The sequence below is a fragment of the Sphaerospermopsis sp. FACHB-1094 genome (assembly GCF_014696195.1).
In the GTDB taxonomy this organism is placed as follows: domain Bacteria; phylum Cyanobacteriota; class Cyanobacteriia; order Cyanobacteriales; family Nostocaceae; genus Sphaerospermopsis; species Sphaerospermopsis kisseleviana.
Genome location: NZ_JACJPT010000028.1, coordinates 1 through 54,508, shown reverse-complemented (window position 1 = coordinate 54,508; position 54,508 = coordinate 1). Strand labels below are relative to the sequence as shown.

At 37.5% G+C, this 54,508-nt stretch carries 49 protein-coding genes and 3 pseudogenes; 19 read left to right on the top strand and 33 right to left on the bottom strand.

Annotated features, from left to right (window positions below):
- Positions 1–280: 280 nt before the first annotated feature.
- Both H6F47_RS11330 and smc read right to left on the bottom strand, forming a co-directional pair.
- Positions 281–700 carry a hypothetical protein gene (locus H6F47_RS11330; protein WP_190649238.1) on the bottom strand — a complete coding sequence of 140 codons (420 nt, stop codon included), beginning with the start codon at positions 698–700 and terminating at the stop codon, positions 281–283.
- Between the two features lie 374 nt (positions 701–1,074).
- Positions 1,075–4,719 (bottom strand): chromosome segregation protein SMC, encoded by a 3,645-nt coding sequence (smc, locus tag H6F47_RS11325; protein WP_190649236.1) that lies wholly within the window; start codon positions 4,717–4,719, stop codon positions 1,075–1,077.
- Between the two features lie 274 nt (positions 4,720–4,993).
- Here smc and H6F47_RS11320 point away from each other — a divergent pair, with 274 nt between their 5' ends.
- The 3 genes from H6F47_RS11320 (at position 4,994) to H6F47_RS11310 (ending at position 6,773) form a co-directional block, all read left to right on the top strand.
- On the top strand, positions 4,994–5,476 hold the full coding sequence (locus H6F47_RS11320; protein WP_190348221.1) for a GNAT family N-acetyltransferase: 483 nt from the start codon (positions 4,994–4,996) through the stop codon (positions 5,474–5,476).
- 23 nt (positions 5,477–5,499) lie between these two features.
- Positions 5,500–6,192 (top strand): ComF family protein, encoded by a 693-nt coding sequence (locus tag H6F47_RS11315; protein ID WP_236104079.1) that lies wholly within the window; start codon positions 5,500–5,502, stop codon positions 6,190–6,192.
- An 80-nt stretch (positions 6,193–6,272) separates the two neighbouring features.
- Complete coding sequence (locus H6F47_RS11310; RefSeq protein ID WP_190649233.1) at positions 6,273–6,773, top strand: PPC domain-containing protein; 501 nt, start codon at positions 6,273–6,275, stop codon at positions 6,771–6,773.
- Positions 6,774–6,860: 87 nt separating this feature from the next.
- Here the strand turns inward: H6F47_RS11310 and H6F47_RS27890 are convergent.
- A pseudogene (locus tag H6F47_RS27890) lies at positions 6,861–6,974 on the bottom strand (RNA-guided endonuclease TnpB family protein); the annotation flags it as partial.
- A 78-nt stretch (positions 6,975–7,052) separates the two neighbouring features.
- Here H6F47_RS27890 and H6F47_RS11305 point away from each other — a divergent pair.
- The gene (locus H6F47_RS11305; protein ID WP_190649232.1) at positions 7,053–7,229 is read left to right on the top strand and encodes a hypothetical protein; all 177 of its coding nucleotides are present in this window, start codon (positions 7,053–7,055) and stop codon (positions 7,227–7,229) included.
- Here the strand turns inward: H6F47_RS11305 and H6F47_RS11300 are convergent.
- A complete protein-coding gene (locus H6F47_RS11300) occupies positions 7,151–7,894 on the bottom strand; it encodes a response regulator transcription factor (protein WP_096564935.1) in 744 nt (247 codons plus the stop codon). The genes H6F47_RS11305 and H6F47_RS11300 overlap by 79 nt on opposite strands.
- A 157-nt stretch (positions 7,895–8,051) precedes the next feature.
- On the opposite strand from H6F47_RS11300, the gene H6F47_RS11295 reads away from it, so the two are divergent.
- A complete protein-coding gene (locus H6F47_RS11295; protein WP_190649230.1) occupies positions 8,052–9,125 on the top strand; it encodes an alpha/beta fold hydrolase in 1,074 nt (357 codons plus the stop codon).
- 171 nt (positions 9,126–9,296) lie between these two features.
- The gene (gene hetI, locus H6F47_RS11290) at positions 9,297–10,016 is read left to right on the top strand and encodes a 4'-phosphopantetheinyl transferase HetI (RefSeq protein ID WP_137668596.1); all 720 of its coding nucleotides are present in this window, start codon (positions 9,297–9,299) and stop codon (positions 10,014–10,016) included.
- A 241-nt stretch (positions 10,017–10,257) separates the two neighbouring features.
- Here the strand turns inward: hetI and H6F47_RS11285 are convergent, their stop codons facing one another.
- Positions 10,258–10,461, bottom strand: coding sequence for a hypothetical protein (locus tag H6F47_RS11285; RefSeq protein ID WP_187039130.1), 204 nt, complete (start codon positions 10,459–10,461; stop codon positions 10,258–10,260).
- A 219-nt stretch (positions 10,462–10,680) separates the two neighbouring features.
- On the opposite strand from H6F47_RS11285, the gene H6F47_RS11280 reads away from it, so the two are divergent.
- Positions 10,681–12,609: an acetate--CoA ligase family protein gene (locus tag H6F47_RS11280; protein WP_190649228.1), complete on the top strand. Its 1,929-nt coding sequence runs from the start codon at positions 10,681–10,683 to the stop codon at positions 12,607–12,609.
- 112 nt (positions 12,610–12,721) lie between these two features.
- Here H6F47_RS11280 and H6F47_RS11275 read toward each other — a convergent pair whose 3' ends face one another.
- Positions 12,722–13,765, bottom strand: coding sequence for a 3-deoxy-7-phosphoheptulonate synthase (locus H6F47_RS11275; RefSeq protein WP_137668598.1), 1,044 nt, complete (start codon positions 13,763–13,765; stop codon positions 12,722–12,724).
- 730 nt (positions 13,766–14,495) lie between these two features.
- Positions 14,496–14,873 (bottom strand): DUF1823 family protein, encoded by a 378-nt coding sequence (locus H6F47_RS11270; RefSeq protein ID WP_096564925.1) that lies wholly within the window; start codon positions 14,871–14,873, stop codon positions 14,496–14,498.
- A 232-nt stretch (positions 14,874–15,105) separates the two neighbouring features.
- Here H6F47_RS11270 and H6F47_RS11265 point away from each other — a divergent pair, with 232 nt between their 5' ends.
- A complete protein-coding gene (locus tag H6F47_RS11265) occupies positions 15,106–15,402 on the top strand; it encodes an acylphosphatase (protein ID WP_190649226.1) in 297 nt (98 codons plus the stop codon).
- A 17-nt stretch (positions 15,403–15,419) separates the two neighbouring features.
- Here the strand turns inward: H6F47_RS11265 and H6F47_RS11260 are convergent.
- A pseudogene (locus H6F47_RS11260) lies at positions 15,420–15,668 on the bottom strand (dienelactone hydrolase family protein); the annotation flags it as partial.
- A 237-nt stretch (positions 15,669–15,905) separates the two neighbouring features.
- On the opposite strand from H6F47_RS11260, the gene H6F47_RS11255 reads away from it, so the two are divergent.
- On the top strand, positions 15,906–18,011 hold the full coding sequence (locus tag H6F47_RS11255; protein ID WP_190348227.1) for a M3 family metallopeptidase: 2,106 nt from the start codon (positions 15,906–15,908) through the stop codon (positions 18,009–18,011).
- Positions 18,012–18,732: 721 nt separating this feature from the next.
- Positions 18,733–19,584, top strand: coding sequence for a universal stress protein (locus H6F47_RS11250; protein ID WP_187039124.1), 852 nt, complete (start codon positions 18,733–18,735; stop codon positions 19,582–19,584).
- On the opposite strand, the gene H6F47_RS11245 is transcribed toward H6F47_RS11250, so the two are convergent.
- The 6 genes from H6F47_RS11245 to H6F47_RS11220 all read right to left on the bottom strand — a co-directional run bounded on the left by H6F47_RS11245 (position 19,530) and on the right by H6F47_RS11220 (position 23,212).
- Entirely contained in the window at positions 19,530–19,703 is a 174-nt protein-coding gene (locus H6F47_RS11245; protein ID WP_190649244.1) for a hypothetical protein, read from the bottom strand. The genes H6F47_RS11250 and H6F47_RS11245 overlap by 55 nt on opposite strands.
- 389 nt (positions 19,704–20,092) lie before the next feature.
- A complete protein-coding gene (psbM, locus tag H6F47_RS11240) occupies positions 20,093–20,206 on the bottom strand; it encodes a photosystem II reaction center protein PsbM (protein WP_071985120.1) in 114 nt (37 codons plus the stop codon).
- A 406-nt stretch (positions 20,207–20,612) separates the two neighbouring features.
- The gene (locus tag H6F47_RS11235; protein ID WP_096564917.1) at positions 20,613–20,909 is read right to left on the bottom strand and encodes a 2Fe-2S iron-sulfur cluster-binding protein; all 297 of its coding nucleotides are present in this window, start codon (positions 20,907–20,909) and stop codon (positions 20,613–20,615) included.
- A 181-nt stretch (positions 20,910–21,090) separates the two neighbouring features.
- On the bottom strand, positions 21,091–21,228 hold the full coding sequence (locus H6F47_RS11230; RefSeq protein WP_006195022.1) for a photosystem II reaction center protein K: 138 nt from the start codon (positions 21,226–21,228) through the stop codon (positions 21,091–21,093).
- Positions 21,229–21,413: 185 nt separating this feature from the next.
- On the bottom strand, positions 21,414–22,538 hold the full coding sequence (gene tgt, locus H6F47_RS11225) for a tRNA guanosine(34) transglycosylase Tgt (protein WP_190348230.1): 1,125 nt from the start codon (positions 22,536–22,538) through the stop codon (positions 21,414–21,416).
- A 221-nt stretch (positions 22,539–22,759) separates the two neighbouring features.
- Positions 22,760–23,212, bottom strand: a complete 453-nt coding sequence (locus H6F47_RS11220; RefSeq protein ID WP_096564911.1) for a hypothetical protein — start codon at positions 23,210–23,212, stop codon at positions 22,760–22,762.
- A 188-nt stretch (positions 23,213–23,400) separates the two neighbouring features.
- Here H6F47_RS11220 and cobS point away from each other — a divergent pair, with 188 nt between their 5' ends.
- Positions 23,401–24,189, top strand: coding sequence for an adenosylcobinamide-GDP ribazoletransferase (gene cobS, locus H6F47_RS11215; RefSeq protein WP_190649224.1), 789 nt, complete (start codon positions 23,401–23,403; stop codon positions 24,187–24,189).
- An 83-nt stretch (positions 24,190–24,272) separates the two neighbouring features.
- Here the strand turns inward: cobS and H6F47_RS11210 are convergent, their stop codons facing one another.
- From H6F47_RS11210 to H6F47_RS11200, 3 genes are all read right to left on the bottom strand, one after another.
- Entirely contained in the window at positions 24,273–25,190 is a 918-nt protein-coding gene (locus H6F47_RS11210; RefSeq protein ID WP_137667018.1) for an ABC transporter permease, read from the bottom strand.
- 119 nt (positions 25,191–25,309) lie between these two features.
- Positions 25,310–26,401, bottom strand: coding sequence for a spermidine/putrescine ABC transporter substrate-binding protein (locus H6F47_RS11205; RefSeq protein ID WP_096572523.1), 1,092 nt, complete (start codon positions 26,399–26,401; stop codon positions 25,310–25,312).
- Between the two features lie 21 nt (positions 26,402–26,422).
- Entirely contained in the window at positions 26,423–27,565 is a 1,143-nt protein-coding gene (locus H6F47_RS11200; RefSeq protein WP_190649222.1) for an ABC transporter ATP-binding protein, read from the bottom strand.
- A gap of 385 nt (positions 27,566–27,950) precedes the next feature.
- Here H6F47_RS11200 and mrdA point away from each other — a divergent pair, with 385 nt between their 5' ends.
- Together mrdA and H6F47_RS28510 are read left to right on the top strand one after the other, a co-directional pair.
- On the top strand, positions 27,951–29,762 hold the full coding sequence (gene mrdA / locus H6F47_RS11195) for a penicillin-binding protein 2 (RefSeq protein ID WP_190649220.1): 1,812 nt from the start codon (positions 27,951–27,953) through the stop codon (positions 29,760–29,762).
- Positions 29,763–29,840: 78 nt separating this feature from the next.
- Positions 29,841–29,963: a hypothetical protein gene (locus H6F47_RS28510; protein ID WP_277877146.1), complete on the top strand. Its 123-nt coding sequence runs from the start codon at positions 29,841–29,843 to the stop codon at positions 29,961–29,963.
- Here the strand turns inward: H6F47_RS28510 and H6F47_RS11190 are convergent.
- The 4 genes from H6F47_RS11190 to H6F47_RS11175 all read right to left on the bottom strand — a co-directional run bounded on the left by H6F47_RS11190 (position 29,922) and on the right by H6F47_RS11175 (position 34,337).
- Positions 29,922–31,829 (bottom strand): WG repeat-containing protein, encoded by a 1,908-nt coding sequence (locus H6F47_RS11190; RefSeq protein WP_190649218.1) that lies wholly within the window; start codon positions 31,827–31,829, stop codon positions 29,922–29,924. The two genes, H6F47_RS28510 and H6F47_RS11190, sit on opposite strands and share 42 nt — an antisense overlap.
- 223 nt (positions 31,830–32,052) lie before the next feature.
- Positions 32,053–32,805: an S-layer homology domain-containing protein gene (locus H6F47_RS11185; protein ID WP_137667022.1), complete on the bottom strand. Its 753-nt coding sequence runs from the start codon at positions 32,803–32,805 to the stop codon at positions 32,053–32,055.
- A gap of 57 nt (positions 32,806–32,862) precedes the next feature.
- Positions 32,863–33,297, bottom strand: a complete 435-nt coding sequence (locus tag H6F47_RS11180) for a DUF29 domain-containing protein (protein ID WP_137667023.1) — start codon at positions 33,295–33,297, stop codon at positions 32,863–32,865.
- A gap of 245 nt (positions 33,298–33,542) precedes the next feature.
- The gene (locus H6F47_RS11175; RefSeq protein ID WP_096564896.1) at positions 33,543–34,337 is read right to left on the bottom strand and encodes a M15 family metallopeptidase; all 795 of its coding nucleotides are present in this window, start codon (positions 34,335–34,337) and stop codon (positions 33,543–33,545) included.
- A 319-nt stretch (positions 34,338–34,656) separates the two neighbouring features.
- On the opposite strand from H6F47_RS11175, the gene H6F47_RS11170 reads away from it, so the two are divergent.
- The 4 genes from H6F47_RS11170 to H6F47_RS11155 all read left to right on the top strand — a co-directional run bounded on the left by H6F47_RS11170 (position 34,657) and on the right by H6F47_RS11155 (position 41,938).
- Complete coding sequence (locus H6F47_RS11170; RefSeq protein WP_190649216.1) at positions 34,657–35,574, top strand: AEC family transporter; 918 nt, start codon at positions 34,657–34,659, stop codon at positions 35,572–35,574.
- 79 nt (positions 35,575–35,653) lie between these two features.
- Positions 35,654–37,324 (top strand): AIPR family protein, encoded by a 1,671-nt coding sequence (locus tag H6F47_RS11165; protein WP_190649213.1) that lies wholly within the window; start codon positions 35,654–35,656, stop codon positions 37,322–37,324.
- A 208-nt stretch (positions 37,325–37,532) separates the two neighbouring features.
- Positions 37,533–39,182 (top strand): site-specific DNA-methyltransferase, encoded by a 1,650-nt coding sequence (locus H6F47_RS11160; protein ID WP_190649210.1) that lies wholly within the window; start codon positions 37,533–37,535, stop codon positions 39,180–39,182.
- A gap of 14 nt (positions 39,183–39,196) precedes the next feature.
- Positions 39,197–41,938, top strand: a complete 2,742-nt coding sequence (locus H6F47_RS11155; protein WP_190649207.1) for a DEAD/DEAH box helicase family protein — start codon at positions 39,197–39,199, stop codon at positions 41,936–41,938.
- 2 nt (positions 41,939–41,940) lie between these two features.
- Here H6F47_RS11155 and H6F47_RS11150 read toward each other — a convergent pair whose 3' ends face one another.
- On the bottom strand, positions 41,941–42,459 hold the full coding sequence (locus tag H6F47_RS11150; RefSeq protein ID WP_137667028.1) for a phosphoribosyltransferase: 519 nt from the start codon (positions 42,457–42,459) through the stop codon (positions 41,941–41,943).
- Between the two features lie 73 nt (positions 42,460–42,532).
- Between H6F47_RS11150 and H6F47_RS11145 the strand changes: the two genes are divergently transcribed.
- Positions 42,533–43,942, top strand: coding sequence for an MFS transporter (locus H6F47_RS11145; protein WP_190649204.1), 1,410 nt, complete (start codon positions 42,533–42,535; stop codon positions 43,940–43,942).
- Between the two features lie 106 nt (positions 43,943–44,048).
- On the opposite strand, the gene H6F47_RS11140 is transcribed toward H6F47_RS11145, so the two are convergent.
- Together H6F47_RS11140 and H6F47_RS11135 are read right to left on the bottom strand one after the other, a co-directional pair.
- Positions 44,049–44,789 carry a class I SAM-dependent methyltransferase gene (locus H6F47_RS11140; RefSeq protein ID WP_096564884.1) on the bottom strand — a complete coding sequence of 247 codons (741 nt, stop codon included), beginning with the start codon at positions 44,787–44,789 and terminating at the stop codon, positions 44,049–44,051.
- 59 nt (positions 44,790–44,848) lie between these two features.
- The gene (locus H6F47_RS11135; protein WP_347239079.1) at positions 44,849–45,142 is read right to left on the bottom strand and encodes a chromate transporter; all 294 of its coding nucleotides are present in this window, start codon (positions 45,140–45,142) and stop codon (positions 44,849–44,851) included.
- A 239-nt stretch (positions 45,143–45,381) separates the two neighbouring features.
- Between H6F47_RS11135 and H6F47_RS27885 the strand changes: the two are divergent.
- Positions 45,382–45,537: pseudogene (locus H6F47_RS27885) on the top strand (IS4 family transposase); the annotation flags it as partial.
- Between the two features lie 179 nt (positions 45,538–45,716).
- On the opposite strand, the gene H6F47_RS11130 reads toward H6F47_RS27885, so the two are convergent.
- The 9 genes from H6F47_RS11130 to H6F47_RS11095 form a co-directional block, all read right to left on the bottom strand.
- Complete coding sequence (locus tag H6F47_RS11130) at positions 45,717–47,711, bottom strand: FHA domain-containing protein (RefSeq protein WP_190649200.1); 1,995 nt, start codon at positions 47,709–47,711, stop codon at positions 45,717–45,719.
- Positions 47,708–47,857: a DUF6760 family protein gene (locus tag H6F47_RS28860; protein WP_334310637.1), complete on the bottom strand. Its 150-nt coding sequence runs from the start codon at positions 47,855–47,857 to the stop codon at positions 47,708–47,710. The genes H6F47_RS11130 and H6F47_RS28860 overlap by 4 nt, the downstream gene beginning before the upstream one ends.
- Positions 47,854–48,237, bottom strand: coding sequence for a hypothetical protein (locus H6F47_RS11125; protein ID WP_096564880.1), 384 nt, complete (start codon positions 48,235–48,237; stop codon positions 47,854–47,856). Before H6F47_RS11125 ends, H6F47_RS28860 begins: the two co-directional genes overlap by 4 nt.
- A 67-nt stretch (positions 48,238–48,304) precedes the next feature.
- Positions 48,305–48,634: a hypothetical protein gene (locus tag H6F47_RS11120; protein WP_137667031.1), complete on the bottom strand. Its 330-nt coding sequence runs from the start codon at positions 48,632–48,634 to the stop codon at positions 48,305–48,307.
- A 10-nt stretch (positions 48,635–48,644) separates the two neighbouring features.
- A complete protein-coding gene (locus H6F47_RS11115; RefSeq protein WP_137667032.1) occupies positions 48,645–49,136 on the bottom strand; it encodes a phage tail protein in 492 nt (163 codons plus the stop codon).
- Positions 49,137–49,179: 43 nt separating this feature from the next.
- Positions 49,180–49,635: a phage tail protein gene (locus tag H6F47_RS11110; protein WP_096564874.1), complete on the bottom strand. Its 456-nt coding sequence runs from the start codon at positions 49,633–49,635 to the stop codon at positions 49,180–49,182.
- A 56-nt stretch (positions 49,636–49,691) separates the two neighbouring features.
- Positions 49,692–51,353, bottom strand: a complete 1,662-nt coding sequence (locus H6F47_RS11105; protein ID WP_096564872.1) for a phage tail sheath C-terminal domain-containing protein — start codon at positions 51,351–51,353, stop codon at positions 49,692–49,694.
- Positions 51,354–51,523: 170 nt separating this feature from the next.
- Positions 51,524–52,369: a Pvc16 family protein gene (locus H6F47_RS11100; RefSeq protein WP_096564870.1), complete on the bottom strand. Its 846-nt coding sequence runs from the start codon at positions 52,367–52,369 to the stop codon at positions 51,524–51,526.
- Positions 52,370–52,601: 232 nt separating this feature from the next.
- The gene (locus H6F47_RS11095; protein ID WP_190649197.1) at positions 52,602–54,179 is read right to left on the bottom strand and encodes a serine/threonine-protein kinase; all 1,578 of its coding nucleotides are present in this window, start codon (positions 54,177–54,179) and stop codon (positions 52,602–52,604) included.
- Positions 54,180–54,508 lie beyond the last annotated feature (329 nt).

Genomic DNA, 54,508 nt, shown 5'->3' with positions numbered 1-54,508 from the left:
ATACTTATCGGTTACTTGAAAATACATCAGAACGTATCCAAGTTTTGCAGGGACTTAAACAAATTGGGGCTTATATTGGCGATTTAAGGCGTTAGGCGATCGCTTGATGGTAGTTTAAATATCTGCTCTTTAAGTTCTTGTAACAACATAGATAGCTCCCATACTTGAATGGTTGTCTAATATATGTTGTCTATTCAATATATGATAAACAATCTCGGTTTATCATTCTAATTTGAGCGATCGCTGATTAAACTTAAAAACAATTAGCGATCGCACTTTATCAATCTAACCTACGAGCGATCGCACTGTCCGCTCTCTCCGAAACAAATCCAATGTACTCAAAGACCGACTTTGAATACCGTTGCAAATCATATTCTATCTCTTCCAAAGATTTATTCTTGAGGTCTGAAAAGAATGAAAACTTTGCCAAAGCGTCATCAACTTTTCCTACATGCTTGATTTTATTATTCAGAACTCTGCATTCATCAATATTTTGATAATTAAGATAAGTAGTTATGTCAATATTCAATTTCTTGTATCGTGCTATTTTTTTATCCCAAACGTGCGAAGACTCGGAATAAGCCATACCAAGCTGTTTTTCTAAAGAGAGTAGGATTCGACTAGTAAATTGTTCAACTGTTGCCCAAAGTGAAATAACAAACGAACTGTTTGCAAAGTATTTAGTTCGGGCTAACATCAAATCATTGTTATAGATGAATTCCCTTACCCTGGAAAACGAAATTTCAAGTTGCGCTAGTTCATCCTCATCTGAAGATTCGTCATATTTTTTTTTGATTTCCTTTAACTCTTTTGTAAGGCTTTCAACATGGTTATTTTGTTAAACATGCTGAGAATAATACATTTGGTAAAATGTACATAAATCCGCATGATAAAAGATTAAACTATTGAAAATGATCAGCAGATCACTATTCCGTAATATTGGAAATTCAGGTTTATCGTCTGGATGTAGCTGCATGATCGACAGAATAGGTGTATTCATTTAGCTTTCCTTAATGATTTTTTATACAGCGATCGCCTCACAAGTAAATATCTTACATAATCCTCTGAACTGCTTCAATTGTCAGATGATTTCAATTTAATACCCAAAACCTGAGTATAAGCACCTCTAGCTTGAGTCACCCCTATTGTCCTCTGTGCCGATTCTATCATCGGACGACGCAGACTCACAACAATAAACTGCGCTTGTTGTGCTTGTTGTTGAATCATTTTCGCTAATCTTTCCACATTTGCCCCATCCAAAAACATATCCACCTCATCAAAGGCGTAAAATGGGGATGGGCGATAACGTTGCAGTGAGAAAATAAAACTTAATGCAGTTAAAGATTTTTCTCCCCCAGACATGGATGCTAAACGTTGTACGGGTTTTCCTTTGGGGTGTGCAACTAAGTTTAAACCACTAATAAAGGGATCTTCCGGGTTATCAAGTTGTAAATAACCGTCACCATCGGATAAGGTGGCAAAAATTGATTGAAAGTTCTCGTTTACTGCGTCGAAAGCTTCTTTAAAAGCAGTTTGTCGTAAAGTGGTAAAATTCTCAATTCTTAATAATAATTCTGTTCTTTCTGCTTCTAAAGTTTCTAATTTCTGGGTTAGTTCTTGTAAACGTCCTTCTACTATTTCATAATCAGTCAAGGCTAACATATTTACGGGTTCCATTGCCTGTAAACGTTTGCCTAAACTGCGTAATTCTTTCTGCAATTCTTCTAAATCTACTTTATCCGGTACTTCTGGTAAGGGGTTGGGTAATTCTGCGGCTAAGGTTTGCAATTGCGCTTGCAATGTGGTTAAATCTTCTCTGCGTTTTTCTTGGGTTTGTTGCAGCTTCTCAATTTCCCATTGTAATTTTTGTTGACGTAATATTAAATCTCTTAATTCCTGTTCTGCTGTATCTCGTTTCTTTTTCTCCTCACCTAAATTCTGCTCAAGTTCTTTTAAACTAGCTTGAGTTGCGGTAATTTGAGTATTCAGTTCTGCAAGTTGACTGTTAACTGTTGACTGTTGACTTTCAAGATTAGTTTTTTCATTTTGATATTCAATAACTCGCGTTTCTGATTCGGTAATTTTCTCTTGTAAACGCTGTTTCTGATTTTCCAGGTTTTGCAATCTTTGTTCTACTTCCCTGACAGTAGTTTCTTTTTGTTGTAATTGCTGCTCTTGTTCTCTAATGGTAGCTTGAATTTCTTGCCATTCGCTGGGGGTTTGCGATGCTTCCAACTCAGCTAAGGTGTGTCGTAATTGTTGCAGTTGATTTTCTTGATCTGGTAATTCCCGATCTAGAACTTCTAACCGAGTTTGAGCATGATTGAATTTTTCAGTATTTTGGGATAGTTGAGAGCGGGTATTTTCTAACTGCGCGTTTAAGGTTTTTACCTCTTTTTTTAACTGTTCTAAATATAATTGTTGTTCTCTGCGCCCTTGTCTTGCTTCCGTTAACTCCAAACTTAGTTGTTTACTACGAGCAGATAAATTAGTGATAGCTTCTGCACAACGTTCTAAAACTCTTTCAATATCTCCTAGTCGCGTCCTTAAATTGACAACTTCCTCAGATTCTTTTTGTTCACCAGTGCCAAATTTTAAACTTGAGCGTTGCGTATTACTACCACCAGTCATAGCACCGCTAGTTTCTAATAATTCCCCATCTAAGGTAACAATGCGATAAAGTCCGATTTGAGTTCTCGCTTGTTCCAAAGTTCTGAAAACTACTGTATTTCCAAAAACATACTTAAAAACTTCTTGATAACGCTGCTCGCACTCTACCAGATTCATCGCATATTCAACAAAACCATCAACATAACGCAGTGTTAAATCTGGGGTAAACTTAGAAGCTTTTATTTTATTCAAAGGTAAAAAAGTTGCTCTTCCCGCACGTTTTTGTTTTAATAATTCAATTCCCGCAGCAGCAACACGATCATCTTCTACTACTATATGACCTAATCTTGCACCCGCAGCAGTTTCCAAAGCCAGATGATAGCGAGAGTCAACCTTACCCAAATCTACCACCAACCCACATAAACCGGGTAACCCAGATTGAATAATAATTTTACTTGCTTGAGTTCCCTGTACTTCTTGCTGTGCTTGGGTTTGTGCTTCCAGTTTATCTAGCTGACGTTGTTTATCGCGTTGTTCTTGTAATAAACGTTTTTGGGTATCTTGTTGTATTTGTAATTCTTGATCTGTCGCTGCTAAATTCTCTGCTAAATTTTGAATCGGTTTACTAGAACCGTTAAACTCAACTTCTAATTTTTCGCATTCTGCTTGTTTTTCTGTCAATTGTGGTTCTAAATCAGCAAGAATCTGAGATTCTTCTGTAATAAGTTCCTGTAACTGAAAATTCCTTTCTCTCAGTTGTGCTTGCTCAGTTCTTTGAGGTTCAATAGTTTGCAGTAAAGTTTCAATTTGCCGACTTAAAGCTGTTTGTTGTTGTACCCAAACTTCCGAAGCGGTAGCAATTTCCGCAGCAACTTGACGAGATGATTCTAACTTTTCTCGTGCTTGATTGCGTCCATTTTGCAAAGACGTTAAATTTAAACTTGCTGAATTATATTGTTGTTGATTTTGTTGGAGAGAAACCTGATACTCTTGAATTTCCTGTTGAGTTTGGTTTAACCGTTTAACAGTTTCCTGTAAATGAGACTCTAGCTCACCCTTTTGTCGTTGAAGTTGCTTGCGTTCCGCTTCTTTGGTTGCAAAAGTAGACTGAACCGCTAAAAGCTGATCCTCACCCAAAGATTTTACATGAGCATTTAATTCATTGAGAAGTGTACTTTGTTGATCAATATTTTGATTGACAGTATTTAAACTTTCAGAAATTTGAGTAAACGCAACATCACCAGCTTGAATATCCGTTGCTAACTTTTCCTGTTGTGCTTGGAGAGAACGCCATGATAACACAGATTCCCAAGATTGCTTTTCTTGAAACTCCTGTTTTAACTGACGATATTTTTCTGCTTTTAGCTTATCTTGATAAAGGCGATCGCGTTGTAAAGTCAACTCCCCTTCTATAATTTTACAACTATCTTCCTTTTCCTTAACCTCATCTAAAGTTCCCTTAGCTTGATTAATCTTTCTATCAAACGCAGCAACACCAGCTAACTCATCAATAATTTCTCGACGTTCCCTAGCATTCATAGAAATAATGCTGGTGACATCACCCTGCAAAACCACATTATAACCTTCAGGGTAAATTCTTAAATTTTCCAACTCCTCATGTAACTCAGTCAAAGTACAAGAAGACCCATTAATATAATAATTAGAAGTATAACCACCCTGAGAGTTAACCCGTAAACGTCGAGTAACACTCCACTCAGTTGGTGACTGGGGACTGGTGACTGGTGACTGGGAATTATTTTCCGCTTCCTCTACTTCCCTAACTTCCTCAACTTCCTGATCTTCCTCACTCTGCGCCTTTGCGTCTTTGCGTGAGACAATATCAGAAATATCAAAAGTAACAGTTACAATAGCCTCAATGGCATTACGTCCTTTAGCGACTTGATTATTATTAACCAAATCTGGCAATTTATCAGCACGCATACCCTTAGAACTGGATAGTCCTAAGCAGAACAGCAACGCATCCAGAATATTTGACTTTCCCGATCCGTTAGGACCAGAAATGACAGTACAACCCGGTAGTAAAGGGACAGAAGTTGTACCACCGAAAGACTTAAAATTAGTAAGTTCAACCCGCTTGATATGCACCATTATGGGCGCTGCTTCACTGTAAACTGGTATAAAGGAACAAGTGTATCAATTATTTTTTAATATTTGCAACTGTTTAGGAATTTTAGATTTTGGATTTTAGATTGATTCTGATAATTAATACTAACAACTTACCTTAATATTTAACTTAATATTTAACTTAATATTTAACTTAGATTTTAAATCCAACCTCTGACACAAAAAATCTCTCGAAAACATCCTTCCTTTGTGTACTTTGCGTACTTTGTGGTTCGTTCCTCTTAATTCCCTAATCAATATGAAACTATTGTACCAAAACTTTATCATTCGTGACTGGCAAAAGAGCGATTGCACAGCAGCAGCAAACGTAATTAGTACAGTCTTAGCAGAATATGGCTTAGGTTGGGAAGCAGACGGTGCAGATAGAGACGTTTTAGAAATTGAGGAATATTACTTAGCTGTTGGTGGTGAATTTTGGGTAATTGAACACCAAAACAAAATAGTAGGTACAGGGGCATATTATCCCATAAAACGGGGAGAACAGGCTGTAGAAATCAGAAAAATGTATCTTTTACCAGAAATTCGTGGTTTAGGTTTAGGAAAATATTTATTACAGCAGCTAGAATTAACTATAGAAAAACGCGGATTTAAACAAATTTGGATAGAAACAGCCAGCGTCTTAAAAGAAGCAGTCCAGCTTTATGAGAATAATGGATATATCCCCGCGACAGGAGTGGAAACAAAAAGATGCGATCGCGTGTATGTGAAATACTTGAGGTGACTGGTGACTGGGAAAAATAACTAATGACCAATCAGCAATTAGCAATTACTATGTTTAAAAATTTACTAAATTTGTTTTTACAGAACAATTGCCCTATCTGCCAGCGAAACACAAAACAGCAACTTTGTCAATATTGTAATAAACAATTACAAAGCTGCCATCTGCAAAACCCCAATGTCTTATGGAAACAACCTTTACCCGTGTTTAGTTGGGGGAGTTATGGAGGAACATTAAAAAGGGCGATCGCCGTCATGAAATATGAAAACCAGCCAGAAATGGGGCGGTTATTGGGTCAGTATCTAGGAGAATCATGGATATTAAATTGTACATTAAAAAATCAAAAACCTGTAATTGTACCCATACCACTTCACCCAAAAAAGCTCAAAGAAAGGGGTTTTAATCAAGCTGAAATAATCGCCCAAGGATTTTGTCAGATCACTGGGTTAAAATTAAAATCAAATGGGTTAGCCAGAGTTAAAGATACAAAAGCACAATTTAGCGTATCCGGTGCAGAACGAGAACAAAATTTAGCAGATGCTTTTGCTCTAGGATCGGATTTTAGCCGTATTCGTCCAGATGCACCCGTGCTGTTAGTAGATGATATTTATACTACTGGCGCAACCGTCAAATCTGCTGTATATACACTTAATCAAGGTCATATTTCTGTATTGGGGGTAGCTGCTGTAGCCACAACGGGTAAAGATAGATCAGCCTAGAGTTAATGGGCAACTTGTGGGTGATAAATCTATAATTAACAAAATTATACCCTGTGTTTGAGGGAAAAATGTTTTCATTTATGAACAAAGGTTTTGCAGTGGGTTTAAAAAAAATAATTATCTTTCCTGTAAGTATACTGACAATTTTAATCAGTATAAATACAGTATTTGCTCAAAATACGAATAATGCAAATACAAATACAAATACAAATACAAATACAAATAATTTATATAAACCCATTCCCTTAAATAGTAGTTCAGAAATTGCTGATACATTAAAAGCTACAGACATTCCCACAGGTCAAGGGGGGTTTGCGCGTGATTATACAGTCAAATTAAATAAAGGTGATAATTTAGCAATTGATTTGTCATCTGAAAACTTTGACACTATTATTACTCTTTTAGGTCCTGATGGTTCAACGGTGGCAGAAAATGATGATGGACCTGATGGTACAAGTAATTCTCTCCTGTTTACCCGCATCACCGAAACAGGAAATTATATTGTTCGTGTCCGGTCTTTTGGAGAAACTGGGGTTGGTAACTTTAAACTCAAGGTGACAAAACTGCAAGCAGTTAAGTAGGGTGTGGGGAGATGGAGAGCATTGTCCTGATTGATTATTTACTAAACAATGTTGAATATTGCACCAACAAGCCTAGATTTTTGAAGTAGCCATTGAATTTAATTTCTCAGCAAAATCAAATTCCGACGCTAATACAGCAGTATACTTATTCAGGTCGTAGGGTTTAACATTTTGATTGTCCATCCAAAACCGTAGGCACTGCTTGGGGAGAGAACCACCTCGCTTGTTAGACACCGCAAGGGATCTAATCTAAGTGGACTCGTTGAACCAAGAATCTCCGTGGCTTCAGCCCGGAGAGTGTCAAAATTAACTATCCCCAGTCCCCAGTCCCCAGTCCCCAGTCCCCAGTCCCCAGTCCCCAGTCCCCAGTTCCCATATCACTCAACTAATGTAGCGGTAGTTCCCTCACTTGATGGTGGTGCGCTGGGCAACTCTAGACAGTATCCTGCACCATAAACCGTCTTAATGTAGCAGGGATGGCGAGGATCTGGTTCGAGTTTAGTTCTCAAGTGGCGAATATGCACCCGAATAGTTTCAATGTCATCATCAGGGTCATAACCCCAAACTTCTCGCAAAATTTCACTGGGAGAAACTGTTTGTCCATGACGCTGAAGCAAGCAATGAAGCAACTCAAATTCTAAATGAGTCAGTTTTACAGTTTCACCAAACCAAATGGCCTCAAATCTTTCTGGAACGAGGGTAAGAGAACCATAGTTAAGAATTTCACTGTGTTTTGCGGCTTGGGGAATGCGGTCAGTACGTCGTAACAAAGCCCGCACTCGTGCCAGCATTTCTTCTACTTCAAAAGGTTTGGTCAAGTAGTCATCTGCGCCAGCATTGAAACCCTCAACTTTATATTGAGTTTGGTTTAATGCTGTCAGCATTAAAACCGGAATTTCAGATGTGCGATCATCCCGACGTAAACGCTGGCAAATGGTAAAACCGTCTACTTTGGGCAACATCAGATCAAGCATGATCAAGTCGGGTTGTAACTGGAGCGCCAGCGCCTGACCTTTGATGCCATCTTCAGCTTGACTAACATCGTAGCCAGCCATTTCCAAGTTGACGGCAACAAGTTCTGAAATCGCTGGGTCATCATCTATGACAAGAATCCTGGGCATTATTAAAAAATTATGACTACTTTATTTAAGGATAAATTAAGAACCTTTGAGAGATACAAAGATTACTTTTTTGATTGTAAAAAAAGATTTAAAATCCAACATAAATATTAAAATTAGAGATTGTGAAAACAATACTAATTTACACGAAAATTAATATATGGTGTGTAACTCTACCTACAGTCCGCCCTATTTCTTGCGAAATGGTGCTGCCATGACTGCTTACACTGCTTTATGGGCAGGACGTGATTGGGAAAGTACAACTCCACATCCAGAACCACTGTATCAGCAGGTTGTATTTACGGGAGGGCAGGATGTACCAATTTTCGGTTGGGTTGCCATACCCGAAAATGCCCACAGCACAATTATTGGCACTTATGGTATTACAGGAGAGTTAGAACAACAATGGTTTTTAAGATTGTTGGGACGTAAAGCATACTCTCAAGGTTATGCTGTGGTTCTCTTTGATTGGCGGGCGCATGGTAAAACGGCAGAATTATCCCCAACTTTAACTTCTGATGGGTTGTATGAAGGGGAAGATTTTGTCAGAATTGCCCAGCAAGCGGTAGCAATGGGTTGTCCTCCAAAATGCAGGTTTACAGGGTATTCTCTAGGGGGACAATTGGCGCTGTGGGGAATCAAAGCAGCACAAGATTTTAAATTACAAGATATAGACATTGCTGGAGGAGCAGTGATTTGTCCTAGTTTAGATTCGTTGCGATCGCTCACTTATTTAGTCACTCACCCTTTTGGTAAGTATGTTGAATCCCGCATTGCTGGAGAATTAAAAAAACTAGCCTGGAAATTACATCATACTCATGATAATTCTTTTGATTCGGCAGCAATAGAAAGAGCAAATAGCATTTGGGGATTTGATGAAGAACTTGTCATTGGCCGCTTGGGTTTTAGTTCTGTGGAAGAATATTATCAGACCAGCAGTGGTTTACATCTGTTACCTCTGTTGCAAAAACCAACTTTAATTATTTATGCTGCTGATGATCCCTTATTTCATCCCGATCTTGTTGATGATTTAAAAGTTGCCAGTGCCAAAAATCCTGCTATAGATTTGTTACTTACATCCTACGGTGGTCATGTAGGTTATATAAGTAGTAAAAAGTGTCAAATTCAATCCCAAGATCCTGATCAATGGTGGGCTTGGAATCGTATTTTAGAATGGATAGGAATTAATGAAGGCAGGAGGCAGAAGGCAGAAGACAGGAGTCTGTTATTATAAGGGGTATTTATCATAAATCTCCCAAAAATTTTCGCTTTCAAAGGCGGAGTTTTAGACCCTATTCTTTCATCAATGTAGTGCTTAGGTTTATCAGGTAGTATTGATCAAACATACCTGATTTTTTGAAGAATTAATTATCTATAACCCAAACTTTTTAGTTGTGAATTAGTTGTGAATAACTTTCCCTCAAACTGGCTACCTGCACCTAAAAAATTAGTATTGTTATCTGATGATGTGCATATCTGGAAAATAAACTTACAGCAGTCTGAATCACAGATACAATCTTTCAGAGAAACTTTATCTAGTGATGAAGTTGCTCGTGCAGAAAGGTTTTATTTTCCTGAACATCGACAGCGTTTTATTGTTGGGCGTGGTAGTCTGCGGACTATTTTAGGAAGTTATTTAGGTGTAGAACCGTCTCAATTAGAATTTGATTATCAACAACGGGGCAAACCAATTTTAGCAGCTAAGTTTGCTGATTCAGGAATATTTTTTAATTTGTCACATTCGCAAGATTTGGGTTTGTGTGGCGTAAGTTATCAAAGATTAATTGGGGTAGATTTAGAATTTATTCGCCCAATGTCTGATTTAGAAAATCTTGCTCGACGTTTCTTTTTACCCCAAGAATATGCAGTAATTAAATTACTTACACCTGAACAAAAACAACAAGTATTTTTTCGTTACTGGACTTGTAAAGAAGCTTATTTAAAAGCCACGGGAGATGGTTTAATTCAATTAGAACAAATCGGAATTGAATTAACACCTACAGAACCTGCTCAGTTAAAAGTTTCAGGAAATTGGCAATTGAAAGAATTACTACCAGCAGATAATTTTGTTGCTGCGGTTGTTGTAGATAATCATAGCAATAATTTCCAATTTTGGCAATTATAGGTAGATCAACATAATGGGGGAGCTATATTTTGTGGGGTGGGCATCTTGCCTGCCCTATTTACAGCAGTTTTCATGTCTTTAGACCATAGTAAGGGCGAAGCATTCGGATGATAGTCTTAGGTAAAAACCGATAATTAATTGTCCGAATGCTTCGCCCCTACATTGTTGATGCGAAACCTAAATCAAAATGTGGTTTATTTACCTGAAAATAGCTGTAATGAATTTGGTGTCTATAAATTCTTTAATGAATTTGGTGTCTATAAATTAAATCTATCAAAAAAAGCCGAGCTTGTTCTAACGATATATGTCTAGGTTTTCCTTGATAAACAATTTGGTATTCATTCATATTTTGCCCATCTCCATATCCTGAAATTAACTTGCGGTGAAATGCTTCCTCAGCCAATTCTCTAACTTCATTTCTGAGAGCAGAATGTGTGTTATTCATAACTAAGATATCTTCTGAATTACCTGTTTTTCTTTTATTGAAAAAGTAACTTCATTAAATCTATCCCCAGTATTATTTTTATCTTGATTCTCTTAAGCGTGATTTCAGAAACTTTAATTAAATGGAAATTATGCCCTGAGATAGCTGAATCTTATTCATAATAGGAGTAAGTTGAACTTGGCTAAATAACCTCAAAAATTGTCAATAAATCGAAAATCAATGGTTCAAGAGCAAAGTACCGATGTCATCCGCATCAATGCTAGAAGAACTGATGTATTTGATATTTTTAACTTCAAGTATTATATTGGACCCAACCCTTATTTAGATACAGGGGCGCTAGTATTTGATTTTTCTTTGACTGAATTTCAAGATCCTCTACCGATAGAGGATTATATTGATGTTATCAGTGATTTTTATCCGCACTTAGCGGAGCAAACATATCAATTATATGCTGATTTATTTGCCCATATTGTTTCCGAAGTGAGCAAATTAGATATAGGTTTATACCTGAATCTTTGGAGTATCACAGCATATCATTCCTATGTAAGAATTGCCATTCAAGCACTACATGAAGGCACAGCAAGAGCAGTAGTGTACTTGGTTTGGGATTGGTTGGAAAGTATTACTAAAGATGAGTATTTCCCCTTTGAGGAACGGTTAATTAAATTGCAAAATAAGTTCCGAGAATCTGTTTATGGTGGACCAACAGTTTATGCTTTATGGCAAGCTGCATATCAACAAGGTATTCCTACTTGCTATTTATGGGAAGAAGGATTAATGCAATATGGTTATGGTAAAAAACAAGTGCGAGGAGTAGCAACAACTTTTGATATTGATAGTCATCTAGATTCTGAATTTACTACCCGCAAAGATGATTGTAAAGAATTTTTAGAAAGATTGGGTTTTCCCGTGCCAAAGGGTGATATTGTAACTTCAGAAACAGAAGCGTTAGATATAGCTAGAAAAATCGGTTATCCAGTGGCAATTAAACCTGTAGTGGGTCATAAAGGAATTGGTGTAACTCCTAATGTAAATGATTCTAGAAAATTGAAATCTGCTTATAATTTTGCAGTATTAGCAATTCCCGAAGATGAATCAATTAGAATTATTATGGAGCAAAGTATATCAGGAAGGGATTTTCGTTTATTGTGTGTCAATGGTAAATTTGTCGCTGCTACAGAACGTAGGCCACCATCGGTTGTGGGTAATGGATATTCAACAATTAGAGAATTAATTAAAAAAGAAAATCGCAAACCAGAACGGAGAGATACACCCACATCATCCATGAGTAAGATAGTCATTGATGAAGCGATGGAACGATATTTATATGAACAAAGATTAGATGTGGATAGTATAATTGAACGCGATCGCATTATTTATCTTACCAAAGTTGCTAATATCTCATCCGGTGGTATCAGCATTAATGCTACCAATAAAATTCATCCTGATAATATTATCTTAGCAGAAGAAATTGCCCAACATTTTCGCCTTACTTGTTTAGGCATTGATGTGATTACTAAAAATATTTCCCACTCTTGGAAGAATGGTAATTTTGCCATCTTAGAAATTAACGCTGCACCAGGTATTTTCATGCACCTTAACCCCGCGATTGGTACAAGTGTTGATGTTCCTGCCCATATTTTATCAACCTTTTTTCCATCTGCCCAAGATGCCAGAATACCAATTATTACGTTTAATAAAATTACTGTACTTGAATTACAAGCAATAATTGATCAGATTCTTTTACAACATCCACAAATGAAAATAGGTGCTGTGTGTCGCGAGGGAATATTTATCAATCGTTGCCAAAAATTTTGGAGTCAAGAATACAATCGCAATATACAAACTTTGTTGCGTCATCCTCAGCTTGATTTATTAATTGCTGAATACGCAGAAGATACTCTAGAATCAGAAGGAATGGTTTACAAAGGTAGTAATATTGTGGTATTGGATAATCCTACAGAAACAGAAATGATATTATTAAGAGATGCCATAGATGGTTCGATTGTGATCATTAAGAAAGACAACAATGTTTCTATTCTACATAAAGGAGCAAGCGAAGATTTAATTTTAGACGTAGAAACAGATTTTTTCAATGTTTATCTACCAGCAATTGAACAAACAATTACTATAGCAGGTGATTGGTGATTGGGGATACAATTTTGGATTTTGGATTTTGGATTTTGGATTTTGGATTGTATTTCATGAATCCAATCTAAAATCTAAAATCTAAAATCTAAAATTCTCCTGCCTCCTAACTTTACTTGAGTTTGGCATGAGCAGCTAAAATAATTCTTTCTGTTTCTTCCCAACTAATACATTTGTCAGTTACTGAAACACCATATTGTAATTCTTCCCGTTTTCCTGTAATTGGTTGATTACCTTCATATAAATTTGATTCCAGCATCATTCCCAAAATTGAATTATTACCAGCAACTATTTGCTGAATTATATTTTCTAACACCGCAGATTGCAATCTATAATCTTTATTGGTGTTACCATGACTGCAATCAATGACTATTCTTGGTGGTAAACCTGCGGCTTTTAATTGTTCCTCTACCAATTTCACATTCTCCGGATCATAATTAGGCTGACTTCCACCCCGCAAAATTACATGACCATGAGAATTACCTCTTGTTTGAAATACACTCACCTGTCCCTTTTGGTTAATTCCTAAAAAATTATGTGGAGTTTGCGCTGATTTGAGAGCATTCAAAGCCACATTAATATTACCATCTGTACCATTTTTAAAACCCACCGGCATGGAAAGACCACTGGCCATTTCGCGGTGAGTTTGTGATTCAGTTGTCCTCGCTCCAATTGCTGACCAACAAACCAATTCACTGATATATTGAGGAATAATCGGATCAAGTGCTTCCGTTGCTGTTGGTAATCCTAATTCTGCCAATTTTAATAATAAACTCCGAGCAATTAAAATCCCTCTTTCTACATGAAAAGAATCATCCATATCGGGATCGTTAATTAATCCTTTCCAACCTACAGTAGTTCTAGGTTTTTCAAAATAAACCCGCATGATCAGCAACAATTTATCATGCACTTTATCAGCTATAACTTTCAACTTCTCAGCATATTCTATCGCCGCTTTAGGATCATGTATAGAACAAGGACCAACTACAATGAATTTTCTGCTATCTTTAAAATCAAGAATATGTTCTATTTCCTGTCTGAATTGCAAAATTGTATGTTCAGCAGATTTAGTTAAAGGCAATTTTTCTTTAACTTGATTAGGAGTTAATAAAACGTGCGAACTCTTAATATTAGTGTTAATTAATTTGTTGATCATGGTGTAAAACTCTAAACTTGTGTAATGCGCTGTATTGTGTAAAGGAATACTATACACATTTTTCAGGAAAAATACAAGATACATCAGGAGTCAGGAGTCAGGAGTCAGTAGTGGCAACCCCCCGTGGTTGCCCGTACAGGAGTCAGGAGTCAGGAGTAAAACGCTCTTTCGGGCTATGTTTTAATTGAGATGCTGTATCTATAATAGAGAAGTCAGGATATCTAGTATTCAGAATATCCAGTATTGAGAAAAATAGTAATTAGTTCTCAGAAAAATGAAAACCTGAAAAATTAGTTAGATTTGATGAGACTTGACTAATCACTAATTACCATTAAGTAATTACGTGCATTATTGTGATCTAGTTCAACAATACATAAAAATCAAAAAACATGAATCTATAAAAAAGCAGATTTTTAGGAAAAAATCTATGTTTATGTATATTGTTTATGTATATTTTTGTCGCCCAGATGCTAGATCGTCGATTCAGTAATGCTAGGTAATCTGTTTTCATCTTGTAGGGGCAAAGCATTCGGGTGATAACCTATCGTTGAAACAATTGATATTCTTTCCGAATGCTATGCATTCGGCACACTACGCGAACGCCCTTACGATTAATGAATCGGTGTTCTAGGAAATTTTATTAAAAATCAATTATATCAAAATCAGCTTTTGGTAACTGGTTGATTTTTCCCAATCACCAATCACCAATCACCAATCACCAAATATCATATTATTCAATTTTACCAGTAGTGATCATCATATAACTTAATAACCAACCTGCCATAGTTGCCCTGCGAGTTTGCCGAGGACCAAATTCTCCGATTTTGTAACCTTTAAAACCTAGTTTTTGTTTGAGCAGTTGTTTATTTTCTTGGGGAATAGAACGAGTTAATTTCATTGTTGCTGGGCGAGACTCAATAAAGTTCCCAGGTTCTGGATATTCAGCCACCCATTCTGGTGCTACTTGGCTAGTATCCCATTTTTCAGTGTTAGCATCATAACGATAACCCAAGTGATACCATACCAATTGGTTAACAGTAGTATCATCAATATTATCGTTGATAATATCCCAAATTGTTTCTTTATTGAGTGGTGGCAAGTTAGACATAAGTAATTTGAATTTTGTCCGTGTTTTGTTGTCAGTTGTCAGTTGTCAGTTGTAAACTCAGTCAGTAACCTAGAAGATTTTAGCGTTTTAGGGGTGAAATTAAAGCTTTATCAGTGACAACCGAGAAACCCAACTGTACCAACAAAGTTGCAGATTAAAAAGTAAACCTGAAATCGTAAAATACTAGAAACTGTTAATTTCTGCTTACTGTCTCCTGAAACCAGACTTTTTTATGCAATCTACAGCACCATTACCAAAACTAATCCGCGCCCATGTCTTCATTACTGGCAGAGTTCAAGGTGTGGGGTATCGTTACGCCACTGTAGATACTGCTACCCAGTTGGGGTTAACTGGTTGGGTGCGAAATCTCCCAGATAGTCGAGTGGAAGCAGTTTTTGAGGGTGCTAAAGAAATTGTAGAGGAAATGGTGCGTTGGTGTCATGCAGGACCACCTGCGGCAATGGTAAAGGAAGTTACAGTTGAGTATGAACACCCAGAAGGTTTGCGGGGCTTTGAAGTGAGGCGTTAGCTGCTGTTAATAATAGCAGCTACATAACCCAGCTTTGCTAAATGCTCAGTTCGTTGTTTAGCATAAGACTGCAAACCATTCCATTCATGAACCACCAACACACCTGGAGGCTTACCCTTGAGCGAGTCATCATAAGCCAAATAACCTTTTAAAACTGTCTTTTCTTGTTTGTATCCAATTTTTTTGATGTTAATTGCTGCTAATACATCCATACAAGTCAGCAATACAACCACAGGTGTAAAGAAAACAGAAAGCAGAATTTTTATGACTTTGTAAATACTAAAACACTGATTATGGTAAATTATCCCTGTAAAATCATGAAAAAACCTATTTATGCCTTATCTATTACTGGGAAAATTTTGCTTCTCCTTTCTGGCTGATTTTGAGAAATTTATAAGAATGCCATTCTAGCAAGGCTAAATTGTGTAGTTACGTTACATTATTAGTTATATAAATAAAAGTCATTGTTGTTCTGCCTATTGATCGGCTACTAACATAAAACCATGAGTGCAACTGCTATTATTTCTCAAAACCCCCTACTCCAAGGCAGAGGTTTACCGCCATTTGCAGATATTACACCAGAGCAAGTAGAACCTGCTTTTAAACATCTGTTAACAGAATTGCAACAACAACTAGCTATATTAGAAACTAATGTAGAGCCTACATGGACTGGTTTAGTAGAACCTCTAGAAAAGTTAACAGAAAAGCTGTACTGGAGTTGGGGTATACTCAACCATTTAATGGGTGTCAAAAATAGCCCTGATTTACGTATAGCATATCAAAAGGTTCAGCCACAAGTAGTACACTTTATTAACACCCTTGGACAAAGCAAACCGATTTACAAGGCTTTTAAAGCCCTCCGTGCCAGTGATACCTGGGAAACCTTAGAATCTGCCCAGCAACGCATTGTAGAAGCAGCGATTCGAGATGCAAAATTATCTGGTGTGGGTTTGGAAGGAGAAGCACGAGAGCGTTTTAATGTGATTCAAATGCAATTAGCAGAACTGGCTACAGATTTTGCTAATAATCTTTTGGATGCTACCTCAGCCTTTAGTCTAGTTTTAACAACCAAAGCAGAAATTGACGGTTTACCCAGTAGCTTAATCAGTTTAGCTGCTCAGGCGGCTCGCATTGCCGGGGAAGAACAGGCCACCCCAGAAAATGGACCTTGGCACATCACATTAGATTTTCCCAGTTATTTTCCCTTCATGCAACACAGCACCCGTCGGGATTTACGGGAAAAATTATACAAAGCTTATATTACCCGTGCTTCCTCTGGGGAATTAAATAACAACCCTCTCATTGAAAAAATTTTACAGTTACGGCAAGAATTGGCAAAGTTACTGGGCTTTGAAAATTTTGCCGAACTGAGTTTAGCTAGTAAAATGGCGAAAAATGTCCCAGCCGTGGAAAAGCTGTTAGAAGAACTGCGTCAAGCTAGTTATGATGCTGCTGTTAAAGATTTAGAAGCACTCAAAGATTTTGCTAAATCTCAGAAAGCAGCAGAAGTGGAAGATTTGCAACACTGGGACATCAGTTTTTGGGCAGAACGTCAAAGAGAAGCCAAATTCGCTTTTACTGAAGAGGAATTACGTCCTTATTTCCCCCTTCCCCAAGTTCTTGATGGCTTATTTGGACTAATTAAACGGCTATTTGGTGTGACTGTGACACCTGCTGATGGTCAAGCTCCAGTTTGGCATGAGGATGTCCGTTATTTCCAAATTTCTGATAAAAATGGTACTCCCATTGCTTACTTTTATCTCGATCCCTACATTCGTCCTGCCGAAAAACGTGGTGGTGCTTGGATGGAAGCTTGTATTCATCGCAGCAAAATCACAGAACGGGGTATAACTAGCACCCGCTTACCAGTAGCTTATTTGATTTGTAACCAAACTCCCCCAGTGGATAATAAACCAAGTTTGATGACTTTTGATGATGTAGAAACTTTGTTCCACGAATTTGGACATGGTTTACACCATATGCTCACCAAGGTTGATTATACTGGCGCAGCAGGTATTAATAATGTGGAGTGGGATGCAATAGAATTACCTAGCCAATTTATGGAAAATTGGTGTTATGACCGTCCCACCTTATTCAGTATGGCTAAACACTACGAAACAGGTGAACCATTACCAGAGCATTATTATCAAAAGCTGTTAGCAGCCCGTAATTACATGAGTGGTTCGGCAATGTTACGGCAAATTCACCTCAGCAGTGTGGACATGGAACTACATTACCGCTATCGTCCTGGTGGTGATGAAACTCCCATAGATGTCCGTGAACGAATTGCCAAAACTACTACTGTTTTACCACCATTGCCTGAGGATGCCTTTTTATGTGCTTTCGGTCACATCTTTGAAGGGGGCTATGCGGCTGGATACTATAGCTATAAGTGGGCTGAAGTTCTAAGTGCTGATGCTTTTGCTGCTTTTGAAGAAGCGGATTTAGAAGATGAAGTGGCAATACATGATACTGGTAGGCTCTATCGAGATACGATCTTAGCTATGGGTGGTAGTATGCACCCAATGGAAATTTTTAAAGCCTTCCGGGGTCGTGAACCAAAAACAACTGCTTTACTTAAGCATAATGGTTTGTTGGCTGCTACCTAAAAGATTCTATGGTTGGGTTGACGTAAGGAAACCCAACATTCCCAATATCTTTCTTTGTGGAAAATAAATAAAATAAATTTTACAGTTAGGAGAGGGAACAGAGAACGGGGAACAGGAATTTAGGAATACAGACACTTTTGTTTTCACTCAATATCTATATGTTAAATTAATTTTGCTTGGGTATTTCTACAGTTTAACTAAAAAAATAAAAACACTATGTGCAATTAATTTTGCCTGGGTACTTATTAACTCAATTGTGTCAATATTTGTCAAAATAAGTCAAAATAATTATATTTTGACAATAAGATTGTCAGCTTAGGAATAGCTCCTCAGAAAAGTTAATATAGTGAGAATTTAATTTCTGTTGTATTTCTTTACTAATTTCTCATCAACAAAAATGAATATAGATTAAAAATAATAAATAACATTATATTTCGTAAACTTAATTAGGCTAAATTGAGAGTATGCTGAATCTAGGAAAAACCTGGGGGCAATTTTCAGTAACTAAGCGCAAACAAACTTAAAGTTTTATTAGTTTTCTACTCATTGGTAAGTTTTGGTTGTAATGACTCAAGACTAATAACTAAAGACTAATAACTAATAACTAAAATTTATTTGCGTTCATTTGCTAACTAGGTTTTTCAGATAAATTGAGAACATCAGTTCTGATGCTCGGTACTGGCAGCGCAACCCAAAGAAACCTTAAGAACAATTACGGACAATGATACAAAAAATTTTGCTGGCTGTCTCTGGACTAGGACACGCAGAAGAAATGATGAAGACATTGAAAGAACTGCCATCTATCCAATCTGCAAAAGTTACAGTTCTGCACGTTGTACCTTCACAAACTACTGCTGCGGCAATGACAGATAAATGGGAAGAAGGTGGTAAGATCCTAGCTAATGCAATTCAGTCTTTGGATTTAGATCCCAGTCGGGTTTCTTCTATTTTACGCCAAGGAGATCCCAAAGATGTAGTTTGTCAAGTCGCTGATGAAATAGAAGCTGACTTGATTATCATGGGTTCAAGAGGACTGAAACGACTGCAATCAATTTTAGCTAACTCTGTCAGTCAGTATGTTTTCCAATTGTCTTCTCGTCCCATGTTGCTGGTTAAAGATGACATTTATGTCAAAAGAATTAAGCGTGTAATGGTGGCAATAGATAATTCTGATGCTTCCCAAAATTGTTTGAACTTAGCCTTATTTTTGCTCAGAGATGTTAGTGGTGGTCAGTTAATGTTGGCTAATATCAATACAGACTTGGGCAGTAAATTATCAGGTATTGCTGATATTAAACCAGAAAAAGATACAGTGTTGGGAAATGCTGTAACAGCAGCGGAAAGACAAGGTGTTTCTGTGCGTTGTGTAACAAGTAGTGGCAAACCAGGTGAAGAAATTTGTCGTTTAGCTGAAGAACTCAATGTAGACTTATTGTTGTTAGGTTCTCCAGATCGTCGGCCATCTATTGCTAAGAGTTTTGTAGATTTGGATCGACTTGTTGGCGCTTCTTTATCTGACTATGTGCGTGTTAATGCCACTTGTCCAGTATTGTTGGCTAGAACTGTTGCATAAATAGGGACTGGGGACTGGGGACTGGGGACTGGTGACTGGGGACTGGTGACTGGTGACTGGTGACTGGTGACTGGTGACTGGGGAAGCAGGGGAAGAAAAATTAATTCTTTATTCTTCAATTCTTTTTTCTCTTGCCTTTTGCTTTCTTTCTGCTATATAAAACCTAGACAAAGCTAGACTTTACTTTCTACTTCAACGGGAGCATGGGAGCAGTTATCCCTCAGTAGACTTGCACGCCTTAGCCAGACGCGATATTTCTCAAGTTAAGATTTACAAGAAAGACTACCGCTATCATTGCTTGGTTTTCGCGTTGGCAATAGTCTTAATTCAATACTTGATATCGTAGGATTATATATCAAGTGGGTGATTTTCTTAACTCACTTATGTCAATGCTTGTCAACATAAGTACAGTTTTATCTATAAAATAGTCAGCTTAGGACTAGCTCAATTACCAATTACCAATTACCAATTACCAATTACCAATTACCAATTACCAATTACCAAACTGTTAGTTTTTACCACCTTCGCGGCTGGCAGTTTGGATGTAAAGAATTATTAAAAATACGGCAGGAACAAGCACAAATAAGATGCTTGCTACAAAGCCCAGGTCATTAACTTGCATGGCAAGATAGCCTCTCTCTAAATTGATTTTCAGTCAACAATTTTAGAATAGCATTATAGTTACTAAAAATATAGTCAAATATTTCTAGCTTGGTAAGGTCTTACACCTTACAGGGCTAACTACAAGCCGCACTATTCGGTTTCTAATCTGAGATAGATTTCCGAACTAATTTTACCTTTTTTCAGTTCTGATTTGATTAGCTACTCTTGAAAATGTTTTATTTCGTCTAATTTATAGGATTTCCTGCCACACAGGAGCTATGGTTAGGTTAATTCTAACTCTCCGCACTCTCAGATCAGGACTTTCACCACTTTCCAAGGATCTACGCTTCTTGAACTCAAGACTAATATATCACATTCACCCCCCGTACAATAGGCCTCTTCCTGCCTCCTGCCTCCTGCCTTCGTTAAGGTTTAGTAACTACGCTAACAGGTCCGTTAACTAGGGTTTGGCACGCAAGACGATAGTTATCTGGTTTGTTCTTAAATTTCCGCTTTTCTACATCAGTACGGGGTGAGAGGTTTTCCAGCCCTTCTACTACTTCCACAATACAGGTGGCACATTGTCCATAACCACCGCAATTGGTCATTTTTCCCCAAAATTTATAAATATCAATCCCATTTTCCATTGCTTTGAGCCGCAGGTTTGCACCATCAGCCGCAATTACTTCTTTATTCTCGTTGACAAACTTAATATTTCCCATAGTTGTTTCCTGTGTGAGTGGTAAATTTTTGTTAATTTTTAGTTAGTGGTTGTTACAGTATTTTACTTAATTGGGTGAATTTATTGCAAAACATTAAAAAATACAAATTTTATTAAAAATAGATCTTGAAAAAATAGGACAGGTGTATAATCCCTGTCCAAAAAATTGAAACCAGATTAATTTACCTGAAACCAACAGCAGCTTGCCAAACAAAAGCAAGCAACAGGAAGAATACAGGAATAACTGGGAGTACATCTACCAAAGGATCAAAAATTTGGTACGCTTCGGGCAGTTTTGCTAATAAAAGTGCTGCTTCCATGTTTTTTTCTATCCACCTAATAATCCAACACAGCTTTCATATTTGAGGAGTATATTAACATGGTTTGGGAATTGGGAATTGGTGATTGGGTTATTAATCTTCCCCTGCTTCCCCTGCTTCCCCTGCTTCCCCTGCTTCCCCTGCTTCCCCTGCTTCCCCTGCCTCCTCTGCTCCCCTGCCTCCTGTCACCTGTCACCTGTCACCTCTTCCTCTTTTAGCCAGTGTCCGAAGTCTTGAACGAAGCGATCGCTTAAAATTGATTCTCTAATTTTTTGGGTGAAGCGGATCAGTTCGGTGATGTTGTGAATACTTAATAATGTATAAGCTAAGATTTCTTGCGATCGCACTAAATGGGAAATATAAGCACGGGTGAAATTTGTGCAAGCATAACAAGGGCAAGTTTCATCTAATGGTGTAAAATCTTCGCGAAACTTGGCATTTTTCAGATTCCATCTTTCACCGTTAACTATCGCTGTTCCATGTCGCGCCCATCGGGTAGGAATCACACAATCAAATAAATCTATACCTGAAGCGATCGCAATAGCCATTTCTTTATAAGTTCCCACACCCATCAAATACCGGGGTTTATTTGCTGGTAACAAAGGTGTTGTCGCTTTAACTATCTGTGCCATTAACTCCGGTGGTTCACCCACACTCACCCCACCAATAGCAAAACCAGGCATATCCAACTTAGCCAACTCTGAGGCAGCACGGGCGCGTAAATCTAAATATACACCACCTTGAACAATGGGAAACAAAGCTTGATCAGTTCTTTGATGTGCTGCTATGCACCTTTCTAACCAGCGATAAGTCCGATCCGTCGCTGCTTCCACCTCTTGACGGGTAGCGGGATAGGGTGGACATTCATCAAACGCCATGATCACATCAGCACCCAGAGTATTCTGTATTTCTATGGAACGTTCTGGCGTTAGTTTAATAATTTGTCCATCATGGGGCGAACGAAAAGTTACACCTTCTTCTGTAATTTTTCGCATTTCGCTGAGACTGAAAACCTGAAAACCGCCAGAGTCTGTGAGCATCGGACCATTCCAGCCCATGAACTTATGCAGTCCACCACCACCGGCAACAATATTTTCTCCTGGTTGCAGGTGCAAATGATAGGTATTAGATAAAACCATTTGCGCCCCTGTATCCTTGAGTTGAGCCGGGGTAATAGTTTTTACAGTTGCCAATGTTCCCACAGGCATAAATCTGGGAGTTTCCACAATACCATGAGGGGTAGAAAACACACCGACTCTGGCTTTGGTTTGACTACAGGTAGCTAGGAGTTGAAAAGAGAATTTGGACATTGGTAATTGGTAATTGGTGATTGGTGATTGGGGAAGAAAATTTTAGATTTTAGATTTTAGATTTTAGATTAGAGTTGACAAAAACAATCCAAAATCTAATATCCAAAATAAATATCTCCTGCCTCCTGCCTTCTGCCTCCTACCTCCTGCCATCATCCCAAAAATTGGGGGTGAGACCCTGCTATGTATTACAGTCCTAGTGGGTATATTATATTTCGGAGTTAGAAACAATCAGAGCAATCGTCATCAATTTCCGCATCCCATCGAGCGGATAACACCTGATCCATCATTGCTTCTATTGCACCGGCGTTAAATTGGCGATCGCATCTTTCTTGTAAAGGTGTAGAGAGTGGAATCAGACGCAAACAAAACTCTTCTTGGAATAAATCAAAGTATGTTTCTTGTTCAGGTGATTGTTGTAGTTCTAGATAGTCAAAACTATCTATATTCAGATACAGAGCGTTGTTAGCAACTATTGTAGACCTTTGCGGATGGGCAAATACTTCCATCACATCCCCATCACCTTCGCTCAGTAGCTTGTTCTCTTGGCTGTAGATGTAGTGAACTCGACCTAAATCTGTTAAGAGTCTGCGGATGTCGAGTTTATTTACAATTACGCCGGTGTTGACAATACACGGGGCTGGTATTTTGATATTGGGTAGATGATAACTCATAGAGTATTAGCGATTGAGGGAAGGTGAGTGACAACACAGATGAAAAGTCAATGCCTAGCTTTTTCACTGGACAAAACCCTATATTTACAAAATATCAACTTTACATAGCGATCGTCTATGGAAACTACTCAATTTCCTCTAACTTTTTACAGTCAGTTTCTATTCTCCTCTGAAGTTGAGTTTTCGCTATGGTATATATTTTTCAACTATTGCAAGTTTGTCAAGATAAATTATTACAGGTAATAGCCTCTATTATATTTTACACATCTATTCCTTTACCCTACATCTCAGGCTTGGATTTTGGCAATGTTGCTGTTTTTGCTCCGGTTGTGGGTTTGATGATCGGGGGAATGTTAGGTTTATTAGATTTCATTTTTAATTACTTACATATCCCCGTATTAACTCGGACTGCTTTGGTGGTTGTCACCTGGATCGCAATTACGGGTGGTTTACATTTAGATGGTGCAATGGATACTGCTGATGGTTTAGCAGTAGGTGATCCTGAAAAGAGGTTACAGGTAATGGCTGATAGTGCTACTGGTGCTTTTGGGGCAATGGTAGCGATCGCTATTTTGTTGTTGAAAACCGCAGCTTTAATGGATATTTCGGAAAACCGTTATTTAATCTTAATGGCGGCCTGTGGTTGGGGACGTTGGGGACAACAAGTAGCGATTTTGCGATATCCCTATCTGAAACCTACTGGTAAAGGTGCATTTCATAAACAGGCAATTCGTTCTTATGCAGATATTTTACCGAGTTGGTTTTTATTGTTGGGTTTGAGTATTTTAGTTTGGGTTGTTAATTCCCAAAATCTATTGTTATCTGTATTTATGGTGTTGGGGGGTAGTGCGATCGCTCTTTTAGTCCCTTGTTGGTTTAACTATAAGCTGGGTGGACACACTGGAGATACTTACGGTGCTGTGGTTGAATGGACTGAGGCTTTGTTTTTATGTGTAATGACTTTGGGTAATGGGTAATTGGTAATTGACTATGTTTGACTATATTTGACTATATTTTTGTGATTGAAACTAAATACCAAATTTAATCACCAGGGCGATACCTATGCCTTCGGCACGCTGCGCGAACGGTAAGCTACCGCTAAGGCAATACTCACCACCAAAATCAAAGTCATACTCAAAGCTGAACCAAAACCCCAATTTTGAGTAGCACCGAGAAACTGATTATAAACCAACCTTGCAGCAGTCATACTGGAAGCACCACCCAATAATTCTGGATCAATAAAATCTCCCAATGCTGTAATAAATACCAACAAAGAACCAGCAGCAATACCGGGAAAAACTTGGGGTACTGTCACTTTCAAAAAAGTTTGTACTGGGTTTGCACCCAAATCAGCAGCAGCTTCTAATAAACGTCGATCTAATTTTTCTAAAGAAGCATACAATACTAAAACCATATAGGGTAATAAACTGTAACTCATGCCAATTAAAACTGCTGGAGTTCGGTTCAACAATTCCAAAGCTGGTAAACCTATACTGGTAAGTAAACTATTTAATAATCCAGTAGGACGGAGAATAGTAATCCAAGCATAAGAACGTAGTAAAGAAGAAGTCCATAAAGGCAAAACAAAGCCTAATAATAATAAAGTTCGCCACCGTTTTGGTGACATTTGGGCAATCCAATAAGCTACTGGAAAACCCACAATTAAACAAATAATTGTCGTATTAATTGCCAAAAACAGGGAATTGAAGATAACTCGTAAATACAGCGGTTCTAAAATACGAAGATAGTTATCCAATCCATTAGGATTGACAAGATCACCTGGTCTGATATCCTTAACTAAACTCAATTGCAAAATTATCAATGTTGGCAGCAATAACAACAGTAATAACCAAATCCCTGATGGTGCAAGTAAGGATAAAGGAGGCAACCATTGGACAAAATGACGATATAATTGTGGTGGTTTTTTAGCAATATTGCTAGGGGATGCTACGGGAGATTTAGGAAGTTGAATAGACACAGCCTGATACCAATTTGCGATCTTAAATTTTCTATCTTCTTTCTATATTATCTGTTTGGGCTGGTAATTGGTAATTGGTAATTGCAAAAAATCAGTTAACAGCCATTATTTTAGGTATTTTATGCTAGTAATTGAGTCCAATATCGCTCATAAACTGCTTCAAAATCACCTACAGGAGTGAGGCGTTCACATTTATTTAAAATTGATTCTGGAGGAAATAAGCTAGTATTATTTTGAATTTCTTGTGGTAATTGTTCAAAACCTGCGCGATTAGGAGTAGCAATTTTCAATCTTTTGCTGATTTCGGCAGCTACATCAGGTTGCAGAAGGAAGTTAATCCAACTATAAGTACCAGGAATATTAGGCGCTGTTTTGGGAATAACAATAGTATCTGTCCAGAGAGAAGAACCACTGCGAGGAATTACATATTTAAGTTTAGGATTTTCCTTGGATATCTTCACGCCATCGGCAGAATAACACATAGCTAATAATAAATCTCCTGCCAATATTTGGTTTTGCCAAGCATCAGTATCAAAAGCGGCGATCGCTGGTTTTAATGACCGCAATTTTTCATAAGCTGCTTTAATTTCTGTGGCATTTTGCGAATTATAAGAATAACCGAGCATTTTTAATGTTGCTCCCATCACCTCCCGGACATCATTTAGTAAAGTCATCCGTTTATAAAGTTGCTCTTGATTTTGCCAAAGATATTCCCAATCTTCAGGGGGAGTTTTCAGCTTTTCCGAGTTATAGATAAATCCCGTTGTTCCCCAATTAAAAGGTAAACTATAACGGTTATTAGGGTCATAAGTAGGATTCTGAAATTGAGGAAATAAATTTTCTAACCCTATTAAAAGTGCGTGATTAATTTCTGCTAACAAATTTTTTTCTACCATCTTCTGTACCATATAATCAGATGGATAGATAACGCTATAACTAGCACCTCCTCCAGCTTGGAGTTTAGCCAGCATCACATCGTTAGAATCAAACACATCTGCCAAAACCTTGATGCCGGTTTGGGTAGTGAAAGTAGATAGTAATTCTTGATCCGTATATTGACTCCATGTATATAAATACAATTCATCACTTTTCCCAGAAACTGAACCAGTATAATTATTGGCGCTGACATTAGCTAATCTCCAGCCACAACTACTTAAAGACAAGCTAGAAAGCAACGCCATTGTTTTAATAAATTCCCTTCTCCTGGTTATTGTCATCATCATGGTTTACTCTTAATTCACCTTTGATGTTTGACTAATAGCTAAACAGTCAGTTTCTGCCCACCAAATGTAAATAGGTGTATTCCGGTCTGGTAAACTACCAAAGGTATTAGGTTGTAAAACATTAACATTGATGCCATTAGCTAATTCCACGACATAATTAACATGAGTACCCAAATACATGATATTAACTAACCGACCTTCAAAGCAATTTGTGGGTAGATTGGGATGATAAAGAGAAATCTGAATTTTTTCAGGACGCACACTTAAAACTACCGCCTGTAATAATTCCCAGCGTGTATCTTTTGTACGAGCAGCAACAATAGAAAATCCGGTTTTAGTCAAAACTTTAACATACTCGGCATCAATGGCAGTAATTTCGCCGCTAAATAAATTGGTGTCACCAATAAAATCTGCAACAAAAGCTGTTTCGGGACGTTCGTAAATGGCGCGAGGAGTACCAACTTGTTCAATTTTGCCCTGATTCATCACCGCGATCCGATCAGATAAACTGAGTGCTTCCTCCTGATCGTGAGTTACCATAATAAAAGTTAATCCTAACTCTTTATGGATGTTGCATAACTCAACCTGCATTTCCTTCCGCAGTTTTAAATCTAAAGCTCCCAGGGGTTCATCTAAGAGTAAGACAGCGGGACGGTTAACCAAAGCTCTAGCTAAAGCAACTCGTTGTTGTTGACCACCAGAAAGCTGAGAAGGAAAGCGCGATCGCAAACCTTCCATTTTCACCAGCTTTAAAGCTTCCGTGACTCTGCTATTAATTTCTGATGGAGATAATTTTTTTAACCGCAGTCCAAAAGCAATGTTTTCCCACACATTCAAGTGATTAAACAGAGCATAGCTTTGAAATACAGTATTCACAGGTCTTTGGTAAGGAGGTACATGACTCATGGACTTGCCTTGAATCAATAACTTGCCTGCGTCCACTCTTTCAAAGCCAGCAATTAACCGTAAGATGGTTGTCTTACCACAACCAGAGGGTCCTAAAATACTAAAGAACTCTCCCTGTCTCACATCTAAGTCCACACCATGTACTGCTGGTTCTTGGTTGAAAAACTTGAAGACGTTCCGCAGTTCAACATCCAGTGGCTGAAAATTAGTTACACCCCTCTGAGTTTGCATCACAGTTTGAGCCATAGTCTTCAGTAGAATGCCTTGATTTTGTGAAACCTGGTTAGCTATGTAGGCTATGAAATAGACTACAAATCAGACTTTTGCTTATTGTATCTGGCAACAACACCCTTATTAAAAATATACTTATTAAAAATATACTTATTAAAAATATAGGACTCCTATTTGATTTTTGAAAAAACTCCGTACACCCAAATCATCTAAAACCCTATTCCCTATTCCCTATTCCCTATTCCCTGCCTCCACGGAAAATTTATAAATCAAATCGGAACACTATATACTTATTAAAAATATAAACCCAATACTTGCCATTGTTTTGAACTCGATGCCGGATAGCGACTAAAAGCATTGTTTACAGATAATATAAATTTCATACTTCTTTATTAATCTTATGGCTATATTACCACCACTACTGAGTTATCAAAAAAATACCCGCACAGTTGGGCGTGGTTCCCAGTCACTATTTTTAATACTATTCATTTTGCTGATGATATCGGGGATAGGCGCTCGTTTAGCTTATTTACAAATCATTGAAGGTCCAAAACTCCGGCAAAGGGCAGAGTCTAACCGGATTCGCATGATTCCCAAACAACCGGAAAGAGGCAACATTTTTGACCGTAATGGCAAACTGTTAGCTACTACTCGTTATCCTCACTCTGTTCACCTGTGGCCAATGGCACATACTAAGCCATCGTGGTCAATTGTCGGTCCGCGTCTGTCCCAAATCCTCGATATTCCGCAAGAGGAAATGGAACAGAAACTAGAAAAAGCTGGAGCTAATTCTTCTTCTCTGATTCGCATTGCTCGTGACTTAAATGAAGCCCAAGTCACAGCCTTAAAGGAATATGAAAACGAATTACCAAATGTAGAAATCAATACTGAAGCTGTACGTTATTATCCTGATGGTAGACAATTAGCCCATATACTCGGTTATACCCGCGAACTCACAGCAGAACAGCTAAAAAAACGCAAATCAGAAGGCTATCGTCTCGGTGATGTCATTGGCCAAATGGGTGTCGAAAAAGCCTATGAAAAAACCCTCAGAGGTGAATGGGGAGGCCAGCAAGTAGAAGTAGATGGTGCTGGTAGACCGTTGCGAGTGTTGGGAGAAAAACAGGCAAAAGCTGGTAATGATTTACACTTATCTATAGATTTAAATATCCAAAAAGCAGCGGAAAAAGCTTTAGGTAGACGTAATGGGGCAATCGTAGCACTTAACCCTAACAATGGTGAAGTTTTAGCGATGGTATCCCATCCAACCTTTGACCCGAATATTTTTTCTAAACAAAAACTCTCTCAAAAAGATTGGGAAAGTGTGCAAGGTGAAGGATATCCTCTAGTTAATCGGGTTTTAAGTGCTTTTCCCCCGGCTAGTACCTTTAAAATTGTCACTAACACAGCAGCTATAGAATCAGGTAAATTTTCTCCTAATGTGATTCTACCAACCTATCCTTATTTGGTTATCGGTGGCACAAGATTTGGTGAATGGAATCATGCGGGATTTGGTCCATTAGGTTTTGTAGGCGCAATGCAATGGAGTAGTGATACTTTCTTTTATCAAATTGGTAAAGGTATCGGTGGTCCGACTTTGATTGAATGGACTCGTAAATATGGCTTTGGTGAAAAAACTGGTTTTGATTTTGTTACAGAAGAATCTAGAGGTTTAGTTCCTGATGATAACTGGAAGCGCAAAGCCTGGAAAATGCCTTGGACTATAGGCGATACTATTAATATGACCATTGGCCAAGGTGCTTTATTAAGCACGCCTCTACAAGTGGCTGTAATGTTTGCTGTACCGGCTAATGGTGGTTATCGAGTGCAACCACATTTACTGAAAGATGATGGGGATGCTAAAAAATGGCGTTCATCTTTAAATATGAAACCAGTAACTATTAAAGTTCTCCGTGAGGGATTGCGAAAAGTGGTATCTGAGGGTACGGGTAAAGTTTTGAATCAACCAAATATTCCCCCAGTAGCTGGTAAAAGCGGTACAGCAGAAGCTTGGAATCGTCGTGGCATCAAACAAAATCATGCTTGGTTTGGTGCTTATGCACCTGCTGATAAACCAGAAATCTTGGTTGTGGCTTTTGGTGAACATTCTGGTGGTGGTGGTGGTAGTGTGGCCGCACCCATGATTCTGGAAATCATGGAGGATTATTTTGCCCGCAAGTATCCAGGAAAGTATAAAAAAGGTGATAGATAATTGGGAATTGGTAATTGGGAATTGGTAATTGGGAATTGGGAATTGGTAATTGGGAATAGTTGATTAGAAAACATAAAATTGATTACCCAGTCCCAGTCACCAGTCCCCAGTCACCAGTCCCCAGTCACCAGTCCCCAGTCACCAGTCCCCAGTCCCCAGTCACCTACTAATATATCCCCATTTACCACCCACATTCACTAATGCTAAACCCTGAGAAAAAGGTTTTGCAAAATCAAATTCTGGGTAAATTTTAAACTCAGCCAATTTATTAATATATCCCCATTTGCCGTTAATTTTTGCAGGTGCTAATTCTTCTGCAAAAATACCCACTTCTTCAAATTGTGGCTGGATCACAAAGTAACCAGTTTGATTAATATATCCCCATTGATTACCAACTTTCACTGCGGCTACACCATTTGCAAAACTATCGGCATCATCGAAATTAAAGGGAATGATAGTTCTATTACTATTATCAATATATCCCCATTTCTTCGTTTCTGGTATTTTGACTGCTGCTAGATTGTGAGAAAATGATTTGGCTTCTACAAATTTTGCAGGAATTGTAAATTGTCCTTTTCCATCAATTGTTTTGGCTACATATCCCCAACCATTACCTATTTTTACGGCTGCCATGTTTTCAGCAAAAGATACTGCATCATCAAATTTGATATCTGTAATACGGTTGCCATTCATATCAATAAAACCGTATTTATCTTTAAGTTTCACTACTGCTGATCCTTCGGAAAATGGTGCAGCACTATCATATTCAATGCGCCCTATTAGCTTACCTTGTTTATCAATATAACCCCATTTTTCACCAATTCTAACTGCGGCTATACCTTGAGAAAAAGCCTCAATTCTATCAAATAAATTTAATGAAAACTGGGGATCTGGTTCAATTTCTTTATTAGTAGATAGATTGACGTAGTTATAGGGATTTAGTCTTTGTTGGGTAAAAACGCTATTTTTATTTTTAATCTCTTTGATATCAAATTTTCCTGGCGCTTGAGAATAAACAGTAGATTGCAGTGTTTTGGCTAAAAGCTTATCATTTTGCTGTAAACCTTCATAGAAAAATAAAATTTCCCCTTGAATACCGAGTTTTCGGTTAGTTTCTATGGCGGTAATTAATTCTTCTGGTTTAATCATATAATATGGTTTTTTTCTATAAATAGTAATACCTGGAATTAGTTGTGATAGTTGTTCTTGGGTAAATTGTGATTGAGAAATTCGGGTAATTTCCGATTGATAAGCTTTAATATCTTCTCTATAAACTTGGGGATGTATTAAATCTACTAATCGCCAGTTAACCCAGGTGAGTGAATCTTGTAAATAGTTTTCATAACCCCAACGAAAAACACTGGGAGACATGGAAATGATTAAGTCGGGATTGACTTTAATTATTTCTCTGTGAAAACGATTGAAAAAATGGGAAAGGATATCTGCTCTCCATTTTATCCATTCGGGATCTTTAAAGTTATTTGGGGGTTGACTCTGAAATTCTTGTTTATATCTGGCAACAGTTTTGGCATCATAACCTCCTTCACTGGGTAAAGCAATAAAGTGATCATCTCCTTGAATACCAGCAATGTCATATTTTTTAATAACTTCTAAAAATAAACTTAATATAAATTCTTGAACTTGAATATCTAGGGAATTTAACCAGCAAAATTCATTTTTAATTAGCTCGTTGTTAAATATATCACGAGCAACCCAATCTTTTTCGTTTGCAATAATGTTAAATTTGGATCTCTTGGCTACATGAGAACTCATAAAACCGTATTCAAACCAAGGAATAACCGCGATGTCAACTTTTTTGGCTTCTTCAATTATTTCTTGTAAAGGATCTCGCTTTTTATCTTCACCGTCAAAGCGAGGGTTGATTTCTATGTTTATTAGTTTTTTCATTACTTGACTACGATAGATGGTTAAACCGTTATTCCAAACAACAGGAAAAACAACGTTAAATCCTGTTTTGGCGAGAAATTCCATTGCTTTTTGGATATTTTCTCTTTTGTCTAACACATTACTGTCTGTAACCGTGATCCAAATACCGCGAATTTCCATAGTTCAATTTTAGGTTTTAAATAAGGAGTCAAGAGTTAGGAGAGGAAAATTTGAGATTTTGGATTTTCCAAGATATATTTACTAAGTTGATAAACCTTTAATTTGCATAAACAGGGGGGCAGGATGCCCACCCCACAAGAGTTTTAATTTGAGATAGTATGCAAGTTAAATGTTCAACATCTAACAATAATTTTCAACATGAAAGCTGATAGCTGAAAGCTAATTACTGATTCCTAAATAATGCTAATCCTTCGGAAAAAGTGTTTGCTTCTTTTAAGGTTGGAGGAATGATAAATTTTCCGCTTTTGTCAATATAACCCCATTGATTATCTTTCTGTACTCTTACCAATTCTGCCACAAAAGGATCAGCATTATCAAATTGTGGTGGAATCACAAATAATTCTAAACCGGGAATATATTTGTAAGGTACAGTAGAAATTTCTAAGACTTGACAAATAAAGGCTGCTATTTCGCCTCTGGTGGCGTTGATGTTGGGTTGTAAACGTTGGATGTCTGGGTAGTTAACAACGATGCGTTTTTGTGTGGCAGCAGCGATCGCATTCATGGCATAACTGGGAATTTGCCCAAAATCATTGTAATATTTTTTTAAGGTGGCGATCGCATCTCCTGTGACTTGATAACCTAACCCAGAAACTAAAGCTGTTAATGCTTGTACACGGGGAATTGCTTGATTAGGTTTAAAGGTACGATTGGGATATCCTGAGAGATAACCTGTTTGATATGCTGAGGCGATCGCATTTACTGCCCAATGATTAGCAGGTACATCTGTAAATTGAATTGCTGGGCGAGAAGAGGAATTTTTGGGTAAACCTGTATACACAATGGCTGCAAATTCCGCACGGGTAACAGGTGCATCGGGGCGAAATGTTCCATCTGGATAACCTTTGAGAATATTTTTGGCCGCAGCAATGACAATAGATGCTTTTGCCCAGTGGTTTTCTATATCTGTGAACATGAGAGAATTGGGAATTGGGAATTGGGAATTGGGAATTGGGAATTGGGAATTTTTTAGTTATTCCCAAAAAGAATGAGTTAATAAACTATCTATATCTTCGGGAAAAGGACAGTTTTCAGGAAAAACAATACTGGGATAGATATCTTGAACATCTGATAAAGCATCTTCCCATGTTTCTGGGAAAATTTCTGTAAAATAGTTTTTTAAACTGGGTGAGACTTTTACTAAACGTCGAATTTGCTTTCTCTGTTCCTTAATGGTTAATTCCCAACCACGATTATCATAAACACTATTTACATAACACCGTTTTAATAAATGTTCTAGTAAAACTTCTAAACGATTTTGTAATGCTTGTTTTTCACTACGCCCCAAGGCCGATATCTCCTCTTGAATATGCACCCAGTCAATGGCATCTAAGGCTTTATTTTCAATAGTTTTTGCTTGTTGTTCTGTCCAGAGAACAAAATCCTGTTCATAAAGTGGATTATTCATAAATAAAAACCTAGCAATAACCATCACATCAGTCAGGAGTCAGGAGTCAGGAGTCAGGAGTCAGGAGTCAGGAGGCAAAAGAAAAATGTTTTTTCCCTGTTCCCTGTTCCCTGTTCCCTGAATCCTTACTCACATATTATTTATAGCAATAGATTGGTGATTGGTGATTGGTAAAGAAAGTTATTAATTTTGAATTTTGAATTTTGAATTTTGAATTTTGACTTGATACATATTCTGCCTTCTGCCTACTGTACTGGTTTGACATTTCTGGCTTTGTAGAAAGTTTCTAAACTATGGCGATCGCCTACAAAACGCCAGTGCCAAGGTTCGTAACTCACACCTTGAGAGTTACCTTGAGGAAAGGACAATTCAAAACCAAAACGAGCAGCGTTAGCTTGTAGCCATTGATAAGCTTTGGTATTCTCAAAATTAGTTTGTAAATTTGTTGCTGGTACTGCTCCATCTCCTATATCTACTGCATAGCCTGTATGATGTTCACTATGACCAGGAGGGGCGCTCAATGCTGCTCTTTCCGCAGGAGTTTGATTTCGTTGAGCGCCAATAGTAAAAAATAATTGTTCCTGTTCTTTCACGGAACGAAAACCAGAAATAGGTACTAAAATTACACCTGCGCTACGTGCTGCTTGTGCCATAGCTTGAAATCTTTGGGCGGCTGCTTGTCGCAATCTAATCCGTCCATCGGCTGTAATTGGTAACAATTCTGACTCTGGTGCTTCAGGATAAGCCAAATGTCCCAACACTACATCATTGTTAACTGCTGGAGTTTTGATTGGTGTAGGTGTAGAAACAACAGGTGTTGATTGAGAATCAGCATTATTTTTAGGTGCTGTAATAAAAAATAAAAAACCACTACCTACAGCCATCACCATAAATCCGACTATTCCCCCAATCATTAAAACCAGCGGTTGTACGCGCATCTGAGATTCACTATCAGGAGTATCGCGCAAAGCTGCTGGAATATCGTCACCTGGTGATGGTGATGAGTTTTGGGGTTTTCCTGCAAATCCAGCGTTTTTCAAGAGTCCACTCCTGTTTAATATAAGATTTTGGATTTTAGATTTTAGATTTTGGATTTTAGATTTTAGATTTTATATTTTATATTTTAGATTGGTAAATAAGGTATAACATTTAAACGTAACAATTCAGGAGTCATGAGTCAGGAAGTACAGATGGGAATGTTTGATCAATCAGTAGATTATCAAATGTGAGTTTGGAAGTACCCTGGAAAAAGCTGACTGCTGACTACTGTTAGCTGAATGCTGACATTTAATCACAAAGTCTCACTAAAAAAATCAACGTAATAGGTATTATTTTACATATCTATTTTTCAGCAAAATCTTGATAAATCTTTTAGAACTATACGTCAAATTGGTAGGATTAGTCCTGGTAGGAGTTATCCTGGGACGCAAATTACCTGCCATATTTCCTACTCGTTTGGGTCAATTTTTGTTTTGGGTAGGAGTACCGATCAGCATTGTTGCTTTTTTAAGACAAACCGATCTATCAGGACAGATTTGGATTGCTCCGGCGATCGCCTATTTAGCTATTTTACTAGGAGCATTTTTAGCGTGGTTGGTGATCAAAGGTCAAGCCTATTTGACAAATTCTCACCCCCAACCCTCAACCCAAGGTAGTTTAATTTTAGCTTCAATGGTAGGTAACACTGGTTATCTGGGCTTTCCTATCACTTTAGCAATGGTCGGCAAAGAATACTTCGCCTGGGCTTTATTTTACGATTTATTAGGGACTTTATTCGGTGCTTATGGTTTAGGTGTATTACTAGCAGCCCGTTTTGGCAACACTGCCCAAAATCATCAACAAATGGCTAAAGCCATATTAATCAATCCTGCCCTGTGGAGTTTTGGTTTTGGGTTATTATTTCGCCAAGTTAGTATTCCACCACTGATAGAATTTAGCTTAAATACATTAGCTTGGGTTGCTTTAGCATTATCCTTGATTTTAATTGGTATGAGATTGGCGCATCTGGGTTCTTTGTACAAACTCAAATCAGCAGCAATCAGTATTTTTATTAAAATGTTATTAGTGCCTTTGGTTTTAGGTAGTAGTTTACGGTTTTTTGGTGTGACTGGAGAAGCAGCACAGGTAGTAGTTTTGCAAATGGCCATGCCTCCGGCTTTTGCTACTGTGGTATTAGCGGAAACCTTTGATTTAGATCGTGATTTGGCTGTGACTACTTTAGCAGTGGGAGTTATGGTATTGTTGGTTACTTTGCCGATTTGGTTGTGGTTGTTTTGAAGGTAGGTATACCATCTGTACCCTATTCTGGGATGATGTATTAAAAACTCCCCTACTAGCGATCGCTCAATGTCGAAAAATGTCTAAGCCGAATAGTAAAGCCCAAAAAACTCAAATTATTGAAGTGCTGACACGGGATTATTTTCCGATGATCCCTGAACTTCAGAGAGATTGGAAACCAGAACAACATTATAAAAATCGTTTGAGTCGTTCTTTAGCTGCATTTGCTATAACCAATCTTGCTAATATTACTCCTCCTCAAGCTGCTCATTCGATTATCAATGGAGGGGATGATAATGGTATTGATGCGGTTTATTTTGATCGAACTAATAACCGACTTTGGTTAATACAAGCTAAGGCGGGAAATGCTCCCAACATGGGAGATAATAAAAAATTTTGTGATGGAATTAGGGATCTTGTCCATAAACGGTTTCAAAAATTTAATTCCAGTTTTTCACGCTTACAGCATGATGTTGAAGATGCCTTAGACAGAAATGGAGTGAAAATAGTTGGTTGTAATATATATTTAGATAGTAGTTTGGGAACTCATGTAGTTAATGATCTCAATCAACTGCAAGATGAACTCAATAAATTTGATGCGCGTTTTCAATGGCAAGATTTGAATATAGAAAAGATTTATGGATGGTTGACAACAAAACAAGAAAATGCACCTATTGAAGTTAAATTGACCTTAGAAAACTGGCATTGTTTAGAACAGCCAAGAAAAGCCTTTTATGGATTAGTCAATGCTGCTGAACTGGCAGATTTATACAACCAGCATCATAAATTATTATTTGAGAAAAATATTCGTTATTACCTGGGTACACAAGATGTTAACTTAGCGATTGCTGAAACTGTCAAAGAACAACCATCAGAACTTTTTTATCTAAATAATGGATTAACTATTACTTGTACAAAAGTTATTTTACCACCTGGACATAAACAGGAATCAACTAAATTTACTTTAGAGGGTTTTTCTGTAGTCAATGGAGCGCAAACAGTGGGATCTATCGCATCTGTATTTAATGCCAATGGTGCAATATCTCCCAATGCAAAATTATTAGTTACTATCATTGAAGTAGGCACACAATCAGATACAATAGGTATAGAAATTACCAAAGCGAGAAATACACAAAATACAGTCCGTGATATTTATTTTGCAGCATTAGATCCAAATCAAGAACGGTTGCGGCAAGAATGTATGGTATCAAATATTGTTTATCAATATCGTCCATCAGCAGATAATCAATATGCTATCACCATTGAACAAGCTGCAATTGCTCTTGCTTGTTTTAGTGGTAATGCTGAAATAATTGTTGCAGCTAAGAAAAATTTAAATCTTTTGTATAAGGATCATTATTCTACACTTTTTAGGAATGAACTTTCAGGAATTACACTTTGTCGTTATGTGCGTATATTTGAATATCTTGATCAGATTTTTGAAAATTCTCGCAAAGCAGAAACAGAAACTCGACGTAAAAATTTCTATCAACATGGTAGATTATTTATATTGAATATTTTATCAAGACGTTATAAACCTTTAATCAATAAACCGGAGGTTAATTTATCTCAAGATGATATGACTGAGCTTTCCAATGTTGGTATAGAACTTGCAGAGTTAATTTATACTCTCGCTGAATCTCAGTTTGCTAGTGATGAAAAAGGCTATCTTGCTATTTTTAGGAGTTTAACGGATGTTCAACAATTAACGAGTAAAGTAATGCAAGAATTAGACTGTAGGTTGGGTTGAGAAAACCCAACATAACACCGGACAATCTCCTCCTAATGTTGGGTTTCACTTCGTTCAACCCAACCTACAAAAGTTTACTCAAATTTAACTATATAAATTTTGATTTAATTGTGAGCAAATTAATGACAAAAATTAACCAATGGGTTATAATTTTAAAATATAAAATCAAATTTTAAAATTTAATTTGCCATAAAAGCAAACCCTAATTATGACTAAAAAACAGAGACTAGAATTAACATGGATAGGTAAAGAAATTCGCCCCAAATTAGAACCGCGAATTTTATTAGAAGATGCTGAAAAATCTTATCATGCTGCTCATCGAGTCAGTGAAAATGATATTTTTGATAATCGCTTAATTTTTGGGGATAACTTATTAGCTCTCAAGGCTTTAGAACAGGAATTTACAGGAAAAGTTAAATGTATTTTTATTGATCCTCCCTATAATACAGGTTCAGCTTTTGAACATTATGATGATGGGGTTGAGCATTCTATCTGGCTTTCTTTAATGAGAGATAGGTTAGAAATTATTCGTAATTTGTTATCAGAGGATGGATCTTTGTGGATTACAATTGATGATAATGAAGCACATTATTTAAAAGTAATGTGTGATGAAATTTTTGGACGTGCAAATTTTGTGGCTAATGTTGTTTGGCAAAAACGAACATCACCTGATAATCGTTTGAGGCTTGGAGATGCTCACGACAATATTCTTGTATATTTTAAAAATAAAGAAATTGGTAAATTAGCTATTAATCAATTACCAATAAATGAAACTAGAATTAGTGATTTTAAAAATCTTGATAATGATCCACGTGGACCTTGGGCATCAACTGACTTTACTGGAATGACTGGTCATGCTACTCCTGCTCAATTCTATACAATTAAATCTCCAAGTGGCAAATATTTTCCTCCTCCTCCTGGACGTTGTTGGGCAATTTCAGAAGAGAAATTTCAAGAATTACTATCTGATAATCGAGTATGGTTTGGTAAGAACGGAGATTCACGACCACGATTGAAACGTTTTCTAAATGAAATGAAAGGACAAAATAGTTGGACTTGGTGGACTAATTCAGAAGTGGGACATAACCAAGAAGCAAAAAAAGAAATGGTCAGTCTTTTTGGTGCAGATAATCTTTTTGATACTCCAAAACCTGAGAGATTGCTAAAACGGATCATCGAGTTAGCAACAAATCCAGGTGATTTAGTATTAGATTCCTTTGCAGGTTCAGGAACAACAGGCGCAGTAGCGCACAAAATGGGAAGACGCTGGATCATGATTGAACTAGGAGAACATTGTCATACCCATATCATTCCCCGACTCAAAAAAGTGATTGATGGAGAAGACAAAGGAGGTATTACCGAAACTTTTAACTGGAAAGGTGGCGGTGGTTTTCGTTACTATCGCCTTGCACCATCATTATTAGAAAAAGATAAATGGGGTAACTGGGTGATTAATAAAGAATATAACCCCGCCATGTTAGCCGAAGCACTCTGCAAACTTGAAGGCTTCACTTATGCACCATCAGATACATTTTATTGGCAACATGGTTATTCTACAGAACGAGATTTTATTTATGTCACTACCCAAAATCTCAGTCATGAACAATTATCTAAACTCTCTGATGAAGTAGGACAAGAACGCACCCTACTTATATTATGTAGTGCCTTTCGTGGCAAAGTTGATATATTCCCAAATCTGACAATCAAAAAAATTCCTAAACATATACTTTCCCGTTGTGAATGGGGACATGATGATTACAGTCTTGATATCAAAAATCTGCCTAAAGCACCCCCGGAAATTGAAAAACCATCACCACAAAAACCACAACAACAGCATATACAACAATCACTATTTTAGATGGATAACATACTATGAATAACATCGTTAATAACATTGCTAATCGTCTCAGTCTGCGCCCTCCGCAAAGACAATCATTAGAAATTTTGGATCGGGTTTGTGAACTTTTACCTATCAATGAACAATCTGATATAGAAACAAGTTTAGCAAAAATTAATCAACAATTCCCGACTGTTACTAACTTTGAGCGTGAATTTCCTTCACTGTGTTTTGCACTAGCAACAGGTGTAGGTAAAACGCGACTTATGGGGGCTTTCATTAGTTATCTAAACCTAGCGCACGGGATAAAAAATTTCTTTGTTTTAGCACCCAACCTGACTATTTATAATAAACTGATTAATGATTTTACACCCAATACAGCAAAATATGTATTTACAGGAATTTCTGAATTTGCGATTCAGTCACCAGTAATTATCACAGGTGAAAACTATGAAACCAATGCAAGAACAATTTTAGATCCACAAATTCCCTGCAAAATCAATATTTTTAATATTTCCAAAATCAACTCAGAAGTGCGCGGTGGTAAAAGTCCGAAAATCAAAAGATTATCTGAATATATTGGTGAAAGCTATTTTGATTATCTTTCCCAGTTAAAAGACTTGGTAATTTTAATGGATGAATCCCACCGATATCGAGCATCAGCAGGAATTAGAGCAATTAATGAATTAAAACCATTAATAGGGTTAGAACTCACCGCTACACCTTCTGTAGAAACCAGTAAAAAAACAGTTTATTTTCAAAATATTATCTATGAATATTCTTTAGGAAAAGCCATTAAAGAGGGTTTTGTGAAAGATCCTGCGGTTGTGACTCGTAAAGATTTTAATCCTGCCAGTTTATCATCAGCAGCAATTGAAAGAATAAAATTAGAAGATGGAATTTATTTACATGAAAATATTAAAGCTGAATTACAGGCTTATTCTATTCTCACAGGAAAGCCAATTGTTAAACCTTTTATGCTGGTAATTGCCCGTGATACTAACCATGCTTCACAACTGTTAGAATTGATTAAATCTGTTGAATTTGCAGAAGGATTTTATCAGGATAAAGTCATACAAGTTGATTCTAGTAAAACAGGCGCACAAGAAGATGAAATGGTGGAAAGATTGCTAAAAGTAGAATATCCAGATGAACCAACGGAAATAGTTATTCATGTGAATATGTTAAAGGAAGGTTGGGATGTGACTAACCTTTATACAATTGTCCCATTAAGAGCCGCAAATTCGGAAGTTTTGATTAAACAATCTATTGGTAGAGGATTACGTTTACCTTATGGAAAGCGTACAGGTATCACTATTGTAGATCGTTTAAATATTGTTGCCCATGATAAATTTCAAGAAATTGTAGAAGAAGCAAAACGTCCAGAATCAGAAATTAGATTGCAACAAATTATTCTTACACCTGAAGAGTTAGAAGAGAAAAAGAAAACAGTAATTTCACAGTCAAAACTTGCCCAAACTTTAGGAATTACAACAGAACCAAAAAATGAAGATCACTTTGAGGATAATAGAGAACAAAATACAGAAGAAAATACAACTGTTACAGAAACAGAAACCCAAAATATTCAAACTTCTATATTTGCATCTCCCGTAGAACAAAAGATTGCCAATTTGACTTACCAACAAATTCAAAAGTTAGAAAATCAACCGGAAAAAGTACCAACAATATCCTATCTTGCAACACCAAAAGTTCAATCAATGGTGCGGGAAGCTGTAGCTAAAGAATATCGTCCAGAACAATTAGAAATAGCAGGTGTAATTACACCACCAGATATTGCATCTATTGTGGCTAAAACAACTAATTTAGTCATTCAGCAAACTATTGATATTCCCAAAATTTTGATTGTTCCTCAAGGAGAGGTAAAATCAGGATTTAGGTCTTTTGCTTTAGATGTGACAGGTTTAAATTATCCTGTTCCTTCCAAAAAAGAATTATATATTCAATCTTTAGCAACGGATGATTCTACATCTTTAGAAATCAAAACAGACAATTTTCCAGAATCTCGATTAGAAAACTATATTGTGGAAAATCTAGTCAATTTTGATGATATCTGTTATGATGAAAATGCTGATTTGCTTTATGATTTAGCAGGTCAAGTTGTTGAGCATTTTCTCACCTACCTAACAGAAGAAGATACACATAAAGTTTTATATTTTCATCAAGTTGAAATTGCTAATCTTGTTCATAACCAGATGCAACAACATTTCTGGGAAGATAATGTTAATTATGAAGTAAAAATCAGTAAGGGTTTTACAACTTTAAAAGAAAGTGCTTATACCACAAATGCCAAAAATTATTTAGATTATAGAATCTCACCTGCTGATAAAAGCAAGATGTCCAAATATCTGTTTACAGGTTTTGATAAATGCCTTTATCAAGAACAAAAATTTCAATCAGAAGCAGAAAGGGTATTATCTATAATTTTGGAACGAGATGCAATCAAATGGTTTAAACCAGCAAGGGGACAATTTCAGATTTATTACAAATGGGAGGGAGATTATTTAGAATATCAACCTGATTTTGTGGCAGAAACAACAGAAATGATCTATATGCTTGAACCCAAAAACCGAGATGAAATAGACGATCCTCAAGTGGTTGCTAAGAAAAATGTAGCGGTTCAATGGTGTAAATATGCTTCTGATTATATGTTAAAACATAATGGTAAACCTTGGGTTTATGTGTTGATACCCCATGATGCGATCGCCCAAAATATGACACTCAAAGGTTTAGGCGATCGCTTTACGATTAAGTCATAGTATCAACAAAGCTGACTTACTTTTTCCGCCAACTCCTCCGGGGTTATATGTTCATAGATTTCAAAAGGTTGATGAATCCAAGGATTATCCGGTAAATAATCAGCGTAGTAATCCGGAACAATTACAGAACAATCTTTATACCAAATTACCGCAGTACGGATTTCTTCAATCGCAACCTGGCTATATTCTTTTAACCAAGGAATAGTTTCTTTTAGAGTGATACCCGAATCTACTAAATCATCTACCAAAAGAATCCGCGAACCTAAACGCTCAGTAGTCATGGTTAAATGAGGGGAAACTATCAAACCGCCCCTTTCCTGTTTACCCGCACCGTTGTAAGATGATGTAGATAAAATTGCTAACGGTAGATCATAGATTCGTGAGAGAATATCTCCTACTCGTAATCCTCCTCTAGCAAGACAGACTATTTGGTTAAATTGCCAACCTGATTGATAAATCTTAACTGCTAATTGTTCAATTTTATGGTGATAATCTGACCAGGAAACGTAAAGGTCTGACATAGGACTTAGGGAAGTAGTTTTTAGTTAGCACTGCAAGCAAATCCCAACTATCTTAATATGAGTGTAAGTAATTATGAACAATGAAAAATTAGATTTGAAGACTAAACTGGCTTATGGTGCTGGAGATTTAGGTCCGGCGATTACTTCTAATATTGCGATCTTTTATTTACTGTTGTTTTTTACTAATGTAGCTGGTATTCCAGCGGGTTTAGCTGGCAGTATTTTGATGATTGGTAAAATTTGGGATGCTGTCAATGATCCTGTTGTGGGGGTATTAACAGATAAGACTCAATCTCGGCGTTGGGGTCGTCGTTTACCTTGGATGTTTTATGGTGCAATTCCTTTTGGATTATTCTTTTTTCTACAATGGATTGTACCACAATTTACTCCCAATCAAAGTAGTAATATTTGGCCTTTGTTTTGGTATTACGTAGCAATTGGGATCATGTCTCAGGCTTTTTTTACGATTGTTAATTTGCCTTATACGGCAATGACACCGGAATTAAGTCAAGATTATGATGAAAGAACGAGTTTAAATAGTTTTCGGTTTACGTTTTCTATTGGTGGCAGTATTTTATCATTGATTTTCGCGCAAATTGTATTTGCTGTAATTCGTGAACCACAACAACAATATTTAGTGTTAGCAGCAATATGTACTGTGATTTCGGTGTTATCTTTATATTGGTGCGTCTATGGAACAAGAAAGCGGATTCTTGCTTTTGAATCTAAACGTATTCAATTAGAACAACCAGCAGAAATTCCTTTTATAGAACAAATCAAGATTGCTTTCAGTAACAAACCTTTTTTATTCGTTATCGCCATTTATCTTTTTTCTTGGTTAGGTGTACAAATCACCGCTACAGTCATTCCCTATTTTGTCATCTACTGTATGAAACTCAAAGATTCTCAAGTTCCTACAGTATTAATTGCTGTTCAAGGAACTGCTTTATTAATGTTATTTGTTTGGAGTTATTTAAGTAAAAGATTTGGTAAAAAAATCGTTTATTTTTTGGGTATGACTTTATGGATTATTGCTGCTGCGGGATTATTTTTTCTCCAAGCAAATCAAATAGGTTTAATGTATTTTATGGCTGTTATGGCTGGTTGTGGAGTTTCCACAGCTTATTTAATTCCTTGGTCTATGATTCCCGATGTTATAGAATTAGATGAACTGCAAACCGGACAAAGAAGGGAAGGAGTATTTTATGGTTTTATGGTGTTATTACAAAAGTTTGGTTTAGCATTTGGTTTATTTATAGTTGGTAATGCTTTACAAGCTTCTGGATTTCGGGAAACTATAGCCGGACAAGGTACACCCATACAACCCGATTCCGCATTGTCTGCTATTAGAATTATAGTCGGTCCAGTACCAACAATCTGTTTAATTTTGGGTTTGATTTTGACTTTTTTCTATCCTATTACCCGTGAAATGCACGCAGAAATTATGTTTAAGTTGCAAGAGAGGAGAGAGAATAATTCTTAGGTTTTCTCTCCCAATTTCTGTTTGATGCGTGGATATAAATTGAAACCGACAATTTTTGTCCTTCTTCTTGAAGTTTTTGATCCTTTGACTCCTGAATGAAAAAAGTTTACTCTTTAAAACACTCAATCCCAATTAAAGGGATACACTCTAAAAAATCCTGCCAAAATTCTTGCCCAAATTCTGCTATACCTTCAGGAGAAACTAATGGTTTTTGCCAACGAACATTTTTAAAACCAACATCTGCAAATACTTTTTGATGTGTATCTTTGCTGAGGTAATAATTATCAAAACTAAATTCCTGACCATCTACAAAAAATGTATACTTGATTGCTGTTCCTGGTTGCAGAGGTTGGGAAATAGTTTTAATAAATCCATATTTCTCAGTTTTAAGATAAGAACTTGGAGGTTGTTCACTATTATTGTTTAATGTCACAAAACGCCCTCCTATTTTGAGATTATTAAAGATGGTTTGTGACATTTTTAATAATTGTGTTTTAGTTTGGGCATAATTCAGTAAATAAGAAGCAACAACTAGATCAAAATCTCCAATTTTTCCTAGTTCTAGCACATCAGCAACAATATATTGAATATCAAGTTTTTGTTTGCTTTCTTGTTTTCTTGCTAGTTCTACCATTTTTTCAGAAATATCAACCCCAACCACCAGAGAAGCACCTTTTTCTTTAAACTGTCTACTATACCATCCTTCTCCACAAGCTAAGTCGAGAATTGATTTTCCTGTTAAATCACCAAGCATATTAAAATATGTATATGTTTCAATATGTAGGCGAATCGGCAACTCTTTAGATTTTTTATATTCTTGGGCTATGCTGTCGTAATACTGTGCCATTTTTCAATCACTGAAAACTATATTTATAGTTAAATTACTAAAGCAAATTTATCCATCTGTTATTGGATATATCCTAAAATTTGAACACCCCAACCAATTAAACCACCACCTAAAACCAACCATGTAGCATTAATTTGATAACGAATAGCTAAAACCGCAGAAATTAAGAAAATAATTAATCCTAAAAAATCCACATAAGGCACTTTTCCAAAAGTTAAAGTTGTTATTCCTAATTGTAAGGTGGTCACCACCATCAAAGCCACAGCACTAAGATTAACCGCATCTAAAAAAGCCCTTGTCCAAGATGAAGTACGTAGGGTTTGCTGAATAAACCTAAAACCTTGATATATCAAAGGTTAGAGGCTGATAAACAGAAAAAAAGTGCAAGGGTTTTGAAGGGTATACCGGAAAAAGTGTGCATTTTTTGGGATTTCAAGAGATGGCAAAGAAATTTTCAAATCTTCTCCTGACTCCTGACTCCTGACTCCTGACTCCTATGCCCTCACGGAAAGACTTTCTCAGCAACCCCTACGTAATTTAGGAATGAGAGGATTTAAAATAGCAACAAATAAAAATGAAGGAAGAAAAATGTCTTTACGTTGAGTGTTGGTTGGCTTATGCCTTGGATAATAGTTTAACAAGTATGCGGGATTTATTTAAAAGATTAAACAATACAGGGATTGATGTAAGAATTTCGACATTTTTCAAAGCTAACACACACAGAAGTAAAGAGATATTCCAAAATATGGCTCTTGTGTCTGTTTTATGGAGGTTAAGGATTGATTATCACAAAATCCTTACGGGGCAATGATTATAAACTATAATGCCCATATTTTGAATGAAATGCCCGCACAATAAGGATTTCAATGATTTTGAACTGGGTTCTCCATAAAAAGTACCGAAGAACCGTTTTTTGTAACTATTGATCTATGAATCTGTCATGTTTTTCAGATAATACACGATCACCTCTGCTGTTTTTAAATTAGTTGCTACCAACACCTGATTCATATTACATATTTTCAACAAAGTTTCTTCATTAGTTGGACTAGGTGCAGGTGTGAGAAAATCTCTGAGGAAAATCATAGCTAAAATACCTCCAGAACCTAGCAGGACATTAATTTTTTGATATCCTCCAGCAGTGGGAGAAGGAATTTCTTCACTCACAGTCAGACCAGCTTCTTGCTTTAAAACTTCACTCACAGAAGGCCAGCTAATGGTCAAGCTTTGAGAGAAAAACTCTTTATTTTTAGCAACCAACTCAGCTAATTCATATTTCTTGCTTTCGTGAGCAATGAGGACTATATTTTTTTGAATGCTCATCTGACTATCTTCTCTCTCCGTATTTGCTTCTATATCGTCAACAGCTTGTAATTCTTCAGATTCAGTAACTGTTGCTAATTTTTCACCAACAACTACTAAATTCTCACCAACTTCAGTTGTGGAAATAGATGTTTCTGTTTCTAAGTTTTCTGCTGTTTCTAAGTTTTCTGCTGTACAAACCACCTCTGTTACTGATATTTTTTCACTGATTTCTGCTGTAGAAATAGATGTTTCTGTTTCTGGTGTTTCTAAGTTGTCTGTGGTAGAAAAAACCTCTAGTTCGGTCACTTCTCGATTAACTTCTTGTAAGGTTGTACTACTCACCTCAATATCTTCATCACTATCTTCACTACCAATTATTTCCGTAACTTCTGCTTGAGGAAGAATATTATCATGTGGTGCAAATATCACATCAATCTGGGATTCCTTCAACGTCTCTGATACAGTTTCAGTTGCTTCTACATCAATATCACTTACCACTTCTGGCACATCATTATCTGTAGTCACTGCTGGTTGAACTTCACTTTCAGTTACTAAATTTTCTCCTTCAATACCATCATCTGTATCTGAATCTCCAACTTCAATATTACTTTCAGTTGGCGCTGGTCGAATGTTAATATCTCGCGGTTGTACAATTGTTAATTCCTGTAACATTGGCGTACTTAAATCAACATCTTCATCACTCTCAGATGTCGTCACATCAGGTACTGTTTCCGATGCTGAAGCAACAATATCTTCTACCTCTACTGTTTCTACAACGGTTTCTACGATGCTTCTTGCTTCTGCTATTGGTGTACTTAAATCAATATCTTCATCATCTTCATCACTTTCATTTGCAGTCACATCAGTTACTGTTTCCGATGCTGGAGTAACAACATCCTGTGGTTGGATAAAGGGTCTTGCTTCTGCTATTGGTGTACTTAAATCAATATCTTCATCATCTTCATCACTTTCATTTGCAGTCACATCAGGTACTGTTTCCGATGCTGGAGTAACAATATCCTGTGGTTGGATAAAAGTTTTTTCTTCTACTATTAGACTTTCAGGTAATATTTGACTTTCAGGTGTAGTTATTACCTCTTGCTCTTGTGCAGCAGCAACATCATCAACTTCAGGTGTTGTCTTCTCTTCCTGAATTGGACTAATCACTTCTTCAGTCAAGTTGTTAACTACTTCTGGTGCTGGCTCATTAATGTTAGCAACATTAACTTCTGGTGATATTGGTCTGGAAAACAGCGCCGGGTCTATAACCCTAAACACGGTTTCTGGTAATTGTTCCGCCGCAGGTGTCATATCTTCCATCTTCAGAAAATAATCTCCGATCTGGATAGAATCACCGTGCTTTAAAATATATGGCTGATTTTTTACAGCTAATTGATTATTAACTATAGAACCATTCCTACTGCCAGTGTCGCAATAATAATACTTTCCACCTTGAACAAAGAATTTACCGTGTATGCGACTGACATCAGGACTTTCTAAGGGTAAGTCACAATCAGGAGAACGACCAATGATAAACTCTCCTTTTGGTGTAGTTGCTACTACTAAGTCGAGTTCATTTACTTCATTTTCTGTGGTTAAATAGGCTATTTTGACTTTCATATTAATTTTTGGTTAATTTTATTAATTTCTGTCACCCACCGCTGACGGCAATTGTGTTCTAAATTTAGAATATCATCTTGTGACCAGTGAAAGTGATAAGCAATAAAAGCTACCTCCTCATACAAAGTGTCAGAGGGGTAGCTTATGACTCCCCCGCTAATGTTAACTCTACCAAAAATTGAGTATTACAATGTGGACACTGAGTAGGGATATGGGTATTACCTTGCTGATTAATTCGATTGTAAAATTCTCTGAGATAGGCAATGTCATGTAAGAGCAGTCCTTCCAATAAATCAGGGCTAACAGAGTTTAAACTTCCCAGTCTTGTAATCACACGGGATAACATCACCAAAACGTTATAATCTGGATTTTCTTGGACTTTGCGCTCTTTCTGCACCAAAATTTCATCTTTGGCAGTGGCTAAACGCATGATTCCATGACGATGCACACGGTTTTGGCTATCCATTAACCCCCGTGGAAGAGTAAAGTCAAATTCAGTATAGAGGGTGTCTTGTTTACGGGGCATAATTACTGATGTTTTTTACTGATGATTGAGTAGATTTAATTACATAGATTTAATTATGCAGCAGTGGTTATGGGGAAGTTCCTTTCTCCTGTGGTAAGGAAGTTTCACCGTTCAAACCATTGATATGACGATAAAAGTCTTGCAGGTAATTTAAATCTTGGGCAAAAAAGTTTTCTACCATAGCAGGACTAACTTCAGATATAGCACCCAATTGAGTTATCACACGAGACAAGATCATAATTGTGGCATAGGCTGGGTTAGCTTTGACACGGGGGTCACGTAAAGGCGCTATCTCATCTATAGCCGTTGATAATCGCATTATACCCTTACGGTGCAGATTGCCTTCCGAGTCTAGATACCCTTTAGGCAGTGTAAATTCAAACTCTGTTGCAAACATATTTTGCCTATTATTTTACGCGCTTAAATTCTTCATAGGCAACTTCAATTTCTTCAATTTCTATCTCACCACTGCGGGCATTAACATCGGCTATTTTATAACTGGCAGGCCAAGCACCAGCTAATTCAAATCTTGCTTGTTCTTTGCCAGATTGGTCATAGATAGTCAAAGAAGCATTTTTACGTTGATCAGCCCATTTGCCTTCTTGAACGGCTTCAAACCACTTCCAGATAGCTAGAGAATTGGTCATTCCTCTTTTGAGAGTGATATTCCCACTTTTGACATTACCAGGAATTTTGGTTCTGACGACTTGACCTTTATCTGATGCACCCCATTTATTAAGAGTAACTTCAGCAATTTCAATAGCATCTTGAGTTCTTTTAAAGCCTTGACACTCTAAAAAGAAACCATCAACATTATCTTGTTGACCATCTAATGTTAGACCTAAGTAGAACCGATGGGCTGTAAGAATTTCTGGAACTTGACCTGCTGTTTGTGACACTTTTGATTGTTGCTAAATTTATTATTTGACCATTATTTGATCATTATTTGACCCGTTTAACGCCTTCGTGAACTAACTCAATAGTTTCATTGGCCATATCTCCACCAGATGCAGTTAAGGTGGGACCCGTGTATTTACAGGGATAACAGTTAACTATGTTCCAACGAGCTTTTTCACTGCCTTGCTGATCATAGGCAACTACTGAGCCAGTTTTCCGGTTTTGCGCCCACTGTCTGGGATCTCCCATATCTTCGTTACATTTCTGATACCATTGATACAGGTCTATATCATCAGTGGCAATTACCTTCAATGTAATATTAGTAAATTTTACTACTGTTGGTGTTGCCTGCCGCATGATCTTACCAGACTTAGATGAGCCGTGGATATCTTGCGCTGGTGTACTTTCAACACCTAGTCCACTAATTTCTTTGATGAATTTATCAGTAATTCCGTCAGCCTCGAAGTAAAACTTGCAAGCCGTTAAAAATTCCCCTGGCATAATGATTTAACCTCCTGTGCAATAAGTGATATAAAAACCTTCAAGATGGATTTCTGCTACTCTTCATCTGCGATTCCATTCCACTGACTGACGCGGAAAATGACAAATTCAGCAGGTCTGACAGGACAAACACCGACCTCAATATATAGACGACCTAATATTCTGGTTTCTGGTGGGTTAAGTTCCTCATCACACTTGACATAAAATGCTTGTTGTGGTGAAGCTCCAAATAAAGCACCTTCACGCCAAATCCGTTCTAAGAAGTTACTCACAGTACGTCTAACACGCGCCCACAAATCTTCATCGTTGGGTTCAAAGACTACCCACTGAGTACCTAATTCAATGGATTTTTCGATATAACTAATCAAGCGTCGTACACTGATATAACGCCATTCGGTTTTATCTGGCTCAACCAAGGTTCTCGCACCCCAGACGCGGATACCACGATTGGGGAAGGTGCGAATACAGTTAATACCCAAGGGGTTTAATAATTCCTGTTCGCGGAAGTTGGTCTCATAACCTAAACCGATTACGCCTCTAGGTACTTCATTCGCAGGAGCTTTATAAACACCTCTGGTTTCATCAGTCCGCGCCCAAACTCCCATGATATGTCCACAGGGAGGTACAAGAATCGGATTACCGCGATCGCGTGGGTTGGCAACTTTGATCCAAGGATAATAAAGTGCAGCAAACATGGAACGACGGTTAAATCTATTCAACCATTCCACTACCTGTTGCGGTTTGACTGCTTCTGAAGGCGGATCAATCAAAACCATGCGGTTGGGTGGGTTAGGAATATCACCACTGGCTGAACCTTCGCACATACTAATCATCAATTCCATGATGCCGTGGACTTGATCCAAATTTAGCACTTGCGCTTGATATGCCCGCATTAAATCAGGACAGGCCAACATGGTGATTTCATCTATTTCAAAAATCCCCCTTACTCCTGTACGATCATCACGTATACCTTCTAAATCGCTGGAAAATCTATCGACGGGAACAGCTACAATCGGTGGTGCTAGTTCATATTGTCCATTGGCCGGACGGCGCGATAAAGGCTGTCCAGCTTGAGATACATCTTGCACCTGAATATACATAGAATTTCTTAAAGCCGCCACTGCATAGGTGGCTACCTGAGCTGCGGCCTCCCGGTTCATGGTTAAGTTCTCGTATTGTTCCAGAACTTCATCACCCCGGCGAATCTGCACAGAAAAATACTCGCCAGTATTGGGTGGGGCTTCCCCTTCTGTACCTTCTGGTAAAGGACGAGGACCACCATCGGTAATTAAAATATTGACTGCTCCGCTGGCTGCTTGTTCAGGGCGCAAAGCAAAGCGGAGTGTTGGCCGATTACCTCTACCAGTAATTGTGAGAATGGCTGGTTCTGGGCTTGAGGGTTTAGGTGCGCCTGGTAACTGAGTACCAATGCTTGTTACCCAGCAACGACCACCACCATTCATAAAGTAGCCATAAACAGCAAAAGGTAAGTAGGCGTTAAAATCAGTGAAACCATCAGAATTAGGACGAGCAAAATAGTTAAGATATTGCGTCCAATTAGTAATTAACATGGGCTTAAATAATTCAGCCCCATCACGCACATCTTCTGTAAACCCGACAAAACCAGCGATCGCCGTACTCACACCTTCAATTGGTCTGCTGCCACGGTCAATTTCTTCAATATAGACACCCGGAGCAAAGTAATCAAGTCTGGCCATAAAAGCATCTCCTAATCGGTAAACACCCAAATTTATCGAAACAATCGGGTCTAAAACCGGACTTCGTCTCGCTACGCTAACGCCTTTGAAGGCAAAAGTTTTTGGAGTGGGGTATAAATCCCCTTAACAAAAACCCCCTCCTGCCTTCTGCCTCCTGCCTCCTGCCTTCGTTATTCAGGAGTTAGTAAGATTTCTTTGAAGGTATAATTTTGGCTATCGACTAAGACATTAACATTCTGTGGTAAATAGCCAGGACAATTGACTGTCAAAACATAATTACCTATACGTAAATCTTCAAAAAAGAAAATTCCTTCTTGATTTGTTAATACAGATTTTTCAGTTTTGACTACAGCAACTTTGGCATCCACCAAAGGCTGATTAGCTACCGCACTTTTCACCATGCCAGCGATCGCTACCCGTTTAGTAGCAACTGAGCCGTTACCATTGCCATTGCCATAAAATTGGTTTTGTAAATTGAAAATTCTTTCCGAAACCAATGGTACAGGCATCGACTGTGGCTCCCAGGGTACTGTCACCGTCACATACAAACCAGCACGCAAGGGTACATTGAGTGCGCTCCATAACGAGCCAATCTCAATCGGTGGATCAAGAGCAACTGTCATGGACAAATTGCCATAACCCCGCAATTCTGGAACTAAAAAATCCTCTTGCAGAGGGCGATGACGCAACAGTACATTCAAAGCTTCACTTAATAAGTGATGCTCACCTAAAGCAGTTCTATCCCAAGCTGTTAATAATATAGAGACATCAAACCAAATAGGCGACCAATTGATCATGGCAGGTTGCAGAGCGTTTGTTAGTTTGCGTTCCACTTGTCTGCCGGAATGCTGTATTTGTTTACTCTCGCGTAAGTCGTAAACATACAAGTTGAGAGTCGGACTTGCACCCTCTTCCCGACGATGGCTAGGATGACTAAAGTCAATTTGCTCGGTACTGGTAAGTGATGTTCCTCCAGCTAGAATTTCTGCTAATGTTTGTACAACAAAGATAAGCATGAAAGTGTTTGGCTGGTAGCTAATCCAGATGCCTCTAGAATATCTGGATGAGTCTTGGAAAGGTAATTAGACTTTTGTCGATAATTTTTTGATGAGTTCCACGGATCACATCTGTTGAGGCTGGTAATGGGTAACGGGTAATGGGTAATTGGGAAAAATAAACTCTTGTCTCTTGCCTTCTTAGTGTTCCCTGACTCCTGACTCCTATTCCTAACTAGTAACTTATGTTATATTAATTACTTTGAGTTGAGCTAGGTTCACCAGGTAAATCTTGAGAACCAGAATTTGAGAACAAGAAAAATATCAGTATTCCTGTCAAACAAGCTAATACAATTCCTAATCCAATCCAAATATTTCGCCCAAAACTGTGGGAACTTCTGGGGCTAACTAACTGTTCTGGCTTTGGTTGAAAGATTGTGTTATCTGGTATATTGTTACGACTTGGAGAAACTACAGGTCGTGGCTGATACAAGGTATTATCTAAGTTGCTGGCTTGTTCATTGTTGATTGGCCTATTTGCTGGATTTTGATGATTCTTTGGTTCTGATGACGGTTGGGGTTGGAACATACCCCCTTCTGGTGGTTGTGGTTGATTTGGTTGTAGGGGACGGGGTACTGTTTCGTTATTGTTGTTTGCATAGGGTGAAGGACGATGTTGGAACATACCCCCTTCTGGTGGTTGTGGTTGATTTGGTTGTAGGGGACGGGGTACTGTTTCGTTATTTGACTGTTGATTTGGCAATTGTGGGATCAGTAGAATAGTCTCATCTTCAGATTCGCTTGTATCAAATGTTTGCAAGGGTTTAGAGACAGTTTCCTGATGAAAATCAGGTTGAGGCTGAACAATAGTTTCATTTATGGTACTAGCGGTACCAAGGGTGGGTTTAATAACCTCTTGCAACGCCTGATTTAGTTCACCTACTGATGCAAAGCGATTATTCGGATCTTTTTGCAGACATTTAATGACTGCAGTTTCCATTTCGGCAGATATGTTTTCACATCCAAGTTGTTCACGCAAAGGTTTTGGTAGTTCATAAGTATGAGCAACAACCCAGGAAGCTTCACTGATATTATTACCTTTAATGCTGAAACCAAAGGGATCTGCTGCACTTAACATTTCATACAAGATAATGCCCAAACTGTAAATATCAGCCCTGGCATCTAAATTTTGCTTGTTTTGAATCTGCTCAGGTGCAGCATAACGAAATGTGCCGATAAAAGTAGTAGTTAAATTGCTCTGTTCAGAAGAATCATTACGGATTTTAGCTACACCAAAATCTAATATCTTCACCCACTCTCCCAAATCTGTAGGGATGAGAAAGATATTATCTGGCTTCAGGTCACGATGGATCACCTGAATATGTTCATTGATACCATCTTTTTGTAAAGTTACTCCTTGATGTGCCATCTGTAAAGCCTGACACACTTGAGAAATAATACTCACGGTTCTTTCTACAGATAATCGCTTTTCATGCAGTAGCAATTGTCGTAATGTTTGTCCGCGCAAATACTCCATCACATAAAAAGGATATCCTTCTGGTGTTACCCCGCAATCACTAATCTTAACAATGTGGTCACTTTGTAAAGCTGCACACACCGCCACTTCCCGCTCAAAACGCTTTCTCATCTCTTGGGATGCTACCAGCGTATCTTTGAGTAACTTCAATACTATCTGTTGACCTACACGGGTATCTGTAGCCAATAATACCTCTCCCATACCACCGACAGCTAGAGGTTTATCGATCCGGTATCGCTGGTTATCACCTATAAAGCGCCCATTCCAATAATTTGAAGAAGATGGGGAATTCATCTGATGGCAGCCATCCTAAATTTAATTTCAGGTTTTAACTTTCTGCAAAAACAATAATTATTATTAACCCAAGTTGATAGTTAGGAATAGGATTCAGGATAACAATCAATTTCGATAGTATCATCTAGGATTTTTCTTCCTATATCTGCTGAAAGTTCCCATTTTTTAGCCTTTAAAGGCATAACTAGCAACTTACATTATTACAATTTTACAAACATACTGTCTGACTTGACACTCTGCGGTCTAAAGACACGCAGATTCTTTAAGACTTGCTCAAAAGGGATAGTCAATTATCCCCCTACGCGCTCAAAACAACTACCAGTACGACA

Excerpts from the sequence above, each read along its gene's own strand:
- H6F47_RS11235 (WP_096564917.1), bottom strand. The coding sequence starts at position 20,909 with ATGGGAAATATTAAGTTTGTCAACGAGAATAAAGAAGTAATTGCGGCT.
- H6F47_RS11300 (WP_096564935.1), bottom strand. The coding sequence starts at position 7,894 with ATGCCCAGGATTCTTGTCATAGATGATGACCCAGCGATTTCAGAACTT.
- H6F47_RS11270 (WP_096564925.1), bottom strand. The coding sequence starts at position 14,873 with ATGTCTAACTTGCCACCACTCAATAAAGAAACAATTTGGGATATTATC.
- H6F47_RS11130 (WP_190649200.1), bottom strand. The coding sequence starts at position 47,711 with ATGAAAGTCAAAATAGCCTATTTAACCACAGAAAATGAAGTAAATGAA.
- H6F47_RS11295 (WP_190649230.1), top strand. The coding sequence starts at position 8,052 with ATGGTGTGTAACTCTACCTACAGTCCGCCCTATTTCTTGCGAAATGGT.
- H6F47_RS11315 (WP_236104079.1), top strand. The coding sequence starts at position 5,500 with ATGACCAATCAGCAATTAGCAATTACTATGTTTAAAAATTTACTAAAT.
- smc (WP_190649236.1), bottom strand. The coding sequence starts at position 4,719 with ATGGTGCATATCAAGCGGGTTGAACTTACTAATTTTAAGTCTTTCGGT.
- H6F47_RS11275 (WP_137668598.1), bottom strand. The coding sequence starts at position 13,765 with ATGATCAACAAATTAATTAACACTAATATTAAGAGTTCGCACGTTTTA.
- H6F47_RS11230 (WP_006195022.1), bottom strand. The coding sequence starts at position 21,228 with ATGGAAGCAGCACTTTTATTAGCAAAACTGCCCGAAGCGTACCAAATT.
- H6F47_RS11265 (WP_190649226.1), top strand. The coding sequence starts at position 15,106 with ATGCAATCTACAGCACCATTACCAAAACTAATCCGCGCCCATGTCTTC.
- H6F47_RS11125 (WP_096564880.1), bottom strand. The coding sequence starts at position 48,237 with ATGCCCCGTAAACAAGACACCCTCTATACTGAATTTGACTTTACTCTT.
- H6F47_RS11200 (WP_190649222.1), bottom strand. The coding sequence starts at position 27,565 with ATGGCTCAAACTGTGATGCAAACTCAGAGGGGTGTAACTAATTTTCAG.
- H6F47_RS11310 (WP_190649233.1), top strand. The coding sequence starts at position 6,273 with ATGAACAAAGGTTTTGCAGTGGGTTTAAAAAAAATAATTATCTTTCCT.
- H6F47_RS11190 (WP_190649218.1), bottom strand. The coding sequence starts at position 31,829 with ATGGAAATTCGCGGTATTTGGATCACGGTTACAGACAGTAATGTGTTA.
- H6F47_RS11320 (WP_190348221.1), top strand. The coding sequence starts at position 4,994 with ATGAAACTATTGTACCAAAACTTTATCATTCGTGACTGGCAAAAGAGC.
- H6F47_RS11110 (WP_096564874.1), bottom strand. The coding sequence starts at position 49,635 with ATGCCAGGGGAATTTTTAACGGCTTGCAAGTTTTACTTCGAGGCTGAC.
- H6F47_RS11280 (WP_190649228.1), top strand. The coding sequence starts at position 10,681 with ATGGTTCAAGAGCAAAGTACCGATGTCATCCGCATCAATGCTAGAAGA.
- H6F47_RS11180 (WP_137667023.1), bottom strand. The coding sequence starts at position 33,297 with ATGAATAATCCACTTTATGAACAGGATTTTGTTCTCTGGACAGAACAA.
- H6F47_RS11250 (WP_187039124.1), top strand. The coding sequence starts at position 18,733 with ATGATACAAAAAATTTTGCTGGCTGTCTCTGGACTAGGACACGCAGAA.
- H6F47_RS11165 (WP_190649213.1), top strand. The coding sequence starts at position 35,654 with ATGTCTAAGCCGAATAGTAAAGCCCAAAAAACTCAAATTATTGAAGTG.
- H6F47_RS11160 (WP_190649210.1), top strand. The coding sequence starts at position 37,533 with ATGACTAAAAAACAGAGACTAGAATTAACATGGATAGGTAAAGAAATT.
- tgt (WP_190348230.1), bottom strand. The coding sequence starts at position 22,538 with ATGTCCAAATTCTCTTTTCAACTCCTAGCTACCTGTAGTCAAACCAAA.
- H6F47_RS11120 (WP_137667031.1), bottom strand. The coding sequence starts at position 48,634 with ATGTTTGCAACAGAGTTTGAATTTACACTGCCTAAAGGGTATCTAGAC.
- H6F47_RS11185 (WP_137667022.1), bottom strand. The coding sequence starts at position 32,805 with ATGTTCACAGATATAGAAAACCACTGGGCAAAAGCATCTATTGTCATT.
- H6F47_RS11285 (WP_187039130.1), bottom strand. The coding sequence starts at position 10,461 with ATGAATAACACACATTCTGCTCTCAGAAATGAAGTTAGAGAATTGGCT.
- H6F47_RS11255 (WP_190348227.1), top strand. The coding sequence starts at position 15,906 with ATGAGTGCAACTGCTATTATTTCTCAAAACCCCCTACTCCAAGGCAGA.
- H6F47_RS11095 (WP_190649197.1), bottom strand. The coding sequence starts at position 54,179 with ATGAATTCCCCATCTTCTTCAAATTATTGGAATGGGCGCTTTATAGGT.
- psbM (WP_071985120.1), bottom strand. The coding sequence starts at position 20,206 with ATGCAAGTTAATGACCTGGGCTTTGTAGCAAGCATCTTATTTGTGCTT.
- H6F47_RS11145 (WP_190649204.1), top strand. The coding sequence starts at position 42,533 with ATGAACAATGAAAAATTAGATTTGAAGACTAAACTGGCTTATGGTGCT.
- H6F47_RS11105 (WP_096564872.1), bottom strand. The coding sequence starts at position 51,353 with ATGGCCAGACTTGATTACTTTGCTCCGGGTGTCTATATTGAAGAAATT.
- H6F47_RS11100 (WP_096564870.1), bottom strand. The coding sequence starts at position 52,369 with ATGCTTATCTTTGTTGTACAAACATTAGCAGAAATTCTAGCTGGAGGA.
- H6F47_RS11220 (WP_096564911.1), bottom strand. The coding sequence starts at position 23,212 with ATGAGTTATCATCTACCCAATATCAAAATACCAGCCCCGTGTATTGTC.
- H6F47_RS11140 (WP_096564884.1), bottom strand. The coding sequence starts at position 44,789 with ATGGCACAGTATTACGACAGCATAGCCCAAGAATATAAAAAATCTAAA.
- H6F47_RS11150 (WP_137667028.1), bottom strand. The coding sequence starts at position 42,459 with ATGTCAGACCTTTACGTTTCCTGGTCAGATTATCACCATAAAATTGAA.
- H6F47_RS11155 (WP_190649207.1), top strand. The coding sequence starts at position 39,197 with ATGAATAACATCGTTAATAACATTGCTAATCGTCTCAGTCTGCGCCCT.
- cobS (WP_190649224.1), top strand. The coding sequence starts at position 23,401 with ATGGTATATATTTTTCAACTATTGCAAGTTTGTCAAGATAAATTATTA.
- mrdA (WP_190649220.1), top strand. The coding sequence starts at position 27,951 with ATGGCTATATTACCACCACTACTGAGTTATCAAAAAAATACCCGCACA.